Source organism: Streptomyces sp. NPDC090445 (assembly GCF_044769385.1).
Lineage (GTDB): Bacteria > Actinomycetota > Actinomycetes > Streptomycetales > Streptomycetaceae > Streptomyces.
On sequence record NZ_JBIVXV010000014.1, the window covers coordinates 1 to 57,196 of the forward strand.

Below are 57,196 nucleotides of genomic sequence, written 5' to 3' on the forward strand. Positions count from 1 at the left end.
ATGATGCTCCTCTTCTTCGCCCTCCAGCGTTACTTCTTCAAGGGGGTGGGCGAGGGAGCCGTCAAGACCTGAGGCGTACGCCGCCCCCGGCCCCCCCCCCCGCCCCCCCCCCGCCGCCCCCCCCCCCCCCCCCCCCCCCCCCCCCCCACCGGCATATCCGCTTGAGTTCTCCGCGGCGGGCCACCGGACCCACGGAGGCCGCCGGAAACCGGAGATCGGGGGTGCCACTCGTGCGGATCGGACTGCTCACGGAAGGTGGTTATCCGTATGCGACGGGAGAGGCGAGGCTGTGGTGCGACCGCCTCGTGCGCGGACTGCCGCAGCACGAGTTCGAGCTCTACGCGCTGAGCCGCAGCGCCGAACAGGAGGAACGCGGCCGGGTCGTGCTCCCCGAGCACGTCACCCGCGTCTGGACCGCCCGGCTGTGGGCCCCCGCGGACGACGGCCGCACCTACTCCCGGCGTGACCGCAGGCGGTTCGCCGACTGCTTCGAGGACCTGGTCCGGGGGATCTGCGCCGACGAGGCCGAGCCCTTCGCGGCCGGCCTGTACGGACTCGCCGAACTCGCCCGCGAGCAGGGCGGCCTGGACACCGCCCTGCGCTCCGAGACGGCGGTGCGCGCCGTGGAGGCCGCCTGTCGGGCCCCCGGCGCGCGCCGCTCCGTACGGTGCGCACAGGTCGCGGACCTGCTGGAGTTCACCGACGCCCTGGAGCAGCTGCTGCGGCCGCTGTCCCTCGACTGGTACGAGGACCTGCGCGAGGTGGACGTCTGCCACGCCGCCGCGGGCGGTGTGGCGGCCCTCCCGGGACTGCTGGCCAAACGCTTCTTCGGGGTGCCGCTGCTGGTCACCGAGTACGGGGTCCGGCTGCGGGCGCACTACCTGGAGCGGGCCGGTGCGCCCGAGCGGACCGGCGCGGACGCCGCCCCCGGGCGGCCGGGGGGCGCCGCCGACGGCCCCCGGCTCGCCGTCCGGGCCCTGCTCGCGGCCTTCCACGGACGCCTCGCCTGCGAGATCTACGCCCGGGCCGACCTCCTCGTCGCCGGCAACGCGCACGCCCGGCGCTGGCAGGAGCGCTGCGGGGCCGCCCGGGACCGGATGCGGACGGTGTACCCGGGGATGGAGGCGGACCGATTCGCCGCGGTCGGGGAGGAACCGGACCGCGGGGACCCGGACACGCTCGTCTGGGTCGGCCGGGTCGAGCCCGCCAAGGACCTGATCGCCCTGCTGCACGCCTTCGCCGAGGTCCGCAAGGCCGCCCCGGACACCCGGCTGCGGATCTTCACCACCGCCGTCGTCCCCGGCTACCTCGCCGACTGCCGCTCCCTCGCCGCACAGCTCTTCCCCGACGAGGCCGCCGACGCCGTCACCGCGGGGGAGAACCCGGTCACCTTCGAGGAGATCGGCGGCCCCGACGCCCCCACCCCGGCCGACGCCTGGGGATGCGGGCGGGTCGCCGTGCTCTCCTCGGTGATCGAGGGCTTCCCGATCACCCTGGCCGAGGCGATGCTCTGCGGCCGGGCCACCGTGTCCACGGACGTCGGAGCCGTCTGCGAGGTCATCGGCGGCACCGGCCTCGTCGTCCCGCCCCGCAACCCGCGGGCCCTCGCCGACGCCTGCCTGTCCCTGCTGCACGACCCCGAACGGGCCCGGCGGCTCGGCGCCGCCGCCCGCGCCCGGGCCCTCGAACTCTTCACCGTCGAGCAGAACGTGGCCGCCTTCCGCGACGCCTACCTGTGGCTGCTCGCCCGCGGACCCGGCCGCGCCGACCCCGCCGTCCCCTTCGAACAACCCCCCGAGGCCCGGATCCCGGGCCACTGGACCAGCCCCGCGTGGGCCCCGAACCCGGAGGCCGCGGTATGACCATCGACGAAGCCGCACCGGCCGCACCGGCCGCCGCGGCCCCCCGCCGCCGGGCCGCCGGCGACCCCGTCAAAGTCCTGCTCCACCGCCACCGGGCCCTGTGCGAGCGGGCCGTCGACCCGCTGGAGATCGCCGCCGGGCTGGAGGCGCAGGGCATCACCGACCGCACCGCCGCCCGGTTCCGGCACCGCGACGTGTTCTCCCTCGCCGAGGAGCTCTACGCCCGCACCCCGCGCGAGGACGAACCGCCCGCACCCCCCGCCGACGGCCCCGCCGACGCCCGCGCCTTACGCCGCTTCGGGATCGCCCTGCTCCCCGGGGCCCTCGCCTGCGCGGCGGCGGCCGCCGCGGTGCCGTACGCGGCAGCCGTCACCGCCCTCGCCGCGGCCGCCGCCCTCGTCCTGCCCGGACCCTCCGGGCGGGCCGCCGCAGGCCGCGGCCCCCGGTCCGGCCGGGCCGTCCTGCTGCTCGCCGCGGCCGCCGCCGGCTGGGCCGTCCACCGCCACGGCACCCCCCTCGGGATCGCCCTCGCCCTCGCCGCGGCCCCCGGCCACCTCGCCGCCGCCGGGTACGCCGCCCGGGCCCGGCACCGCCTCGCCGCCAGCCGCGCCCTGGAGGACTTCGCCGACGGGGCCCGGCCGCTGCTCCTCGGCACCGTCGCCGGCTTCACCGCGGCCGCCGCCGGGGCGGCCGTCCTCGCCGGAGCCGCCGTCCCGCTCGCCCTCCCGCTCGCCCTGCTCCTCTTCCTCACCCGGCTGCTGGTCGGCCACGGCGCCTCCCGCGGGCCCGTCGCCGCCGCCCTCGTCCTCGCCCTGGTCCCGGTCACGGCCGCGGTGCCCGCCGCCGCGGCAGGACTCCTCGCATGCGCCGTCCCCGTGCTGGCCCGCGCCTCCGCGCACGCCCGGCCCTGAGCGGCGTACGCCCCTCCGCCCCTCCGCCCCCTGCTCCTCGATGCCCCACGCCCCCACGCCCGACGCCCGGTCCGCCGCTCCCCGCGGCCGGCACCGGAGCACCGAAGCCACCCCCCTTCCCCCACCCCACCGACCAAGGAGACACCGCATGACCGGCCAGCCCACCGACCGAGGGACCGCGCGATGAGGGTGCTGCTGATCGGAGCCAACGGTTACCTCGGCCGCTACGTCGCCGACCGGCTGCTCGCCGACCCCGCCGTCCAGCTCACCGCCCTCGGCCGCGGCGACGACGCCGACGTCCGCTTCGACCTCGCCACCGGCAGCCCCGGCGCCCTCACCCGGTTCCTCGACGCCGTCCACCCCGGCGTCGTCATCAACTGCGCCGGCGCCACGCGCGGCGGGGCCCGCGAGCTGACCCGGCACAACACCGTCGCCGTCGCCACCATCTGCGAGTCCCTGCGCCGCAGCGGTTGCGGCGCCCGCCTCGTCCAGCTCGGCTGCTCCTCCGAGTACGGGCCCAGCCAGCCCGGATCGTCCACCGCCGAGGACGCCGTGCCCAGACCCGGCGGGCCGTACGGCGTCAGCAAACTCGCCGCGACCGAGCTGGTCCTCGGCTCCGGGCTCGACGCCGTCGTCCTGCGGGTCTTCTCGCCCGTCGGGCCCGGCACCCCGGCCGGCTCCCCGCTCGGCAGGCTCGCCGAGGCCATGCGGCGCGCCATGCAGTCCGGCGACGGCGAGCTCAAGCTCAGCGGGCTCGGCGTGCAGCGCGACTTCGTGGACGTACGGGACGTGGCCCGGGCCGTGCACGCCGCCTCGCTCTCCGCCGCCCAGGGCGTCGTCAACATCGGCACCGGCCGCGCGGTCCGGCTGCGCGACGCGGCCGCCGTCCTCGCCCGCGTCGCCGGATTCGGAGGAGCCCTGCACGAGCTCGACGTACCCCACGGCGGACCGCACGCCGGACCCCAGCAGACGCACCCCGGGACCCACGGGCACCACGGCTCCCACGGCTCCCACGGGCACCCGGGCGCCCGGTCCGGAGGCCTCGCCGCCATCGGCGCCCCCCGCTCCGAGGCCACCCCCGAGCAGCTGGCCGCTGCCGCCCCGCCCCCGGCCGCGTACCCCTACCCCGACGGCTGCGGCGCCTGGCAGCAGGCCGATGTGCGCACCGCCCGGGACCGCCTCGGCTGGCGGCCCCGGATCAACCTGGAGGAGTCCCTCGCGGACATCTGGATGGAGGCGGCGTGCCGCATCTGACCACGCAGGCCGCGACACCCGCCGCCACCGGGGCCGGCCGCCTCGGCCTCGGCATCCCCGGCTACGCGCATCCGCTGCTCGCCCCCGTCGAATGGGCCGAGCTGACCCGCCCCGGCACCCCGCTGCACTGGGCCGTGCTCAACGTCACGGACGGGCCCGGCACCCGGCCCGACCCGCACTGCACGGAGGCCGTCGGCCGGCTCCGGGAGGCCGGCGGCACCGTCCTCGGGCATCTCGCGATGCGGGACGGGGCGCGGTCGTTCGGCGAACTCGTCTCCGACGCCCACCGCTTCGTCGACTGGTACCGGGTGGACGGCTTCTACCTGGACCGGACCCCGGCCGGCCCGGCCGAACTGGCCGCGGTGCGCCGCGTCACCGACGCCCTGCGCGGGCTCGGCCGGGGCCTGCGGGTCGTCCTGGGGCACGGCACCCACCCGTACGAGGGTTACGCGGAGGCCGCCGACCAGCTCGTCACCTTCTCCGGGGCGTGGACCGACTACCGCTGGTCGCAGGTCGCCGAGTGGACCGCCGACCACCCGCCGGAGCTGTTCTGCCACCTCGTCCACGGGGTGCCGCGCTCCCACCTGGAGGAGGCGCTGCGGATCGCCCGCTGGCAGGGAGCCGGCACGATCTGGTTCACCGACCGGCGCGGCAGCCGCGACGGGGACCCCTGGGCGTCGATGCCCGCGTACTGGGACGAAATTGTCTCAAGGATCGGACCGGGTGTCTCGGAATGAAGAAGGGCGTGGCAGTGTTACGGGAAGAACCACCGTTCGACTTCCCCATCTACGGAGTCCCCGTGTCGCTGCCACCCCTGGTCGAGCCAGCTGCTGAGCTCACCGTTGACGAGGTCCGTCGGTACTCCCGCCACCTGATCATCCCGGACGTCGGGATGGACGGCCAGAAGCGCCTGAAGAACGCCAGGGTGCTCGCCGTCGGAGCGGGCGGCCTGGGCTCGCCCGCCCTGATGTACCTCGCCGCGGCCGGTGTCGGCACCCTGGGCATCGTCGAGTTCGACGAGGTCGACGAGTCGAACCTGCAGCGCCAGATCATCCACAGCCAGTCGGACATCGGCCGCTCCAAGGCCGAGTCCGCGCGCGACACCGTGCTGGGCATCAACCCGTACGTGAACGTGGTCCTCCACGAGGAGCGGCTCGAAGCCGACAACGTGATGGACATCTTCGGCCAGTACGACCTGATCGTCGACGGCACGGACAACTTCGCCACCCGCTACCTCGTCAACGACGCCTGCGTGCTGCTGAACAAGCCGTACGTGTGGGGCTCCATCTACCGCTTCGACGGCCAGGCCTCCGTCTTCTGGTCCGAGCACGGCCCCTGCTACCGCTGCCTCTACCCGGAGCCCCCGCCGCCGGGCATGGTCCCGAGCTGCGCCGAGGGCGGCGTCCTGGGTGTGCTGTGCGCGTCCATCGGCTCCATCCAGGTCACCGAGGCCATCAAGCTCCTCGCGGGCGTCGGCGAGCCGCTGGTCGGCCGCCTGATGATCTACGACGCCCTGGAGATGCAGTACCGCCAGGTCAAGGTCCGCAAGGACCCCGACTGCGCCGTCTGCGGCCCGAACGCCACCGTCAAGGAGCTCATCGACTACGAGGCCTTCTGCGGCGTCGTGTCGGAGGAGGCCCAGGAGGCCGCGGCCGGTTCGACGATCACCCCGAAGCAGCTGAAGGACTGGATCGACGAGGGCGAGAACATCGAGATCATCGATGTCCGCGAGAAGAACGAGTACGAGATCGTCTCGATCCCCGGCGCGAAGCTGATCCCCAAGGGTGAGTTCCTGATGGGCTCCGCGCTCCAGGACCTGCCGCAGGACAAGCGCATCGTCTTGCACTGCAAGACGGGTGTCCGCAGTGCGGAAGTCCTCGCGGTCCTGAAGTCCGCGGGCTTCGCCGACGCGGTCCACGTCGGCGGCGGCGTCATCGGCTGGGTCCACCAGGTCGAGCCGCAGAAGCCGGTCTACTAGCAGCCGGTCCGTCCGGACCATCCGCACCACGGAAGGGCCCTGCCGCGCGAACGCGGCGGGGCCCTTCGCCTGTCGTCCGTCACGCCTGTCGTCCGTCACGCCTGTCGTCTGTCACGCCTGTCGTTCGTCAGGCCTGTCGTCCGTCACCTGGCGCCCGTCGTCCGTGCTCCGTCCGCGCCGGCGGCCGCGGAGAGGGGGCCCGTCGGGGCGGTGGGGGCCGTGGGCGTGGTGGGGGCCTTGGTGGGGGCGGCCGTGCACACCGTGCCGGCGGGCGGCACCTTCCCGTCCAGCAGGTAGGAGTTCACCGCCTGCTGCACGCACGGGTCGCCGCTGTTGTACGCCCCGTGCCCCTGCCCCTTGTAGGTGAGCTCCACGCCGACTCCCGGGCCGAGCCGCTCGACCATCTCGCGGGCCCCCTCGTACGGGGTCGCCGGGTCGCCGGTGTTGCCGATCACCAGGATCGGGGCGGCGCCAGGCGCCGACACGTCCGGGTTCTCCCATGCGCCCGCCACCGGCCAGCCGGTGCAGCTCATCAGGGCCCAGCCGAGGAAGTCCCCGAAGACGGGGGACGCCGCCCGGAACTCCGGCAGCCTGGCCTTGGCCTGGGCGAGGTCGAACCGGTCCTTGAAGTCGGCGCAGTTGATCGCCGTGTTGGCGGCGCCGATGTTGCTGTAACGGCCGTTGCGGTCCCGCCCGTTGAGCGAGTCGGAGAGGAACATCAGCAGCTGCCCCTGCCCGCCCTCGGCCTCGTCGATCCCCTGCTCCAGCAGCGGCCACAGCTCCTGGGAGTACAGGGCCTGGGCGATCCCGTTCGTCGCGGCGGAGTCCGTGAGCATCCGGTCGCCGATACCGGGGATCGGCTTGTCGGCCAGGCTCTTCTGCAGCCGGACGATGGTGTCCTCGATCTCCTTGACGTTGCTGCCCTGGAGCCGGCACGCGTCGCCGCGGTCCACGCAGTCCTGCGCGAAGTTGCGGAGGGCCAGCTGGAAGCCCTTGGCCTGGTCGAGCGCGCCCTCCTCGGAGCCGTTGGCCGGGTTCACGACGGCGTCGAAGACGGCCCGCCCGACGTTCTTCGGGAACAGGTGGGCGTAGACCCCGCCGAGCTCGGTGCCGTAGGAAATCCCGAAGTAGTGCAGCTTCTCGTCGCCGAGGGCCTGGCGGATCCGGTCGAGGTCGCGGGCCGCGTTCTCGGTGCCGACGTACGGCAGCACCTTCCCGGAGCGCGCCTTGCAGGCCGCCTGGTAGCGCCGGGCCGCATCCGTGAAGGACTTCTCCTCCTGCGGCGTCTCGGGGGTGGAGTCCTGCGCGTAGTACCGGTCGAGCTGCTGGTCGGTCTCGCACAGCACGGGCACGCTCCGCCCGACCCCGCGCGGGTCGAAGCTCACCAGGTCGTACCGCTCGCGCAGGGCCCCGTAGTCCTTGGCGGCGCCGGGCAGCGTACTGATCCCGGACCCGCCGGGCCCGCCGAAGTTGAACACAAGCGACCCGATCCGCTTCTCCTTGTCCCGGGCCCGGGCCCGGATCAGCGCGATCGGAATGGTCTCGCCCTCCGGCTTCGCGTAGTCGAGCGGCACGTGCAGCGTGGCGCACTCCCAGCCCTTCGGCGGTGCCGGCCCGCCGCCCTGCACGGCATCGGGCGCGGAGCACTCGCCCCACTTGAGCGGCGCGGCCCCCTCGGTCCCCCCGGCCCGGGGCGTCGTCCGCTCCTCCCCGCCGGAACACGCACTGACCGCCACCAGTGCCCCGGCGAGGGCAACGACACCGGCAAGGCGCAGCACGTTCGTCGACATACCCCCATCCTGCGTCCGCGCCCCGCACCCCGCCCGCGCACGGACCCGTTCGGGCGGCGCCCCAGCGGCGCCCCGCAGGGTCGCGGGGAACTGCGCGATCAGCCGCAACCGGGCCGCAGACGACCGCCGGACCGTCGCCGGGCCGTCGCGGCACGCGGAGCGCTCAGATCGCTTCCTTGCGGGTCAGGTAGTTGAAGGACACCCAGCCGGGGAGGACGGGCAGCCAGAACGTCATCAGCCGGAACAGGAGGACCGCCGAGATGGCGACCTCCTTGTCCAGGCCGGCGGCGATCAGGCCCAGCGTCAGCGTGGTCTCCACCGCGCCGATGCCGCCCGGCGTCGGCGCCGCCGAGCCGAGCGCGTTGCCCGCGAGGAAGACCACGGCGATGCTCGCGTAGCTGAGCGCCTCGCCGCCCCCGAAGGCGCGGACCGACGCGTCCAGGCACATCACGAAGCAGCCGGTCAGCAGCACCATGCCGCCGATGCCGGTCAGCAGCTTCTGGGGCCGCTGGAGCACGTCCAGCATGCGCGGCACCACACCGGCGAACAGCGCCCGCACCCGGGTCACGACGAACTTCCGCAGCAGCGGCACGGCGGTGACGACGAGGACCAGCACGGCCACCGTCAGCAGGCCCGCGATGACCGTCCGGGACGGGGTCATCTCCGGGGTCTTCTCGGTGCCCGTCAGATAGCCGAAGGACAGCAGCAGCAGGATGTGGCACGCCAGCCCGAACAGCTGCGAGGCGCCCACGCTCGCCACGGCCAGGCCGGGCCGGACCCCCGCCCGCTGCAGGAACCGCGCATTCAGCGCGACACCGCCCACCGCCGCCGGGGCGACCAGCTTCACGAAGGACCCGGCCACCTGCGCGACCACCGTCCGCAGGAACGGCACCCGCTCCGGCACGAAGCCCAGCAGGCTCATCGCCGCGGCGACGTACGAGAGCGCCGAGAAGGCCAGCGCGGCCCCCACCCAGCCCCACTCCGCCTGGCCGACGATCGTCGCGAAGTCCACGTGGGCCAGCTGCGTGAGCAGGAAGTACGCGCCGAACGCGCCCGCGATGAACGACACCAGCGTGCGCGGCCTGATCCGCTCCAGCCGGGCCGGCTCCACCGGGGCCTGCGGCCGGATCAGCAGCACCTGCCGGCGGATCTGGCTCAGCAGGTCCTCCTCGCGGGCCCCTTCCAGGGCGTCGTCCAGCGCCCTCTTCTCCGCCTTGCGGTCCGCGGCGCGGTCCGCGGCCGAGACCGCTCCGTCCTTCGTCCCGGCCGCCTCCTCCCGCGCGGCCTTCGCGGCCCGCGAGGACTCCAGGACGGCCTCCCGCTGCCGGTCGGCGCGCTCCCGGGCCAGCTTGCGCAGGGTCGCCCGGGTGGACCGGCTCAGCGCGATCGGCTGGAGCAGCGGCAGACAGTCCGCGACCGCGTCCGGGCCGAGCACCGACACCGCCGAGGCCACCGCCCGCTCCGCGCCGACCCGCAGGCCGAGCGTGGTCAGCAGCTGGGCGATGTCCATCCGCAGGACCAGTTCGCCGGCCGCGATCTCGCCGCCGCGCAGGTCGGTGAGGACCACGTTGCCGGAACGATCCACCAGCAGTGCGTCGCCCGTGAGCCGGCGGTGGGCGATCCGCCGCGACTGCAGGGCCCGTACCTGCTCCCAGGCGTTGTGGGCGAGGCGGTCGGTGATCTCCGCGTCGGTGAGGGAGTCCAGGGGCCGCCCGTCCAGGTGCTCGTACACGAGCATGACGGCGTCCGGGCCGAGCTCGGAGGTGGCGATCAGCTTCGGCGCGTTGGCCCCGGCCGCGATGGCCGCGTACGCGAGCAGCGCCTCCTGCTCCAGCGCCTGGCGCAGCGACTGCAGGCTGCGCCGGGTGGTGATGCCGCGCAGGGTCATCCGGCGCCACACCCGGTAGAAGAACCCGTGGGCCTGCTGCTCGCGGTCGACGACGGTGACGTCGAGCGGCGGGCCGTCCTCCAGGGTCACGTGGTAGCGGCGGCCGCGGTCGCTCGCCTCGGAGGCGTCGGCGCCGTCGGCGATCTCCGCGCGCGCCGCGCTGACCGGCTGGAAGCCGACGTGGCGCAGGCCGGCGAGGAGGTGCTGCCCGGTCGGGCGGACGTTCGGCGAGCCGACCGCGTACAGCGTCCCGTATGCGACGCTCCAGCCGATCAGCACGGTCAGGATGATCGAGAACGGGGTGGTGTAGCCGCTGACGAGCATCGCGAACGCGTCGAGCAGCAGCACCACCCACAGCGCGACCCGCCAGCGCGGCCGGCGTGTCATTCCCACCGCGGTCATGTACGCGATCACGGGCGCGAGGTAGCCGTGCACCGGGTCGGTGAGGGCCCCGCCGCCCCCGGCGGCCCGGGTGAGGGCGTCCTGGATGGAGGCGGGGGCGCCCTCGGAGACCCACAGGTCCGTGGCCAGGGTCACCCCGTGGGCGAGGACGGCGGCGAGCACGCCGTCGGCGATGCGCAGCCCGTCGCGTTTGATCAGCCGCTCGACGGCGAAGGCGACGGGCACGAGCAGGACGGCGATGCTCGACACCAGGCCGGCGACCTGGATCAGCAGGTCGGGGGCGGCGCCGGTGCCCTGGCTGATGTCGGCTTCGAGGCCGGCGGTGGTGCCGTGCGCGAAGGCGGCGATGGCGAGCACGACGGCGATGCCGAGGACGCCGACGAGGAGGCGGACCAGGTCGGAGGGCCGGTGCACGCGGGCGGCGAGCAGCGGCTCGTCGACCTCCACGACCTCGGCGGGTTCGGCGGGTTCGGCGGGTTCGGCGGGCTCGGCCGGACCCGCGGGTCCGGTGGGGCCGGGGGCTCCGGATCGCCCGGAGGGCCCGCCCGGGCGCGGGCTCGGCTCCGGGCTCGGCTCCGGTCGCGGCTCCGGATGAGGGCGCGGCTCTGGGCGCGATCCGTCGTCCTCGGTCGCGCCGTCCGGAGGGCTCACACCCTGCTCCTTCGTCGTCACATCCGTCTCTTCTTGATCACGTATCACCAGTCACCGCCCGGAAGATGGTGGCACGGACCGGCGGGCGCGGGGGGCAGCAGGGTGCGCGCCGGTACGGAACGAAACACTCCGCAGACGCCTCCGCGACGTGCGGCACCATGGGCGGAATGAGCGAGGAGCTGCCCGCGTACGCGGAGCGCGTGCTGGACGTGGCCGAGCGGATTCCGCCCGGCCGGGTGATGACGTACGGGGACGTCGCCGAGTGGCTCGGCGAGGGAGGGCCGCGCCAAGTCGGCCGCGTGATGGCCCTGTACGGGGGAGCCGTGCCCTGGTGGCGCGTCGTACGGGCGGACGGGCGCCCCCTGCCCGGCAGCGAACACCGGGCCCTGGGGCACTACCGGGCCGAATCCACCCCGCTGCGGCTGACGGCCGACGGCGAGGCGCGCCTGGACATGCGGCGGGCCCGCTGGGACGGGAGCGGCCCGGGGGCCGAACGGGACGAGGGTCACATCTGACAGCTTCGTCCACAGGACGCCCCGGAGGGGAGTGGGCCGCCGGTGCGGAGGACCGCACGGGGGAGCCGCGGCCGCCCGCCCCCGACGGCTCCCGCGGCCCGCGGCGGGGGCCCGCCCGGCACCCGGAGCGACCCGCCCGGCACCCGGTGCGGTACCCGGAACAGCACCCGGTGCGGTACCCGGTGCGGCGCCCGGAGCGGCACCCGGAGCGGCACCCGGTGCGGTACCCGGTGCGGCGCCCGGAGCGGCCGACCGCGCCCGACCTCGGCGAACTGCGCGGGGCGTCCCGCTTGCCGTAGCGTTGCCTCTTCGGCATGCGCCGAGGCAGCAACCGCAGCAGACCCACCAGGACCGGCACCCCACGTGATCACCTCTTTCCCCGACCGCTCCCAGCGTCGGCGTACGCGGACCCCGGATGCGTACCGCCTCGTGCGCGGCGAGCCGCGGCGGGTGGAGTCCCCTGTGCTGGACGCAGCACAGCAGGCGGTGGTTGATCACACCACCGGACCGCTGCTGGTCCTCGCCGGACCCGGCACCGGCAAGACCACCACCCTCGTCGAGGCGGCCGCGGCCCGCGTCGAAGCCGGGACGGACCCCGCCCGCATCCTGATCCTCACCTTCAGCCGCAAGGCCGCCGTGGAACTCCGCGACCGGACCGCCCTGCGGCTCGGCGGCGCCCTCGCCCCGCAGGCCACCACCTTCCACTCCTTCTGCTACGGGCTGGTCCGCGCCCACCAGGACACCGACCTGTTCGCCGACCCGCTGCGGCTGCTGTCCGGTCCCGAGCAGGACGTCATGGTCCGCACCCTGCTGGAGGGCCAGCGCGAGATCCGGTCCATCCGCTGGCCCGACGACCTGCGGGCCGCGCTCACCACGCGCGGCTTCGCCGACGAGGTCCGCGCGGTCCTCGCCCGCGCCCGCGAGCTGGGCCTCGGCCCGGGCGCCCTGGACGCGTTCGCCTCCCGCCAGGGCCGCCCCGACTGGAAGGCCGCGGCCGCCTTCCTCTCCGAGTACCTGGACGTCCTGGACATGCAGGGCACGCTCGACTACGCCGAGCTCCTCCACCGCGCCGTCCTGCTCGCCGAGCGGACGCCCGCGCTGTCCGCCGCGTACGACGTGATCTACGTGGACGAGTTCCAGGACACCGACGCCTCGCAGCTCCGCCTGCTCCAGGCCCTGGCCGGGCCCGGCGGCACCCTGGTCGCCTTCGGCGACCCGGACCAGTCGATCTACGCCTTTCGCGGCGCCGACATCAACAACACGCTCGACTTCCAGGGCGCTTTCCCCGGCGCCGCCGTCCGCGCCCTGACCGTCGGCCGCCGCTCCGCCGCGAACCTGCTCGCCGCGACCCGCCTGCTGACCACCCGCATGCCGGTGCCGCGGCTGCCCGCCGACGCGGTCCGGGCCCACCGCGGGCTCGCGCCGACGCGGGACGGCGGCCGGGTCGAGGTGTACACGTACCCGACGGCCGGCGCCGAGCTGGACAACATCGCCGACATCCTGCGCCGCGCCCACCTGGAGGACGGCGTGCCCTGGCAGGACATGGCCGTCCTCGTCCGCGCCGGCGGCCGCACCCTGCCGGCGATGCGGCGCGCCCTGATCGCGGCCGGAGTCCCGGCCGAGACCGACGGCGCGGACATCCCGCTCCGCCACGAGCCCGCGGTCTCCCCCCTCCTGACCGCCCTCCGCGCCGCAGCCCTGGCCACACCATCCCTCACCACCGCCCCCGCAGAGCTCGCCGAAGCCCCCGAGGAGGCCGGAACGTCCGCCTCGGCCGAGGCGGCAGATGTGGCAGACGAGGCGGAGGTGCCCGAGGCGGCCGAAACGTCCGAGGCAGCCGAGGCGGCACGGGCATCCGAGGTGGCAGAGGCGCCCGTACTGCCCGAGGTGGCAGAGGCGCCCGTACTGCCCGAGGCGGCAGAGGCGCCCGAGCTGCCCGAGGCGGCAGACGCGCCCCAGGCGGCAGACGCGGCCGAGCCCGCCCCGGCGCCAGGGGTGCCCGAGGCGGTAGGCGTGGCCGGGCAGGCCGGGCAGGCCGGGCAGGCCGGGCAGGCCGGGGTCGTTGGGGGTGGGGTTGATGTCGGGTGGGTCGGGGTCGAGGCGGCGTTGACGCTGCTCACCTCGCCGCTCGGGGGCATGGACGCCGCCGACCTGCGGCGGCTCGGGCGTGCGCTGCGCGACGAGGAGCGGGCCGCCGGGGTCACCGTGCCCGCGCCCTCGGACGTGCTGCTGGCCCGCGCCCTCGCCGAGCCGGAGCGCCTCGTTACGCACGACCCGGCGTACGCCCGGGGCGCGCAGCGCCTCGGGCTGCTCCTGCGCAAGACCCGCGAGCTGCTCCAGGGCGGCGGCACCGCCGAAGAGGCCCTGTGGGCCCTCTGGGACGGCACCCCGTGGCCGCAGCGGCTGGAGCGCAACGCCCGCCGCGGCGGCCCGGCCGGCCGCAACGCCGACCGGGACCTCGACGCCGTCTGCGCCCTCTTCGACACCGCCTCCCGCGCCGAGGAGCGCACAGGCGGCCGCGGCGCCCTCAACTTCCTCGAACAGCTCGATGCCGAGGACATCGCCGCCGACACCCTGACCCGCCGCGCCACCCGCCGCGAGGCCGTCCGGATCATGACCGCGCACCGCTCCAAGGGCCTGGAGTGGCAGCTCGTCGTCGTCGCCGGCGTGCAGGAGGGGCTGTGGCCCGACCTCCGGCGCCGCGGCTCCCTCCTCGAAGCCGACCGGATCGGCCGCGACGGACTCGCCGAACCCCTCGGCCCCGGCTCGCTCCTCGCCGAGGAGCGCCGCCTGTTCTACGTCGCCGCCACCCGGGCCCGCGAGCGGCTCGTCGTCACCGCCGTCAAGGCCCCGGCCGAGGACGGCGACCAGCCCTCCCGCTTCCTCACCGAGCTCGGGGTCACCCCCAAGGACGTCTCCGGCCGTCCGCGCCGCCCCCTGTCCGTCCCCGCGCTCGTCGCCGAGCTGCGCGCCACCACCGTCGACCCGGACGCCTCGCCCGCGCTCCGCGACGCCGCCGCCCGACGCCTTGCCCGCCTCGCCGCGCTCACCGACGAGGACGACCGGCCGCTGGTCCCCGCCGCGCACCCGCAGCGCTGGTGGGGCCTGTACGAGCCCACCCGCAGCAGCGTCCCGCTCCGCGACCGCAACCGGCCCGTCACCCTTTCGGGCAGCGCCCTGGACCAGCTCGCCAACACCTGCTCCCTCCAGTGGTTCCTGGGCCGCGAGGTCAAGGCCGACGCCCCGGCCACCGCCGCCCAGGGCTTCGGCAACGTCGTCCACGTCCTCGCCGACGAGGTGGCCTCCGGCCGCACCCCCGCCGACCTCGCCGTCCTCATGGAGCGCCTGGACTCGGTCTGGGACGCCCTCGCCTTCGACGCGCCCTGGAAGTCCCGGCAGGAGAAGGACAACGCCCGCGCGGCCCTGGAACGCTTCCTGCGCTGGCACACCACCGACCGCGGGGGCAGGGCGGCCGTCGCCACGGAGCACGACTTCGACGTCACGCTCGAAGCGGGCGAGTACGCCGTCCGGGTCCGGGGCTCCATGGACCGGGTCGAGGCGGACCCGCAGGGGCGCGCGTACGTCGTCGACTTCAAGACCGGCAAGTCCGCGCCGACCAAGGACGAGGTGGCCCGGCACCCGCAGCTCGCCGTGTACCAGCTCGCCGTCCGCGAGGGCGCCGTCGACGAGGCCTTCGACGGCACGCGGCCCGCGCCGGGCGGCGCCGAGCTGGTCCACCTGCGCCAGGGCGCGGCCGTGCGCGACGGCGGCGCCACCGTCCCCAAGGTCCAGGGGCAGGAGGCGCTCTCGCCGGGATCCTCCGGCGAGTGGGTCGGCGACCTGCTGGCGACCGCCGCCGGCCGGGTCCTCGACGAGCGGTTCGCCCCCGCGCCCGGCCGGCACTGCGGCCACTGTTCCTTCCGCAGCGCGTGCAGCGCCCGCCCGGAGGGCCGCCAGACCGTGGAGTGACCCGGTCGGACCCGGTCGGACCCGGTCGGACCTGGTCGGATCCCATCGGACCCGGTCGCGGACCGCGGAGTGACCCGCGTCGCAGCCGCCCGGGGTGTGAGACGGATCGCGGGGGATGTCGGCCCGGACGGCTAGCCTTTCCGGGTGTCCGCGCGCCCCGCCCCCCACCTCACCGACCCCGAGCAGCTCAAGGAGCTCCTCGGCATCCCGTTCACCCCCGAGCAGCTGGACTGCATCACCGCCCCGCCCGCCCCGCAGGTCATCGTGGCCGGCGCCGGGTCCGGCAAGACCACGGTCATGGCCGCCCGGGTGGTGTGGCTGGTCGGCACCGGGACGGTCGCGCCCTCCCAGGTCCTCGGCCTGACCTTCACCAACAAGGCCGCCGGCGAGCTCGCCGAGCGCGTACGGGCGGCCCTCGCGCAGGCCGGCATCACCGACCCCGACCCCTCCCCGGCGGACACGGCCGGCACCGCCCACGGCTCGGGCTCCGGCTTCGGCCTCGGCGCCGATGCCGACGCCGCGGCCGGCGGCGAGCCCCGCATCTCCACCTACCACGCCTTCGCCGGCCAGCTCCTGAAGGACCACGGCCTGCGCATCGGCCTGGAGCCCAGCGCCCGGCTGCTCGCCGACGCCACCCGCTTCCAGCTCGCCGCCCGCGTGCTCCGCGAGGCCCCCGGCCCGTATCCGGCGCTCACCAAGTCCGTCCCCGACCTGGTCAGCGAGCTGCTCGCGCTCGACGCGGAGCTGTCCGAGCACCTGGTCACCCCCGAGCGGCTGCGCGCGTACGACACCGCGCTGCTCGACGAACTCGCCGGCACCCGCCTCGGCAACGAGGAACTGCGCAAGATCCCCGAAGCGGTCCGCGGCCGCCTGGAGCTGCTGGAGCTGACCGAGCGCTACCGGTCCGCCAAGCGCTCCCGCGACCTGCTCGACTTCAGCGACCAGATAGCCCTGTGCGCGGAGCTCGCCACCACCCGGCCCGAGGTGGGGGCGCTGCTGCGCGAGGAGTTCCGCGTGGTCCTCCTCGACGAGTACCAGGACACCTCCGTCGCCCAGCGGCTGCTGCTGTCCGGGCTGTTCGGCGGGGGCACCGGGCACGCCGTCACCGCCGTCGGCGACCCCTGCCAGGCGATCTACGGCTGGCGCGGCGCGTCCGTGGCCAACCTCGACGACTTCCCCGAGCACTTCCCGTACGCCGACGGCAGCCCCGCCACCCGGTTCTCCCTCAGCGAGAACCGGCGCAGCGGCGGCCGCCTCCTCGACCTCGCCAACGGCCTCGCGGCCCCGCTGCGCGCCATGCACGAGGGCGTCGAGGCCCTGCGCCCCGCGCCCGGGGAGGAGCAGGCGGGCTCCGTCCGCTGCGCCCTGCTGCCCACGCACGCCGAGGAGCTCGACTGGCTCGGCGACTCGGTCGCGCACCTGGTGCGGACGGGGACCGAGCCCCGGCAGATCGCCGTGCTGTGCCGGGGCGCGGCGGACTTCGCGCAGATCCAGGCGGCGCTGGTGGCCCGGGACGTGCCGGTCGAGGTGGTCGGCCTCTCCGGACTGCTGCACCTGCCCGAGGTCGCCGACCTGATCGCGGTCTGCGAGGTGCTCCAGGACCCGGGCGCCAACGCCTCCCTCGTCCGCCTCCTCATCGGGCCGCGCTGGCGCATCGGCGCCCGCGACCTGGCCCTGCTGGGCCGGCGCGCGCGGCAACTGGTGGGGCGCGCGCAGGGCGGCGACACGGACCCGGAGGGGCGGCTGGCCGCCGCCGTGGAGGGCGTGGACCCGGCCGAGATCATCTCCCTGGCCGACGCCCTGGAGACCTTCCTGGACGGCACGGGAGCCGAGGCGCCCGGCTCCGCCGGTTCATCTGTGGACGACCTGCCGTTCTCGGCGGCCGCCCGCGTCCGCTTCGCGCACCTCGCCCAAGAGCTGCGCGACCTGCGGCGCTCCCTCGCCGACCCGCTGATGGACGTCCTGCACCGGGTGCTGGCCGCGACCGGCCTCGACGTGGAGCTGTCGGCGTCCCCGCACGCCCTGGCCGCGCGCCGCCGCGAGACCCTCTCGTCGTTCCTCGACGTGGCCGCCGGCTTCGCCTCCCTCGACGGCGAGGCGTCCCTGCTCGCCTTCCTGGCCTTCCTGCGGACCGCCGTCCAGTACGAGAAGGGCCTCGACCACGCCCTGCCGGGCGGCGAGAACACGGTCAAGGTGCTCACCGCCCACAAGTCCAAGGGGCTGGAATGGGACGTCGTGGTCGTCCCCGACCTGTGCGCGGGCGCGTTCCCGAAGCAGAAGCCGCCGGAGGCCTGGACCTCGTACGCGAAGGTCCTGCCGTACGCGCTGCGCGGCGACGCGCCCACCCTGCCGGCCGATCCCGAGTGGACCTCGGCGGGCATGAAGTCCTTCAAGGCCGCCCTGAAGGAGCACAAGGAGGTGGAGGAGCTCCGCCTCGGCTACGTGACTTTCACCCGCCCGCGCTCGCTGCTCCTGGCCTCCGCCCACTGGTGGGGCCCGACGCAGAAGAAGCGGCGCGGGCCGTCGCCGTTCCTCCGGGCGCTGTACGAGCACTGCGCCGCGGGCCACGGCGAGATCGAAGCCTGGGCCGAGGAGCCGGCCGAGGACGAGGAGAACCCGGCCCTGGCCGCCGAGTCCGCCGCGGAGCACTCCTGGCCCCTGCCCCTGGACCCGCAGTCACTGGCCCTGCGCCGCGCGGCGGCGGCCCTGGTGGAATCCCACCTGGCAACCCCGAACCCCACCCCCGCGCCCTGGCCGGACGAGCCCCCCGCCGACGCCCTGCGGCTCCCCGACGACCTGTGGCTGCCGGGTGACTTGTCGACGGATGCCGCCGGGCAGTCGGCTGACGGCCGGGCGGCCGACGACCTGTGGCTGCCGGGCGACCCGGCGGTCGGCCTCGGGCCGTCCGGCCCGGCTGCGGCCGGGGCCGGGGTCCGGGGCGGAGCCCCGGTTTCGGGAAGGGGCGGGGTGGGGGAGGAAACCGCCCCCGGCGACCCGCACCACGGCCCCGCGCTGCCCGCGCCCACCCCGCCCGGTGACGAGGCCGCGGCGACGGCCTGGGACGGCCCGGCCGACGACCTGTGGCTGCCCGGCGACGACGCGCCGGACGCCGAGGCCTGGGACGGGCCGACCGGGCCTGCCGGGCCCGAGGACGGGGCCGGACCGGGCGGGCCCGAAGCCGGACCGGGCGGGCCCGGGGACGGGGCGGGCGGCGGCCTCAGCGCCGAGGAGGCGCGGGCCATCGCCTCCTGGGACCGCGACCTCGACGCCCTGGAGGGCGAACTCCGCCGCACCCGCGAGGCCGTCCGCGACATCGAGCTGCCGCCCGCGCTGTCCGCGAGCCAACTCCTCCGCCTGGCCGCGGACGAGCAGGCCTTCGCCCGCGACCTGGCCCGCCCGATGCCCCGCCCGCCGGCCCCGGCGGCCCGCCGCGGCACCCGTTTCCATGCCTGGGTGGAGTCCCGTTTCGACGAGCTCCCGCTCCCGTTCCTCGACGTCCTCGACCCGGAGGGGGGCTGGGACGGCCTGCCCGGCTCCGGCTCCGACCAGGAGGTCGCCGACGAGGCCGACCTCACCGTCCTCAAGGAGTCCTTCGAGCGCAGCGAGTACGCGGAGCGCACCCCGTACCGCCTGGAGGTCCCGGTCCAGCTGACCCTGGCCGGCCGGGTGATCCGCGGCCGGATCGACGCGGTCTACCGCAACCCCCGGGGCAGCCGGTACGCGTACGAGATCGTCGACTGGAAGACCGGCCGCTCCACCGAGGCCGATCCCCTCCAGCTCGCGATCTACCGCCTCGCCTGGTCGGAGACGGCCGGTACTCCCCTGCGCCGGGTCGGGGCGGCCTTCCTCCACGTCCGCAGCGGCCGTGTGATCCGGCCCCGCCGCCTTCCCGGCCGGGCCACCATTGAGCGGATCCTCCAAGGCAGATCGGGCCGGGCCGGTGGCCGTCGGGCAGACAGATAGGCTCGTGGCATGAGCGAAACCCCGGCGGACAACGTCGTCCGCACGTACATCGACACCCATCGCGCCGCCTTCCTCGACGACCTCGCCGAGTGGCTCCGCATCCCTTCGGTGTCGGCCCAGCCCGAGCACGCGGGTGACGTACGACGCAGCGCCGAGTGGCTCGCCGCGCAGCTCACGAAGACCGGCTTCCCGGTCGCCGAGGTCTGGGAGACGGACGGCGCGCCCGCCGTCTTCGCCGAGTGGCCCGCCGACGACCCCGGGGCCCCGACCGTCCTCGTGTACGGGCACCACGACGTGCAGCCCGCCGCGCTCGCCGACGGCTGGCACACCGAGCCGTTCGAGCCGGTCGTCAAGGACGGCCGGATGTACGCGCGGGGCGCCGCCGACGACAAGGGCCAGGTGTTCTTCCACACCCTCGGCGTACGGGCCCACCTGGCCGCGACCGGCGCCGACGCCCCCGCCGTCCACCTGAAGCTGCTGGTCGAGGGCGAGGAGGAGTCGGGCTCCCCGCATTTCCGGGCCCTGGTCGAGCGGGAGGCGCACCGCCTCGCCGCCGACGTGGTGATCGTCTCCGACACCGGCATGTGGTCCGAGACCACCCCGACCGTCTGCACCGGCATGCGCGGCGTCGCCGACTGCGAGATCGACCTGCACGGGCCCGACCAGGACATCCACTCCGGCGCGTTCGGCGGGGCCGTGCCCAATCCGGCCACCGTCGCCGCCCGCCTGGTCGCGGCGCTGCACGACGCCGACGAGCGGGTCACCGTCCCCGGCTTCTACGACAACATCGCCGAGCTGACGGACGAGGAGCGGGCGCTGATCGCCGAGCTGCCGTTCGACGAGGCCGAGTGGCTGGGCAACGCCAAGTCGCACGCGACGGCGGGCGAGAAGGGCTACTCCACCCTGGAGCGGGTCTGGGCCCGCCCGACCGCCGAGGTCAACGGCATCGGCGGCGGCTACCAGGGCCCGGGCGGCAAGACCATCGTGCCCGCCTCCGCGCACCTGAAGCTGTCGTTCCGCCTGGTGTCCGGGCAGGACCCGTACGAGGTCGAGGCCGCCGTCCGGGACTGGGTCGCGGCCCGCGTCCCCGACGGGATCCGCCACTCCATCGTGTTCGGCGCCCCGACCCGGCCCTGCCTGACCCCGCTGGACCACCCGGCGCTGCAGTCCGTCGTACGGGCCATGGGCCGCGCCTTCGGGCAGAAGGTCCGCTTCACCCGCGAGGGCGGCTCCGGGCCGGCGGCCGACCTCCAGGACGTCCTGGGCGCTCCCGTGCTGTTCCTCGGCATCTCGGTGCCGTCGGACGGCTGGCACGCCCCGAACGAGAAGGTCGAGCTGGACCTGCTCGTCAAGGGCGTCGAGACGGCCGCCTACCTCTGGGGCGACCTGGCCGCCCACTGGAAGCCCGCGGGCACGGGCACGGGCGCCGCCTGACCCGCCGCGGCGCGGCCGCGCCCCGCACCACGTACGCACCACGAGTCACGAGTCACCGAGCCTGCCCGTCCACGCCACCGGGGGAGTTGGAAGTACCTGTGAGCACGTATACCGAGCACCCGATCTCGCTGGCCGCGCCCAGCGGAATCGACCGCGCCGCGCACCACCGCCTCGACGAGCCCTGGCTCGCCGCCGCCTGGAGCCACCCCACGACCCGCGTCTTCGTGGTCTCCGGCGGCCAGGTCCTGATCGACGACACCCCCGACGGCGGCACCGGGATCGTGATGACCCCGGCCTTCGAGGCCCCGCTCACGGAGACCCACCGCTACTTCCTCGGCACCGACGAGGACGGCATACGGTACTTCGCGCTGCAGAAGGACGCCCTGCCGGGCCGCATGGACCAGTCGGCCCGCCCGGCCGGCCTCCGCGAGGCCGGGATGCTGCTGTCCCCGCGCGACGCCGGGCTCATGGTGCACGCGGTGGCCCTGGAGAACTGGCAGCGGATGCACCGCTTCTGCTCCCGCTGCGGCGAGCGCACGGTGGTCGCGGCGGCCGGCCACGTCCGCCGCTGCCCGGGCTGCGGCGCCGAGCACTACCCGCGCACCGACCCCGCCGTGATCATGCTGGTCACCGACGACCAGGACCGGGCGCTGCTGGGCCGCCAGGTGCACTGGCCGGAGGGCCGCTTCTCGACGCTGGCCGGGTTCGTCGAGCCGGGCGAGTCCATCGAGCAGGCGGTGGTCCGCGAGGTCTGGGAGGAGGCGGGCGTCCGCGTCGGCGAGGTCGAGTACACCGCCAGCCAGCCCTGGCCGTTCCCGTCCAGCCTGATGCTCGGCTTCACGGCCCGGGCCGTGACCTCCGAGATCAACGTCGACGGCGAGGAGATCGAGGAGGCCCGCTGGTTCTCCCGCGAGGAGCTGCGCCGCGCCTTCGAGACGGGCGAGGTGCTGCCCCCGTCGGGGATCTCCATCGCGGCCCGGCTCGTCGAGCGCTGGTACGGCGAGCCCCTGCCGCGCCCGGTCGCGTAGCCCCCGGCACTGCCGCCCGCGGCACTGCCCGGGGCCGGCGCAGGACAGGCGAAAGGCCCCCGCCTCGGCGGGGGCCTTTCCGCGCACACGTCCGGCCCGCGGATCCCGGCCTGCGGGTCCCGGCCCGAGGGTCCGGATCAGACGGCGAGGGCCTGCTGCACCTGGGCCAGGCTCGGGTTCGTCATGACCGACTCGGTGCCCGCCGGGGACACCACCAGCACGGTCGGAACGGTCTGGTTCCCGCCGTTCGCCTTCTCGACGAACGCCGCGGACTCCGGGTCCAGCTCGATGTTGATCTCGTTGTACGCGATGCCTTCCCGGTCCAGCTGGGTCTTCAGCCGGCGGCAGTAGCCGCACCAGGTCGTGCTGTACATCGTGACGGAACCCGTGTCCTGCATGCTGCGCTCCTTCGTGGGGTGGATGGTCCGGAGTACTCGAACGTACGGGACCCCGCAGCCATTCCCGCACCCGTCGCACGACGCATACGTCAAGTACGACCAGTGTGACCGGGGCCACCACCCTGTGGACGGATGTCCCGCCTGCAGGTCCGGACCTGGCAGCATGGCGGGGTGACAGCAGCAACGCCCTTCCCGTCCTTCCCCACCGGCGCAGACGACCCGGCCGGCTCGGCCGACGCGGTGCTCCTGGGCCTGGACCCGGAGCAGCGCGAGGTCGCCACGACCCTGCGCGGACCGGTGTGCGTGCTGGCCGGCGCCGGAACCGGCAAGACCCGGGCGATCACCCACCGCATCGCCTACGGCGTCCGGTCCGGGCAGCTCATGCCCGCCAGCGTGCTGGCCGTCACCTTCACCAACCGCGCCGCCGGCGAGATGCGCGGCCGGCTGCGCGCCCTGGGCGCGGGCGGGGTCCAGGCCCGGACGTTCCACTCCGCCGCCCTGCGCCAGCTCCAGTACTTCTGGCCCCGGGCCGTCGGCGGCGACCTGCCCCGGCTCGTCGAGCGCAAGGTCCAGCTGGTCGCCGACGCGGGCACCCGCTGCGGCGTCCGCCTCGACCGCAGCCAGCTGCGCGACGTCACCGGCGAGATCGAATGGGCGAAGGTCACCCAGACCGTCCCCGCCGACTATCCGGCGGCCGCCCTCAAGGCGGGCCGAGACGCCCCCCGCGACATGGCCGAGATCGCCCAGCTGTACGGGGCGTACGAGCAGCTCAAGCGCGACCGCAGCATGATCGACTTCGAGGACGTGCTGCTGCTGACCGTCGGCATCCTCCAGGACCGCCACGACATCGCCGAGCAGATCCGCCGCCAGTACCAGCACTTCGTCGTGGACGAGTACCAGGACGTCAGCCCGCTCCAGCAGCGGCTGCTGGAGCTGTGGCTCGGCGACCGCGACAGCCTCTGCGTCGTCGGCGACGCCAGCCAGACGATCTACTCGTTCACCGGGGCCACCCCGGACCACCTGCTGGACTTCCGCATCCGCTACCCGCAGGCCACTGTCGTCAAGCTGGTTCGCGACTACCGCTCCACCCCCCAGGTGGTCCACCTCGCCAACGGGCTCCTCGCCCAGGCCGGCGGCCGGGCCGCCGCCCACCGCCTGGAGCTGGTCTCCCAGCGCGAGCCCGGCCCCGACCCGGTCTACGCCGCGTTCGCCGACGAGCCGGCCGAGGCCGAGGGCGTCGCCGCCCGGATCCGGAAGCTGATCGACGCGGGCGTCCCGGCCGGCGAGATCGCCGTGTTGTTCCGCATCAACGCCCAGTCCGAGGTCTACGAACAGGCCCTCGCCGACGCCGGCGTCCCGTACCGGCTGCGCGGCGCCGAGCGGTTCTTCGAGCGGGCCGAGGTGCAGAGGGCGCTCCTCGCCCTGCGCGGCGCCGCCCGCTCCGCGGGCAACGACCCGCTGCTCGACGACGTCGTCGGGCTAGGCGCCCAGGTCCGCGCCGTGCTCAGCGCCACCGGCTGGACCGCCGAGCCGCCCGCCGGCTCCGGGGCCGCCCGCGAGCAGTGGGAGTCGCTGGCCGCGCTGGTCCGGCTCGCCGAGGACTTCGCCCGGGCCCGCGGCGGGGCCACCCTCGCCGACCTGGCGGTCGAGCTGGAGGAGCGCCGGGCCGCCCAGCACGCGCCGACCGTCCAGGGCGTCACCCTCGCCTCGCTGCACGCGGCGAAGGGCCTGGAGTGGGACGCCGTGTTCCTGGTCGGCCTCACGGACGGCATGGTCCCGATCACGTACGCGAAGACCGACGACCAGATCGAGGAGGAGCGGCGGCTCCTCTACGTCGGCGTCACCCGTGCACGGCTGCACCTGACCCTCTCCTGGGCCCTCTCGCGCTCTCCGGGCGGCCGCGCCTCCCGTGAGCCCAGCCGCTTCCTGAACGGGCTCAGGCCGGGCTCCGGGGCCCTCGCGGCCTGGGTCGGCTCCCCGGCCGAGCGGGAGGTGGCCGAGCGGGAGACCCGCCGCCGCACCCCCCGCGGCTCCGCGCGGTGCCGGGTCTGCGGCAGAACGCTGACCGCGGCCGGCGAGCTCAAGCTGATGCGCTGTGAGGACTGCCCGTCCGACATGGACGAGGGCCTCTACGGGCGGCTGTGGGAGTGGCGGGAGATACAGGCCCGGGCGCAGAGAGTGCCCGCGTACTGCGTCTTCACGGACAAGACGCTGGTGGCGATCGCCGAGGCCGCGCCCGCCGGGTCAGGCGAGCTCGCGGTCATCCCCGGCGTGCGCGGCCGGAAGCTCGATCGGTACGGAGCCGAGGTCCTGGCCATCTGCGCAGGTCAGGCGCCTGACGCGGCGGGCGGGGCCGACGCGTAGAAACTCGTCGGAAAAATAGTTTGCACATGCCCAGCTGATCCCCATAGGTTCTTAGCAACGGAAACGGTGGCTTCTGACGAAGCTTCGGATCCGTGCTGTACTTATCCGAATACGCATGGGACAGGCCCCCGGGCCCGTCCCCGAGACGCCGAGAGGAGGCGAGACCAGTGACCAGCACCATCACCACCATCAAGATGACCGATCGCTCGGTCGCCGCTTCCTGCACGCTCGGCTCCTCCTCGCTCCTCCCGCTCATGGGCACCGGTCTGTCCGCGATTTCCGCCGACAACCGCGCCCTGCTGGCCGCCGCGCCCGTCGCGCCGGCCGCGAGCGAGCGGAATGAGCGACCGACCCAGGCACCGGTGGCAGAACTGGCAGAAGCCCAGGCTCACGCCTACGGATTCGCCTTTGCGGCCGGTGCCGGATCCAAGACGAAGCAGACGAAGCAGCAGCAGCACCACCTGATGTGGGCCTTCCGTGGGCTCGAACCCTGGAGTGATCCAGCCTGATCCAGCGATCAGGCCGGCGCCTTCAGGGCCGCGGAACCCCACCCGGGATCCGCGGCCCTTCTGTTTGTCCCCGAACGGGGACGACGGCGAGAAGGAGCCTCGGGACTGGCAAGACCAGGTACCAGCCGCCCCCGGCCGAACCCGGCCGGAACGACTAACCGAACAAGACGAGGAAGAACACACCGTGCAACTCGAAGAGCACGCCCCGTCCGTACCGCAGACCCAGACGATCTCCCCGCCCGCAGTCCCGGAGGACTCCACCTTGACTCCCCTCACCGCGCTCACCGCGCTCGACGACGCCATCGAGAACCTCGGCGTACCGGTCGCCTGCCGCACCTACGACCCCGAGGTCTTCTTCGCCGAGTCCCCGGCCGACGTCGAGTACGCGAAGTCCCTGTGCCGCACCTGCCCGCTGGTCGAGGCCTGCCTCGCCGGTGCGCTCGAGCGCCGCGAGCCCTGGGGTGTCTGGGGCGGCGAGCTCTTCGTCCAGGGCGTGGTCGTCGCCCGCAAGCGTCCCCGTGGCCGCCCGCGCAAGAACCCGGTTGCCTCGGCATGAACGCCATCGGAACCATCGACCGCCCCCTGACGCACGACCCCCTGAAACAGGCCCCCATGACCGCCCACACAACGAGCGAGAAGCCGCACGGCTCCGCCACCGCAGACTTCATCACCACCGGCGCGATCACCTCGCGTCAGAACAGGACCCGCGAAATGCAACTCATCCCAGAAGCCCTGGCCCGTGCGCATATGGACGAGCGCATGCGCGAGGCCGACGCCGAGCGTCGCGCCCTGCGCCTGGTCGCCGCCCGCCGCATGCAGCGGCGTGCCGAGCGCGTCTCCCTGCGCGCCCGCCGTGCACTGGCCATGGCCGTCATGCACTGAGACCAGCCCGCCCGCGCCGCCACCCGGCGGCGCGGGCAGCACACCGGGGGGACCGGTCCGAACGGACCGGTCCCCCCGGTGCGTTGCGGACCGCCCCGCGCCCCCGGCGGGGATATCGTCGGGAGGTGGCCCAGCCGACTCCCCCTCCCGACCCGTCGGAACCCGAGGCCCAGCCCGTCGTCTGCGCGCGCTGCGGCACACGGTCCCCGAACGGCCCCCCGCCCACCTGGACCTGCTCGGTGGAGAACGGGACCAGACAGTACTTCTGCGTGGACTGCGCGCGGGAGAACCTCCGGGCGATCGAGGGCCGCCTCGACTCGTCCTGGTGGTGACCCCGACCCCGACCGCGCCCGCTCCCGGCAGCCCCCGCTCCCCGGCCTCCGCCGGCCTTACTCCGGCGGCGCGAACCCCGGCAGCCAGGCCTCCAGTTCGCCCCGCAGCCGCACCGTCGCACCCAGCTGGCACAGCACCCCGATGGTGCTCAGCGTCACCCGGTGGATCAGCAGGTACGCCGGCGGCAGATTGATCTGCCGCCCCAACTGGTGGGCGGGGGAGCGGGGATCGGCCAGCCGGGCCGCCTGGCCGCGCAGCCACGACCGGGTGAAGGTGAACTCCTCCGCCTCGATGGGTTCGATGATGGGCTTCAGATAGTCCAGCACCGCGCGCGGGTCCAGCTCGATGGACTCCTTCACGAACCCCTCGGCAGACAGGTGCCCGTACATGCCCTCGGCATCGTCCTCCAGCGTCATCCGCAGCGAGGTGCCGATGGCCTTGGGCCAGCCCCCGGGCAGCCGGTCGACCGTGCCGAAGTCCAGCACGCCCAGGCGTATCCGGCCTTCCGGCCCCGTCAGCAGACGGAAGTTGCCCGGATGCGGATCCGCGTGCAGCAGCCCCGTGCGCGCCGGCCCCGTGAACAGGAACCGGGCCAGCAACTGTCCCGCACGGTCCCGCTCTTCCTGTGTGCCGTCGGCTATCACCTCCGACAGCGGCGTCCCGTCCAGCCACTCGGTGACCAGCACCTGGTCGCCCTGGTGCACCACGTCCGGCACCACCACGTCCGGATCGTCCCCGAACGCATCCGCATGGGTGCGCTGCGCCTCGGCCTCCAGCTCGTAGTCCAGCTCCTCCACGACCCGGTCGCGCATCTCCTGGATCAGCGGCTTGAGCTCCATGCCCGGGACCAGCGGCCCCAGCAGCCCGGCGAACCGGCTCAGTTGCCGCAGGTCCGACACCAGGGCCTCGCCGGCCCCCGGGTACTGCACCTTGACCGCCACCTGCCGGCCGTCGTGCCACACCGCCTTGTGCACCTGCCCGATCGAGGCAGCCGCCGCCGGCTTGTCCTCGAACTCCTCGAACAGGTCCCGCCAGTCGTCCCCCAGACGCTCCGCCAGCACCTGGTGCACCGTCTGAGCGGGCAGCGGCGGAGCCGCCTCCTGAAGCTTGGTCAGCGCCGCCCGGTACGGGCCGGCGAACTCCTCGGGAAGGGCCGACTCGAAGACGGAGAGCGCCTGCCCGAGCTTCATGGCACCGCCCTTCAGCTCACCGAGCGTGCGGAACAGCTGCTCGGCGGTGCGCTGCTGGATCTCACGCGCCACGATCTCCGCCGACTTGCCCCCGATCCGCTTCCCCAGCCCCCAGGTGGCCCGACCCGCGATGCCCAGCGGCAACGCGGCCAGTTTGACGGTACGGGTGACCGCCTTCCGGGGAAGATCAGACATGCGCCCCTCCAATTCCCAGACAGCCGTGGCGCAAGCGGCGGTTCAGGGGTGCCCTCCCCGTGCCTGCGGCCTCCACGCATCCTGCCATGGCCCTTCCGCGCCCTCCGGCGCGCATCGCCCCACCCTGTCCGAGACCCGAACCGGCCCGTCTCATTCCCGCACCTCCTCCTCCGCCGCCAGCGTGGCCGCCGCGCACGGGCAGCCCGGGTGCGGCCGGATCCCGGTGCGCTCCCAGTGCAGCCCGGGCAGGGCGGCCTCCCAGCGGGACGCGGTGGACGCCGGCAGCTCCCCGTCGACGAAGGACAGCGCGTGCGCCGCGGCCAGCCCGGCCACCGCCGTGGACAGGCCCAGATCACAGGCCGCGGCGGCCCGTCTGCGGTGCGCCGAGCGCCACTGGACCAGCATCCGCGGCCAGGCCGGGTCCCGCTCGATCCGGTCCCGCTCCATGCAGCCCGCACAGGCCGTGGCCCCCGGCAGCACCAGCGGCCCGACGATCCCGGTGCCCTCCAGCACCCCCGCGTACAGGTGCGGGACGCCGCCCGCGATCCAGTCGGCCGCGAGCGCGGGATCCGGCGCCCAGGCGGCCAGGCCGTCCCGCGGCGCGACCACCACCAGGGCCGGGCCGGTCTCCGGGCCCTCCCGCTCCGCCGCCCGCGGTGCCCGCCCCGGGGCCGACGCGCGCACCAGCCCCGCAGCGGCCTCCGAGCGCAGCCGGCCCACGCTGTCGGGCCCGAGCCCGCCCGGCGCCACATCCGCGGGCTCCACCCGGCCTCCGTCGAGCACTTCCACCCGGCCCACGCCGGCCCCGGCCAGGACCGCGGCGATCTGCGCGCCCACCCGGCCGCTGCCGCGCACCCGGACCCGTATCGCCCGACGCGCCGCCACGCCCCGCAGGTCCCCGCCGGGTTCGCGGTGCACCAGGGAGAGCGAGCCCAGGTCGGGCCCCAGCCGCTCCAGCGTCTCCGGCCGCTTGCGTACCGCCTGGGCCCGGGGCCCGCCCGCCGTGGCGTCGTCGAGCAGCCCGGCCGCGGCCAGCCGCCGGACCAGCCCGTCCACCTGCCCGTCCGGTAGCCCCATGGCCGCGCCCTCCGTGCGCAGCAGGTCCATGCCGCGGGTCCCGTCGATCCGGTCGATGAGCGCCCCCGTCGCCGTGTCGACCGGGCCGAGCACCACCGCATGCGCCGGCGTCACCCCGAACTGGACCGTCTGCAGATCCCGCCACGCCCGGGCCAGCGCGGGCTTCACCTTCGGATACACGGCCTTCCCCCTCCTCCTCGTCGGCGCACCGCCTGCGCGGACCGCCCTCGGTTTCCCGCCCCCGGTTCCCCGGCGCCGGATTCCCGCCGTCGGTTTCCCGTCCTCGCAACAGTGCCCGCCCGTCGCATCCGGCGCGCGAGTTTGTCCACAGGCACGACCTATTGGGCATATGAGATGGAGAAGGGTGGTACATGTGGGACCCGCTGCGAATGGATCAGGTCCGAACCGCGGAGCGGGGCTCCCCCGCCCGCGCCGAACGGGTACGGTCGTGGGCGTGTCCGCCGACCCCACGCAGCGCGCCGTCGAAGTCCGCCGGAGCGCGCGCCGCCGCAGGACCGTGTCCGCCTACCGCGAGGGCGACCGCACGGTCGTGCTCATCCCTGCCCGCATGTCCGAGGCCGAGGAGCAGCGCTGGGTGGGCGTCATGCTCGACAGGCTGGCCGCACGGGACACCCGGCGCACCCTCGGGGACGCGGAACTCGGCGAGCGCGCCGCCCGTTTGTCCGAGCAGTACCTCGGCGCCCGCGCCCGCCCCCGCTCGGTCCGCTGGGTCACCAACCAGAACACCCGCTGGGGCTCGTGCACCCCGGCCGAGGGCAGCATCCGGCTCTCGCACCGCATCCAGGGGATGCCCGAGTACGTGGTCGACTACGTGCTGCTGCACGAGCTGGCCCACCTCCTGGTGGCCGGCCACGGCCCGCGCTTCTGGGCACTGCTGGAGGCCTACCCGCGCACCGAGCGGGCCCGCGGCTACCTGGAGGGCGTGGCTGCGGCCGACCGCCTGCCCAAGGTCCCCGAGCCCCGCGGCGACTGACACCTGCGGGCCGCCGGCATCCGCGCGCCGGGCCCGCGGGGACCGGGCGCCGTGTACCGGGTCGGTACCGACTTGTACCGGGTCGGTACCGGCTTGGCCTGATGTCGTCGGATGCGGCTAGCCTGAGCGGCACGCATTTCACTGTCGGGATGGGGGACGGTCTTACGCATGGCCAGGGAATTCCAACGCGGTCACAAGGCCAGGATCAGCGATCTGACGGCGGGCACGGACCTGTACGTGGGCGTGCAGATCGCCGGGCCGGGACTCGCCTTCGACATCAGCTGCTTCGGGCTCGACGCCCATGAGCAGCTCTCGGACGACCGCTACTTCGTCTTCTACAACCAGCCGAAGTCGCCGGAGGAGTCGATCCAGCAGCTCGGCACGCAGGCCGGCGACACCGAGTCCTTCCGGGTGACGCTGGACCGCATCCCGGCCCACATCCACAAGCTGTCCTTCACCGCCACCCTCGACGGCGACGGCCAGATGTCGCAGATCGGCCCCGGCTACATCCGGATCGTGGCCGGCGGCGAGGAAGTCGTCCGGTACTCCTTCAACGGCGCGGAGTTCAGCACCGAGCGCGCGCTGATGCTCGGCGACTTCTACCTCAAGGACGTGTGGCGCTTCGCCGCGGTCGGGCAGGGCTTCGACGGCGGACTCGCCGCCCTGCTCCAGCACTTCGGCGGCGAGGTGGCCGAGGAGCAGGAACAGGAGCAGCCCGCGCAGCAGGCCGTCCCCGACCAGCCCGCGGCCCCGGCTCCCGCCCCGGCCTTCGCCCCGCCGCAGGCGGCCGCGCCCGCACCGTCCTTCGGCGCCCCGGTCCAGGCCCCCCAGGCCCCCCAGCCTCCCCAGGCCCCGGCCCCGCAGTACCAGCAGCCGGCCCCGCCCGCCCCGGTCCACTCGGCCCCCACCATGGTCGCGCCGTTGGCCCCGCAGGCCCCGCAGGCCCCGCAGGCCCCGCAGGCACCCCAGGCCCCGGCCACCCCGTACGGCCAGCCGCCCCACCCGCCGCAGCAGCCCGGCCCGCCCTCGTACGGCCAGGTCCCCGGCCAGCAGCCGCAGCCCCCGTACGGCCAGACCCCCGCCCCCTACGGGCAGCCGCAGCCCTCCTACGGGCAGGTCCCCGGCCAGCAGCCGCCCCCGTACGGCCAGACGCCCGGCCAGGGCACCCCGCACGCCGTGCCCGCGGCGGCCGGACCCGGCCTCGGCGCCGCGCTGCAGCCGTACAAGGAGGTGCCCACCGGCGCCCGCTGGACCTCGCAGAACCAGCAGCTCATGCGCGCCGACCTGGCCATGGGCGGCCAGCCCGTCCTGGCCCGCCAGGGCAGCATGGTCCTGTACCAGGGCAAGGTCGACTTCAGCTACAAGGGCGCGGGCTTCGCCGGCCGCATCGTCGGCAACGCCACCGGCCAGGAGATGCAGCTGATGCGCTGCAGCGGCCGCGGCCAGGTCTTCCTCGCCGAGAACGGTGCGCACCTGCACGCCATCGAGCTCCAGGGCGACGCCATCTGCGTCTCCTCCGAGAACGTCCTCGCCTTCGACGAGTCCCTCCAGTACGAGGTCCGCCGCGTCGAGGGCCACGGGATCCCCGGCGGGGCCCTGTTCACCATGCAGTTCCACGGCACCGGAACGGTGATCGTCAAGACGCACGGCACGCCCGTCGTCCTGCCCGTCACCCCGACCACCTTCGCGGACGCCAACGCCGTCGTCGCGTGGTCTGCTGCCTCCCAGGTGATCGTTTCCAGCCAGGTCGGGCTGCGCCGCAACGCCTACCCCGGCCACAGCGGGGAGAGCGTGAACCTCCAGTTCCGCGGTGCCCCCGGCAACTTCATCGTCGTCCAGCCGTACGAGGTCTGAGGGAGCCCGTCATGAACGCAATGAACCAGCAGCTCGCGGGCTACGCCCCCACCCCCGTCACGGCCCGCATGGAGAACCACGGCCGCGCCATGCTCAAGGTCGCCATGCAGAGCGGCCAGGACCTCTTCGCCCGCACCGGGTCGATGGTGGCGTACGAGGGCTTCATCCAGTACGAGCCCAACCCGCCGGCCATGCGCCAGATGGCCTCCCAGTGGATCACCGGCGAGGGCGCCCCGCTGATGAAGTGCACCGGCGACGGACTGCTCTACCTCGCCGACTACGGCGCGGACGTCGTCGTGGTCAACCTCAACAACGACGCCCTCTCCGTCAACGGCACCAACCTGCTCGCCTTCGACGCCCACCTCCAGTGGGGCGTCGAGCGCGTCAAGGGCATGGCCAAGTTCGCCGGCCAGGGCCTGTTCAACGTGCAGATCGCGGGCACCGGCTGGGTCGCCATCACCTCCCGGGGCACCCCGATCGTCGTCGACTGCGGCCGCGGCGACGACGAGACGTACGTCGACCCGGACGCGCTCGTCGCCTGGTCCCCGAACCTCAAGGTGAAGGGCAAGCGCAGCTTCAAGGCCTCGTCGATGATCGGCCGGGGCAGCGGGGAGGCCTACCAGATGGCCTTCTCCGGCCAGGGCATCGTCGTCGTACAGCCCAGCGAGGACAGCACCGACCGGCTCCGGACGCGGGGCTGAGGGGGAGCGGACAGATCATGCAGAGCTCACTTTTCGGCTACGCCGAGCAGCAGTCCCAGGAGCGGTACGCCGTCCAGAACCCGCAGCTGCTGCGGGTCACCCTGGCCGGAACCGACGACGTGCTCGCCCGCAAGGGCGCCATGGTCGCCTACCAGGGCATCGTCGACTTCGACGGCGAATACCAGAGCAGCAACCAGCGGGGCGCCCGCAGCCACACCGGCGAGGGCCTCGACCTGATGCGCTGCTCCGGGCAGGGCACGGTCTACCTGGCCAACCTGGCCCAGTACGTGCACGTCGTGGACGTCGACCACCAGGGCCTCACCGTCGACAGCAGCTACGTCCTGGCCATGGACTCCTCCCTCCACAGCGAGGTCATCGCGGTGGACAGCCAGTACGGGATCTCCGGATCCGGCAAGTACCAGCTCAACATCACCGGCCGCGGCAAGGTCGCCCTCATGACCTCCGGGCAGCCGCTGATGATGCACGTCACGCCCGACAAGTACGTCAACGTGGACGCCGACGCCATCGTCGCCTGGTCCACCTCGCTGCGCGTGCAGATGCAGGCCCAGACCCACTCCACCGGCGTCTGGCGCCGCCGCGGCAACACCGGCGAGGGCTGGGAGCTCAGCTTCCTCGGCACCGGATTCGCCCTGGTGCAGCCGAGCGAGGTGCTGCCGCCGCAGAACGCCCAGATCGGCCAGGGCGTGGCCGCGCAGTTCGGCATGGGCCAGCACGGCGCCCACGCCCAGAACCAGAACAACGTCTGGAACTAGACCGGAGCAACGTCCGGGACGAAGGAGGGGCGGCTCCCCCGCGCAGCGCGCGCGGGGGAGCCGCCCCTCATTCCGTCCGTACGGGCGTCACAGCCGCGCCCGCACCGCCTCCACCAGCCGGACGACCGAGGTGTCGGCCACTGCCGGCACCTCCTCGTACGGGAACCAGCGCAGGTCCAGCGACTCCCCGCTGATCTCCGCCACCGCGTCCGCCGGGGCCAGCGCCGCGTACTGCACGTCCAGGTGCCAGTTGCACGGCGCCGGGATCGGGTGCCGGTCGAGCCGCAGCGGGCCGCCGGGCAGCAGCGCCAGCCCGGAGCCGATGCCGGACTCCTCGACGGCCTCGCGCAGCGCGGCCGCCTCGAGCGTGGCGTCCCCGGGCTCGCAGTGGCCGCCCATCTGCAGCCACATGCCGAGCTTCTTGTGCAGCGTCAGCAGTACGCGGCCCCGCTCCGGGTCGACCACGAGCGCGCTGCCGGTGACGTGCCCCGCCTGGCAGGGCTTGTAGACCCCTTCCGGATGCGCCGCGAGGTGCTCCAGGTAGACGTCCCTCAGGGCACGCTGCTCTTCGTCCCGGCCCTCGTACCCCTTCAGGACGAGGACCGCGTCTTCGTGGAGGCTCACTGCTTCCCCTCGCCCTTGCCGTCGGCCTGCCCGCCCTGGTCTCCCTGCTCACGCCGCTCCGCCGCCTCGCCGAGCATCTTGTCGATCTCGGAGAAGTCCAGCTGCTCGCGGTGGACGAAGCCGTCCGGGTCGTCGAGGTCGGAGGCGGTCGGCAGCATGTCCGGGTGCTCCCACAGCCCGTCGCGGCCGTCCATGCCGCGCGCGTCGGTCAGCGAGGCCCACAGCCGGGACGCGTCCCGCAGCCGGCGCGGGCGCAGCTCCAGCCCGATCAGGGTCGCGAACGTCTGCTCCGCCGGGCCGCCCGAGGCCCGCCGCCGGCGCATGGTCTCGCGCATGGCGTCCGCCGAGGTCAGCCGGGGCTTGGCCGCCTCGTGCACGACGGCGTCCACCCAGCCCTCGACCAGCGCGAGCGCCGTCTCCAGCCGGGCCAGGGCCGCCTTCTGCTCGGGGGTGTCCTGCGGCTGGAACATGCCGCCCTGCAGGGCCTCCTGCAGCTGCTCCGGGTTGGTCGGGTCGATCTGGCCGACCACGTCCTCCAGCTTCGAGGTGTCGACCTTGATCCCGCGGGCGTAGCCCTCGACGGCGCCGAACAGGTGCGAACGCAGCCACGGCACGTGCGCGAACAGCCGGGCGTGGGCCGCCTCGCGCAGGGCCAGGTACAGCCGCACCTCCTCCGACGGCACGCCGAGGTCCTTGCCGAGGCCCTCGATGTTCAGCGGCAGCAGCGCCGCCTTGCCCGCCGGGCCCAGCGGCAGCCCGATGTCGGTGGAGCCGACGACCTCGCCGGCGAGCACGCCGACGGCCTGGCCGATCTGCTGGCCGAACATCGCCCCGCCCATGGAGCGCATCATGCCCAGCAGCGGGCCCGCCATGGCCTGCATCTCCTCGGGCAGCACGCCGCCCATGGCCGCGCCGACCCGCTCGGCGACCGGGTCGACGAGCTCCTTCCACACCGGGAGGGTCGCCTCGACCCACTCGGCGCGGCTCCACGCCACGGCCGTGGTGGCACCCGAGGGCAGCGAGGTCACGTTGTCCAGCCAGTGGTCGGCCAGCCGCATGGCCTCCTCCACCGCGGACTTCTCGGCGGGGCCGACGCTGGTGTCCTTCACGCCGTCCGGCGTGCCCTGGGAGACCGTCCGGCGGGCGATGTCCTTGGCCATGTCCCAGTTCACGGGACCGCCCTCGTAGCTGAGCATCTGGCCGAGCTGCTGGAAGGCCGCGCCGAGGTCGGCGGGGTTCATCGAGCCGAACATCGCGGCGAACGGGTTGTCTGCGCCGCCGGGGCCGCCGGGGCCGCCGGGCAGGCCGAAACCGGCGAACCCGAACGGATTCGGGCCGCCCTGGCCGCCCTGGTTGCCCTTCTTCTTGCCCTCGTCGCCGCTCTCCGGCTCCTCCGGCGGAAGGCCGAATCCGAATGGGGTGTCGCTCACGGGTTTCCTCGGCTCGTAGGGCCGCCGGCGGGTGCCGGCGGGCAAGTGGTCCCACAACACCAACCAGCGTAGACACCGGACCCGGTTCCGGGCTCGATGCTCCGCCGACTCCTGGGCTGCGGCAGGATGGACATCACCTGGTGGGTACGCGTCACGACACGTCCCTACTGAAGACAACCGCTGGAGACGCCTGGTGAGTTCCCCGGATCCGCAGTTTTCGGATAAGCACGGCCGCGCGCCGCACGGCGACGAGGACCGCCCTGAGCACGGCGAGGGCGTTCGCCAGCCGCGTAACCAGGCGGCCGTGCGCCGGCCCAGCCCCGTGATCGCCGTGACCGGCGCCGCAACCGGCGTCGGCGCCGCGCTGGTGCAGCGCCTGGCCGAGTCGGACGAGGTCAAACAGGTCGTCGCGATCGACGAGCGGCGCGGCGACTGCGCCACCGCGCAGTGGCACGTCCTGGACGTCCGGGACCCCGCCATCGCCGAGAAACTGCGCGGCGCGGACGTGGTCGTCCACCTGGCGCTGGACCTCGACCTGGAAACCGACCCCGCGGCCCGAACGGCGTACAACGTGCGGGGGACCCAGACCGTCCTGACGGCCGCCGCCGCGGCCGGGGTGCGCCGGGTCGTGCTGTGCACCTCCGCGATGGTGTACGGGGCGCTGCCGGACAACGACATCCCCCTGTCGGAGGACTCCGAGCTGCGGGCCACCGCCGAGGCCACGGGCGTCGGCGACCTGCTGGAGATCGAGCGGCTGGGCCGCCGGGCGCCGCGCGCGCACCCGGGCCTGAACGTCACCGTGGTCCGCCCGGCCGTGCTGGTCGGCGGCACGGACACGGCCCTGACCCGCTACTTCGAGTCCCCGCGCCTGCTCGTGGTCGCCGGATCCCGCCCGACCTGGCAGTTCTGCCACGTCGACGACCTGGTCGGCGCCCTGGAGTACGCCGCCCTGGAGAAGGTCGAGGGCGAGCTGGCGGTGGGCTGCGAGGGCTGGCTGGAGCAGGACGAGGTCGAGGAGCTGAGCGGCATCCGCCGTATGGAGCTCCCCTCGGCGGTCGCCCTGGGCGCGGCCGCCCGGCTGCACCGGATCGGCCTGACCCCGTCCCCGGCGGGCGACCTCGCCTACACCATGTACCCGTGGGTGGTCAGCGTCAGCGGGCTGCACGCGGCGGGCTGGCGGCCGCGCTGGACCAACGAGGAGGTGCTGGCCGAGCTGCTCCAGGAGGTCGCGGGCCGGCACACGGTCGCGGGCCGCAGGCTGGGGCGCAAGGACGCCACCGCCGCGGGGGCCGCGGGTGCGACGGTCGCGCTGCTGGGCGCCGCCGCGGTGGTCCGCCGGGCCCGCAGGCGGCGCGGGATCTGACCGCGCCTGCGGGCCCGCGCGCCCCGCGGATCCCGGGACGCGGACCCGGCCCCGCGGACCCGGCCCCGCACACCCCGCCGACGGCCCCCGCCCGGCGGCGGTTCCGCCTGCCGTCCCCCGGGCGGCACCCCGGGGCTGCGGGTCCTGTAGGAGGCTCCATACCCCTGCCCCGCACAGCCGGTCGAACCGGCTATACCGCGATGTGGGAGCGGTGGTGCACGATGGCTGCATGGCACCGCACTTCGACCACCCCGGCGAGCAGGCCGCTCCGGACCCGATCCGACTGCTCGCGATCCGTGAGACCCCGCTCTCGATCGACGAGGCCTTCCAGGCCGTCGGCGACGACGCGACGGGAGGCACGACGCTCTTCGTCGGCACGGTGCGCAACCACGACGGCGGGGCGGACGTCGACTCGCTCGGCTACTCCTGCCACCCGACGGCCGAGGCGGAGATGCGCCGCATCGCCGAGCGCGTGGTGGCGAAGTACCCGGTACGGGCCCTGGCGGCCGTACACCGCGTCGGCGACCTGGCCGTCGGCGATCTCGCGGTGGTCGTGGCCGTGTCCTGCCCGCACCGCGGCGAGGCCTTCGAGGCCTGCCGGATGCTGATCGACGACCTCAAGCACGAGGTGCCGATCTGGAAGCACCAGACGTTCTCGGACGGCACCGAGGAGTGGGTCGGCGCCTGCTGACCCCCGGCCGCGGCGGTGTCGGTGCGGGGGAGTACTGTCCCACCCGTTCGGCCGCGCAACACGCCCTCGATTTGCGTAACCCCCCCACGGGCAGGAGCGTTGAAGCCACAACGACACGCACCTTTTTCACGGGGCTGGGAGGCACGTCCATGGCGTCACTGGCGTGGTTGCTGATTCCGCTGTTCGCCGCCGTCGGAGCGGCGATATGGGGCAGCTGGGCGGCACGCGACCGCACTCAGGGAGACATATCCGAGCTCGCGGGGTACGCACGATTCCGCGAGGCCATGGACAAAGCCGACCCGAGCAGGGCGAAGGCGGCCGCACACTCCGGTTCCGACCCGGTCTGACGCTCACGGCGTCCCGCGGAACCTCCCCGGACCCGGGCCCACGGCCCCCGCGGACCGGCCCCGGCGGCCGTCCGCCAGGCCCGTCCCGTACTGTCGGTCCCATGCCACGCCGCACCGCGACGATGCTCGCCGCCACCCTCATGCTGTTCGGGCTGCTCTGTGCGGGGGTCTTCATCAAGGTCCCGTACTCGGAGATGAGCCCCGGGCCGACCTGGAACACGCTGGGCGAGAACCGCGGTGAAGCCGTCATCAGCATCGGCGACCACCAGACCTACCCCGCCACCGGGCACCTCAACATGACGACCGTCCGCGTCACGGGCGCGGACTACGACATGAACCTCCTCGAAGCGGTCTACGGCTGGCTGTCCGGCGACAACATCGTCGTCCCGCACGAGACGCTCTACCCGGACGGCAAGACGGAGGAGCAGTCGACGCAGGAGAACGCCGAGGAGTTCAGCCAGTCCCAGGAGACCGCAAAGGTGGCGGCCCTGAAGCAGCTGGGCGTCGACGTCCCCACCCGCGTCGTGGTCGCGTCCGTGATCAAGGGCAGCCCCTCGGAGGGCAAGCTGCACGCGGGCGATGTGGTCCGGGCCGTGGACGGCAGCCCCGTCGGCGCCCCCGGGGACGTCGCGAAGCTGGTCACCAAGCACAAGGCCGGCGAGCCGGTCGAGTTCACGATCGTGCCCGCCGCGGAGGCGGCCGAGGCCCAGAAGGCCCGCCGCGAGCCCGCCGGCACGACCAAGATCACGATCACCTCGGCCAAGGCGGAGGGCGACGGCCACGCCATCGTCGGCATCCGGGCCGGCACCGCCCACACCTTCCCGTTCCCCATCGACATCCGCCTCGCCGACGTCGGCGGCCCGAGCGCCGGCCTGATGTTCGCGCTCGGCATCGTCGACAAGCTCACCCCGGGCGACCTGACCGGCGGGAAGTTCGTCGCGGGCACCGGCACCATCGACGAAACCGGCAAGGTCGGCCCCATCGGCGGCATCCAGATGAAGACCATCGGCGCCCGCAAGGCCGGCGCCGAGTACTTCCTGACCCCCGCCGAGAACTGCGCCTCGGCCGTCAGGAACGCCCCCGACGGCCTGACCCTGATCAAGGTCGGCACCATCGGCGACGCCCGGCAGGCGCTGGAGAAGATCGGCAAGGGGGACACGGCCGGGCTGCCGCTCTGCGGCAAGCCCTGACCGCCGCACCGGCCGCCCCGCCACCCCTACCGCACGGGCCGGGCCGGGTCCTGACGGCCCGGTCCTACTGGAAGGTCGCGGCGAGCGCGTCGGCGAGCCCGGGCACCAGGCCCGCGCCCGTGAGGACCTCGGTGGCGGAGTCCTTGTCGCGCAGCCGCACCGCGGACTCGCGCGAGCCGTCGCGCAGCACGGCCACCGTCAGACGCACCTCCTGGCGCTCCGGGTGCCCGGCGACCCACTTCGCGAGCTGCTTGTCGTTGAGCCCCTCCGGTACGGAGGCCTCCGCGGACGGCGGCAGCATCAGCCGCTCCACGGTCAGGGCGCAGCCGACGACCGCGTCGGGCCAGGCGACGGTGCCCAGGAACTTGTCGAGGGCGGCCCCCTTGGGCAGCTTGTCCTGCTCGATCGGCGTCAGGGAGGACCGGCCGGCGTCGTCGGTGTCGACGCCGAGCTGGTGCGCGAGGCGGGGCTCCTGCCGGCGCAGCCGGGCCGTGTCGACCAGCGCGAACAGCCGGGCCGGCTGGTCCCAGCCGAGGCCGGCCGCGTATTCGTCGATCTCGAGGCAGGCGCGGGTCAGCGGGCCGGCCGCCATCGGAGTGCCGGGGGAGGGGGAAACGTTGGTCATGGACAACATCCTGCCTCGTTTCCACCCGCCGACGGGAACTGAGCAAAGCCTCAGTAAGTTTTCAGAGTGGGCTCTACGATCGGGGCCCAGCTTGTGAAACGTAACCAGACTCAGCTTTCGAGGTGCGCACCTTGGCTTTCCAGATGCCGGACCGCGGCTCAGGCCCCTCGGGGCCACGGATGAGAGTCGGCCGCCCCTCCCGGCGCTCCCGCACTCTCCTGATGACCTTGGGGGTGCTGGCCGTCCTGGGCATGGCGTTCGTCATGTTCGCGGGCTTCTGGACGGACTGGCTCTGGTTCCGCTCCGTGAAGTACTCCACCGTCTTCACCACCACCCTGTGGACGAGGGTCGGCCTGTTCGCCGTCTTCGGCCTGCTCATGGCGGGTGCGGTGGGGCTGAACATCTGGCTGGCGTACCGGCTCCGGCCGCCGCTCAGCGCGATGTCGCTGGAGCAGCAGAGCCTCGACCGCTACCGGATGAGCATCGCCCCGTACAAGAAGTGGCTGCTGCCGGCCATCTCCGCGCTCGTCGGCATGATCGCGGGCGCCTCCGCGGCCGGCCAGTGGAAGACCTGGCTGATGTACGTGAACGGGGTGCCCTTCGGCAGGAAGGACCCGCAGTTCAAGCTGGACGTGTCCTTCTACACGTTCGACCTGCCCTGGTACCGCTTCCTGCTCGGCTTCGGCTTCGCCGCCGTCATCCTGTCGGTGATCGCCGCCGTCGTCGTCCACTACCTGTACGGCGGACTGCGCGTGACCAGCCCGGGCGCCCGGGCCACGGCCGCCGCGACCGGGCACCTGTCGGTGCTGCTCGGCCTCTTCGTCACGCTGAAGGCCGTCGCGTACTGGCTCGACCGCTACGGCCTGGCCGTGAAGTCGAGCGACTTCAAGGCCGCCGACAACTGGACCGGCCTGCGGTACGTCGACGCGAACGCGTACCTGCCGGCCAAGACGATCCTCGTCGCCATCGCCGCGATCTGCGCCGTGCTCTTCTTCGCGACGCTGTGGCGCCGCACCTGGCAGCTGCCGGTGATCGGCTTCGGCCTGATGGTGCTCTCGGCGATCCTGATCGGCGGGCTGTACCCGGCGATCGTGCAGAAGTTCCAGGTCCAGCCCAATGAGCAGGCCAAGGAAGCGCCGTACGTCGAGAAGAACATCAAGGCCACCCGGGACGCCTACGGGATCGACCAGTCCGACGTGAAGGACTACCCGGGCGTCCCGCAGACCGACGACAAGGCCAAGCTGCGGCAGGCGGCCGGCACCACTGCCAGCATCCGCATCCTCGACCCGAACATCGTCTCCCCGGCCTTCCAGCAGCTCCAGCAGGTCAAGGGCTACTACGCCTTCCCGTCCACGCTGGCCGTGGACCGGTACAGCGGCCAGGACACCGTCATCGGCCTGCGCGAGCTGAACATCGGCGGCATCCCGAAGAACAACTGGATCAACGACCACTTCAAGTACACGCACGGCTACGGCGTGGTCGCGGCCAAGGGCACCACCGTCGACGACCAGGGCGCCCCCGACTTCACCCAGTCCGACCTCCCCTCCAAGGGGATGTTCGGCACGGACTTCGAGCAGCGCATCTACTACGGCGAGCGGACGACGCAGTACTCGATCGTCGGCGGCCCGCAGAAGGAGCTCGACTACTCGGACGACAAGGGCGAGAAGGAGACCAGCTACCAGGGCGACTCCGGCGTCAACCTCGGCAACCCGGTGAACCGGGCGGCGTACGCGCTGGCCTTCAGCGAGCCGCAGATCCTCTACTCGGGCGCCATCGGCGAGGGCTCGCGGATCCTCTACAACCGCACGCCCAAGGAGCGCGTCGAGGCCGTCGCCCCGTGGCTGACCATCGACGGCGCCCCGTACCCGGCGGTCATCGACGGCCGGATCAAGTGGATCGTCGACGCGTACACGACGACCAACGGCTACCCGTACGCCTCGCGCACCACGCTGGGCCAGAGCACCGCGGACTCGCTGACCAACAGCCAGCGCGCGGTGGTCGCGCAGGAGAACCAGGTCAACTACATCCGCAACTCGGTCAAGGCCACCGTCGACGCCTACGACGGCACGGTCAGCCTGTACCAGTGGGACGCCGAGGACCCGGTCCTGAAGACCTGGATGAAGGCGTTCCCCGGCACGGTCAAGGCCAAGAGCGAGATCTCCAAGCCGCTCATGGACCACCTGCGCTACCCGCAGGACCTGTTCAAGGTCCAGCGCGAGCTGCTGACCCGGTACCACGTCACCGACCCGCAGACCTTCCTCAGCGGCAGCGAGGCCTGGGCCGTCCCGGACGACCCGACCACCAAGGCCGGCACGGCGGTTCCGCCGTACTACCTGTCGATGAAGATGCCGGGCCAGACGGAGAAGGACCAGGTCTTCTCGCTCACCACGACGTTCACGCCGAACGAGCGGGACAACCTCAGCGCCTTCATGGCGGTCAACGCCGACCCGGGCACCCCGGACTACGGCAAGATCCGCATCCTGAAGCTGCCGACCAGCAAGCCGGTCGACGGCCCGAAGCAGGTGCAGAGCAAGTTCCAGTCGGAGCCGAAGATCGCCGAGTCGATCCGGCTGCTGCGCGGCGGCGACTCCGAGGTCGAGTACGGCAACCTGCTCGCGGTGCCGCTCGAAGGCGGGATGCTGTACGTGGAGCCGGTGTACGTGCGCAGTGCCGGCCTGAAGTACCCGCTGCTGCGCAAGGTGCTGGTGACCTACGGCGGCCAGACCGCCTTCGAGGACACCCTGGACAAGGCGCTGAACGTGGTCTTCGGGGCCGAGGCGCCGACGACGCCCGTGAACCCGCCGCCGGGCGAGGGCACGGTCACGCCGCCGAAGCAGCCCCAGGACCCGACGGTCAAGGCGGCCCTCGCGGACGCGCAGAAGGCCATCGAGGAAGCCGACAAGGCGATGAAGGCGGGCGACTGGGCAGCCTACGGCAAGGCGCAGAGCGACCTGCAGGCGGCGCTGAAGCGGGCGATCGACGCGGAGGCGAAGCAGCCGGCCCCGAAGCCGGCGGGCTGAAAACGGTAATGGCTCGGTCCCGCGTCGTGATACTGTGGTCTCACCGACGCGGGGTGGAGCAGCTCGGTAGCTCGCTGGGCTCATAACCCAGAGGTCGCAGGTTCAAATCCTGTCCCCGCTACTGAAAACGAAGGCCCGGATCCTTGGATCCGGGCCTTCGTCATGTCCGCGATCGACGCGTGGGGTCATGGGGTAGCCGGGGCGGGTGAGTTGGGCTGGGACCGTGTTTGACTTGTCTCTCTGTGGGCATGTCGACAAAACGCTGTAGTGACCTCACAGGCTGCGACATACCAGGTGTACGCGGGTAGCAGGTGATGCGACGATGGGATATATGGGGGACAGGTCAACTCTGCTGGAGACAGGGCGGTTTGTGAGGGCGGCCGAAGCAGGGTCGGATGCAGCAGTCAAAGAGGAGGCTCAGGCCGTTAACGCGCAGACCCCACTGACCGATGCGGGTTTCGCGGAGGAAATGTTCGCCGAGGCCGACACGGCCAGCGACACCGAGCTGGAGGCACGCCACCGGGTCGCGGCCGACCGCGGGGACCCCGGGGCGATGAGCGTCCTCGGAGCCCTGCTGCTGCGCCGCGGCGACCTGGACGGAGCCGAGCCGTACCTCCGCGGCGCCACCGCGGAGGGGGATCGCGCCGCCGCGAACAACCTGGGCGTGCTGCTGCTCCAGCGCGGCTACCCCGACGAGGCCGCCGACTGGTGGCGGGTCGCCGCCGTCGCCGGATCCTCCCCCGCGGCCCACGCCCTGGGCCGCCACTTCCGCGAGCGCGGGGACGAGCCCGCCGCCGAGTACTGGTTCCGGCAGGCGGCGGAATCCGGCCACGCCCTCGGCGCGTACGCCCTCGCCGACCTGCTGGAGCACCGCGGCGACAAGGGCATCGAGCGCTGGCTGCGGCAGGCCGCAGAGCAGGGCCACCGCGAGGCCGCGTACCGCCTGGCCCGGCACCTGCGCAAGGGCGACCCCGCCGAGGCCGAGCAGTGGTACCGGCAGGCCGCCGCGCGCGGCCACCGGCGCGCCGCCCTGCACCTGGGCGCGCTGCTGGAGGCCCGCGGCGAGCTCAAGGAGGCCGGGCGCTGGTACCTGACCTCCGCCAAGCAGGGCGAGGCGCGCGCCGCATGCGCCCTCGGCTTCCTGCTGCGCGACGCCGGGGACGAGGAGAGCGCGATCGCCTGGTGGAACCGGGCCGCGCAGGACGGCGACGGCAACGCCGCCAACGCGCTCGGCGCCCTGCACGCCGCCCGGGGGGAGACCGAGACCGCGGAGAAGTGGTACCGGGTCGCCATGGACGCAGGCGACCAGAACGGGGCGTACAACCTCGCCCTGCTCTGCGCAGCGCAGGACCGGACCGCGCAGGCCGAGCAGTTCTACCGGCGGGCGGCCTACGCCGGCCACCGCGAGGCGGCCAACGCCCTCGCCATCATGCTGCTCCAGGTCGGCGACGCGGCCGGGGCCGAGCCCTGGTTCTCGAAGGCGGCCGAGGCGGGCAGCGTGGACGCCGCGTTCAACCTCGGGATCCTCTTCGCGAGCCGCGACGACGACCGGACGGCGCTGAAGTGGTACGAGCGGGCGGCCTCGGCCGGCCACACCGACGCCGCACTGCAGGTCGGCATCGCCCTGGTGCGCGACGGCGAGGAGCGTGCCGCCGAGCGGCACCTGCGGTGCGCGGCCGGCGGCGGCAGCGCGGAGGCCGCGTTCCGGCTGGCCGCGCTGCTGGAGTCGCTGGCCCCGCCGCCGGAGCCGCCGGCCCTGGGTGAGCCCGTCGGCGGCGGCGCCCGCACCGAGAGCGAGGACTGGTACGAGCGGGCCGCCGAGCTGGGGCACCGGCGCGCGCAGGTGCGGGTCGGGATGCTCGCCGCAACCCGCGGCGACATGGCGGTGGCGGCGCGCTGGTACCGGGAGGCGGCGGAGGCCGGCTCCCGCAACGGCGCGTTCAACCTCGGGCTGCTGCTCGCGCGCGAGGGGAACGAGCCGGAGGCCGCCCTGTGGTGGACCCGGGCGGCGGTGGCCGGCCACGGCCGCGCCGCGCTGCGCCTGGGGCTCCTCGCCGCCCGGCACGGGGACCTGGCCGAGGGGCAGAAGTGGTGCGTGCGGGCGATCGAGCTGGGACCGGCCGAGGTCGCGGAGCGCGCCGCCCGGCTGCGTGACGCGCTCGCCGACGAACTGTCCGTGTAGGCGCCGGTCCGATGCCGTCCGTTAAGCGATTTGCATCTGCCGGGCGGCCTCGCGTAAAGTCGTGTTTACCGACGCGGGGTGGAGCAGCTCGGTAGCTCGCTGGGCTCATAACCCAGAGGTCGCAGGTTCAAATCCTGTCCCCGCTACTGATGGCGAAGGCCCGGATCCTCAGGATCCGGGCCTTCGTCGTTTCCGCCGGAAGCAGCCTGTGCAAGGGCATGGGAAAGGCCCGGGAGCATCGCTCCCGGGCCTTTCCGTCGTCATCAGGCGCCGGAGCAGTCCGGGCACACGCCGCGGTAGGTCACCTCGACCGCTGACACCACGAAGCCGAACCGCTCCGCGTCCGGCAGGTCGGCCAGCGGGTTGCCCGCCGGATGCACGTCGCGGATCGCCCCGCACTGCGCGCACACCAGGTGCTGGTGGGGCTTGTGGGCGTTGGGGTCGTAGCGCTTGGCCCGCCGGTCCGTGGAGACCTCCAGGACCTCGCCGAGGGCCACGAGCTCACCCAGCGTGTTGTAGACCGTCGCCCGGGAGATCTCGGGCAGCTTGTCCACGGCGCGCGCGTGCACCTCGTCCGCCGTCAGGTGGACGTGATCACCGTCGAGCACCTCGGCCACGACGCGCCGCTGTGCGGTCATGCGCCATCCGCGGCCGCGAAGTCGTTCCAGCAGGTCACTCATGGACACCAGCCTAACAGTGGGGGACCCGGTGCAATTCCCGAGCCCGTACGGACTTGGATACTTACTTGACTTAGACAAAGTCCATCGTAGGATCGGGTACGGCAAAGGCCAAGGACAGGCGCGGCCGGGACAGGCACGGCAGCAATGACGCAGGAGGCGCACGTGACGCAGGGACCGCTCACCACGGAAGCCGGGGCTCCGGTCGCCGACAACCAGAACAGCGAGACGGCGGGCGTCGGCGGTCCGGTCCTGGTCCAGGACCAGCTCCTGCTGGAGAAGCTCGCCCACTTCAACCGCGAGCGCATCCCGGAGCGCGTGGTGCACGCCCGCGGCGCCGGCGCCTACGGCACCTTCACCGTCACGGCCGACGTGACGCCGTACACCCGCGCCGCGTTCCTCTCCGGGATGGGCAAGGAGACCGAGGTCTTCCTGCGGTTCTCGACCGTGGCCGGCAACCTCGGTGCCGCCGACGCCGTGCGCGACCCGCGCGGCTGGGCGCTGAAGTTCTACACCGAAGAGGGCAACTACGACCTCGTCGGCAACAACACCCCGGTGTTCTTCATCAAGGACGCCATCAAGTTCCCCGACTTCATCCACACCCAGAAGCGCGACCCGTACACCGGGTCGACCGAGGCGGACAACGTCTGGGACTTCTGGGGCCTGTCGCCCGAGTCCACCCACCAGGTGACCTGGCTGTTCGGCGACCGCGGCATCCCGGCCTCGTACCGCCACATGAACGGCTACGGCTCGCACACCTTCCAGTGGAACAACGAGGCGGGCGAGGTCTTCTGGGTCAAGTACCACTTCAAGACCGACCAGGGCATCAAGAACCTCACCCAGGCCGAGGCCAACCTCCTCGCCGGCGAGGACCCGGACTCCCACCAGCGCGACCTGCGCGAGGCCATCGAGCGCGGCGAGTTCCCCACCTGGACCGTGCGGGTCCAGATCATGCCGGCGGCGGACGCGGCGGCCTACCGCTTCAACCCGTTCGACCTCACCAAGGTGTGGCCGCACGAGGACTACCCGCCGATCGAGATCGGCAAGCTGGAGCTCAACCGCAACCCGGAGAACGTCTTCGCCGAGGTCGAGCAGAGCATCTTCAGCCCGGCCCACTTCGTGCCCGGCATCGGCCCGTCCCCGGACAAGATGCTCCAGGGCCGCCTCTTCGCCTACGGCGACGCCCACCGCTACCGCGTCGGCATCAACGCCGACCACCTGCCGGTGAACCGCCCGCACGCCACCGAGGCGCGCACCAACTCCCGCGACGGCTTCCTCTACGACGGCCGCCACAAGGGCGCGAAGAACTACGAGCCGAACTCCTTCGGCGGCCCGCACCAGACCGACCGCCCGCTGTGGCAGCCGATCCCGGTCACCGGCGCCACCGGCGACCACGCCGCCCCCGCCCACTCCGAGGACGACGACTTCGTCCAGGCGGGCAACCTCTACCGCCTGATGTCCGAGGACGAGAAGGACCGTCTGATCGAGAACCTGGCCGGCTTCATAGCCAAGGTCTCCCGTGACGACATAGCCGAGCGCGCGATCGGCAACTTCCGGCAGGCGGACGGCGACTTCGGCAAGCGGCTGGAGGCCGCGGTCCAGGCCCTGCGCGGCTGAACCGACCGCTTGCCGTAGGGAGGCGGCGGACCGGATCTCACGGGGTCCGGCCCGCCGCCGTTCTCCTGTGCCTACGCCGCCACGGTGCTGCGCCGGACCGGCACCCAGCAGCGGATGATGTCGCGGACGGACACGATGCCCACGGGGCCGCCGTCCTCGACGACGATCAGATGCCGGAAGCCGCCGTGCGCCATGGCCTCGGCGGCATCCTGCAGGGTGGTCTCCGGGGTGCAGAACACGACGTTGTTCGTGGTGTGCGCACCCACGGACTCCCGGTCGGGGTCGTGGCCCGCGCCGATGGAGTTGAGGACGTCCCGTTCGGTCAGGATGCCGATTCCGCTGTGCTCGGGGTCGAGGACGACGGCCGCGCCGACCCGGCGGCCGGACATCAGGCAGGCCGCCTGTCGGATGGTGTGGGCGGGGCCGAGGGTGAGGATCACGGTGCTCATGGCGTCACGGACGAGCATGAAGAGAGCCACCTCCTGGGAGAGTCCTCCGCTTGAGAAGTCATTCACAAGTGCACAAGCGGGGGAGTTTCAGATTCCCACGGACACGGAGGGTCATCAAGAGGGCGCACTCGGTTGTCCGGGCGCAGGCGCGGGCGCAAGCGCGGGCCCGTACCGGTCCGGCGCAAGCGCGGGCCCGTACCGGTCCGGCGCAAGCGCGGGCCCGTACCGGCCCGGCTCAGGCGCAGGCCCGGCCCCGCACCGGTCCGTACGGCCCGTACCGGGCGCGGCTCAGGCGCGGGGCCGCAGGCAGCCGAGCATCCGGTCGTGCAGCAGCCCGTTCGAGGCGGCCGCGTTCCCGCCGTGGACGCCGTCCACCCCGTCCAGGCTGGTGAAGCGGCCGCCCGCCTCCTGGACCACGGCCGCGATGGCCGCCATGTCCCACAGGTTCAGCTCCGGCTCGGCGCAAAGGTCCAGCGAACCCTCCGCGACCATCATGTACGGCCAGAAGTCCCCGTAGCCGCGGGTCCGCCAGCACTGCCGGGTCAGCTCCAGGAACCCGTCGAGCCGGCCCTGCTCCTCCCAGCCGCTCAGCGAGGAGTACGCGAACGACGCGTCGCCGAGGGAGCCCACCTGCGACACCCGGATGCGCTGCGGCTCGCCGCCCAGCGCACCGCCCGCGTACGCGCCCCCGCCCTGCGCCGCCCACCAGCGGCGGCCCAGCGCGGGCGCCGAGACCACCCCGACGACGGGCCGGAACACCCCGTCGGGGCCCTCCTCCATCAGCGAGATCAGGGTTGCCCAGACGGGCACGCCGCGCACGTAGTTCTTCGTGCCGTCGATCGGGTCCACGACCCAGCGGCGCGGGCCGCCGCCCTTCAGGCCGTACTCCTCGCCCAGGATGGCGTCCTCGGGCCGCGCCGCCTCGATCCCCGCCCGGACGACCTCCTCGGCAGCCCGGTCGGCCTCGCTCACCGGGGTCATGTCCGGCTTCGTCTCGACCTTCAGGTCCAGGGCGCGGAACCGCTCCGTCGTGACGGCGTCCGCCGCGTCGGCGAGCTCCAGGGCGAGGCGCAGGTCATCTTCGTACTCGGGCATGCCCGAACAGTATCGGGAGGCGCGGGGGCGGGCGAGCGGCGTCCGCGGTGCGACCGGGCAGGCACCCTTGACAGGACCTGTCGGCCCGTCAACTCTGGCGGGGAGTCGAGCGGGGAGGCGCGATGCCGGCAGCCCGGGAGTCCTTGCTGGAAGCGGCGTCAGTGGCGCTGTTGGCGCGCCCCTGGCCGTCCGTGCGGATGGTCGACGTGGCGGCAGCCGCCGGCGTGTCCCGGCAGACCCTCTACAACGAGTTCGGCGGCAAGGCGGGCCTCGGCCGCGCCCTCGTGCGCCGCGAGGCCGACTGGTACCTCGACGGGATCGACCGGGTGCTGCGCGCCCCGGTCGCCAGCGGGGGAGACCGGCTCGCCTCGGTCGCGGAGTGGACCGTACGGGCGGCCCGCGCGCGCCCCCTCGTAAGGGCCCTGCTGACCGGGTCCTGGGACGGCACCCTGCCGATACCGCCCGGGCAGGGCGCCCGGCCCGGCGTGCCCGCGCCCGCCCCCGGGGAGCTGGCCCGGGCGGTGCGGGAGCGGGCGGCGGCCGTGCTCGCGCCGCGGGACGGGGGGCAGCGGTGCGAACTGGCCGTGCGGCTCGCACTGTCCTACGTCATAGCCCCGGCGCGGGAGCCGGGGCTCGGGGAACTGCTCGGGCTGCTGCGGCTGCTCAGTGAGCCGACCCGGACAGCTGGAGGCCGATGACCCCGAGGATGACCAGCGTGATCGAGACGATCTTGAGGGTGGAGACCAGGTCGCCGAGGAAGAGCATCCCGTAGACCGCGGTCCCGGCCGCGCCGATGCCGGTCCACACCGCGTACGCCGGCCCCACGTCCAGCTTCTTCAGGGCCAGCGTCAGCAGGCCGAAGCTGCCGAGCGCGAAGGCGGCGAAGGCGATCGTCGGCCACAGCCGGGTGAACCCGTGGGACAGCTTCAGGCAGACCGCGAACCCGGTCTCCAGGAGTCCGGCGACGACGACCAGCAGCCACGCCATGGCGAATGCCTCCCCGCGTCACGTGACATCGCGTCACTCACTGCGATGATGCATTCACCAGACCATGACCCCGGCAAACCCTTCCGGACCCCGCCGGACCCCGCCGGACGATCAGTCGCCCTCGCGCCGCTCCCGCGTCCCCAGCAGCCGCCGCAGCGAGTCCAGCCGGGCCGGGTCGGCGTGTCCCTCCGCCACCCACGCGTCGAGCGCGCAGTCCTGCTCGTCGTGGCTGCACGCGCGCGGGCATTCCTCCGTACCGGGCACCAGGTCCGGGAAGGCCAGGATCACCCGCGACGGGTCCACGTGGTGCAGGCCGAACGACCGTACGCCCGGGGTGTCGATGACCCAGCCGTCACCCGACGGCAGCGGCAGCGCCAGCGCCGAGGTGGTGGTGTGCCGGCCGCGCCCGGTCACCGCGTTGACGTGGCCGGTGGCGCGCTGGCGGCCCTGGCCGACCAGCGAGTTCACCAGGGTCGTCTTGCCGACGCCCGAGTGGCCCACGAAGGCGGTGATCCGGCCGGCCAGCCGCTCGCGCACCCGCTCGGCGGCCTCGCCGGCCGCCAGCTCCTCGCGGTTGGTCACCACGTAGTTCACGCCCAGCGTCGCGTAGATCTCCAGGATCTTGTCCGGCGACGTCAGGTCCGACTTCGTGAGCACCAGCAGCGGCTCCAGCCCGGCGTCGTACGCGGCCACCAGACAGCGGTCGATCATGCGCGGCCGCGGCTCCGGGTCCGCCAGCGCGGTGACGATCGCCAGCTGGTCGGCGTTGGCGACGACCACCCGCTCGTACGGGTCGTCGTCGTCCGCGGTGCGCCGCAGGACGGACCTGCGCTCCTCGATCCGCACGATCCGCGCGAGGGTGTCCTTGTTCCCGGACAGGTCGCCGACGAGCCACACCCGGTCGCCGACCACCGCGGCCTTGCGGCCGAGCTCGCGCGCCTTCATGGCGACGATCGTGCGGTCCTCCACCAGACAGGTCAGCCGGCCGCGGTCGACGGTGAGGACGAAGCCCTCCGCCGCGTCCTCGTGTTTCGGCCGCTTGCTGGTGCGGGGCCGGTTGCCCTTGGGGTTGGGGCGGGAGCGGATGTCGTCCTCGTCGGTGTGCTTGCCGTACCTGCGCATGACGGACCTACGCTCCCGATCCCGCGAGCATGTCCGTCCACATCCTCGGGAAGTCCGGCAGCGTCTTCGCGGTCGTCGCCACGTTCTCGATCTGCACGCCGGCGACCGCCAGGCCGATCACGGCGCCCGCGGTGGCCATCCGGTGGTCGTCGTACGTGCGGAACGCGCCGCCGTGCAGCGGACGCGGGCGGATGTGCAGGCCGTCGGCGGTCTCCGTGACGTCGCCGCCGAGCCCGTTGATCTCCGCGGTCAGCGCCGCCAGCCGGTCCGTCTCGTGCAGCCGCAGGTGCGCCACGCCGCGCAGGGTGGACGGGGAGTCGGCCAGCGCCGCGACGGCCGCGATGCCGGGCGTCAGCTCGCCGACCTCGCCGAGGTCCACGTCGATGCCGTGGATCTTGCCGGTGCCCGTGAAGACCAGGCCCGCGTCGGTCAGCTCGCAGGAGCCGCCCATCTCCGTGAAGATCCGGCGCAGCTCATCGCCGGGCTGCGTGGTGCGGCGCGGCCAGTCCGGGATGGTGACCGTGCCGCCCGTGATCAGCGCCGCCGCCAGGAACGGCTGCGCGTTCGACAGGTCCGGCTCCACCACCATGTCGCGGCCCAGCAGCGCGCTCGGCGCGACCCGCCACACGTTCGGCTCACCGCCCGCCTCCGGCGTGTCGACCTGGGCGCCCGCCGCGCGCAGCATCTCCACCGTCATCCGGATGTGCGGCATCGAGGGCAGCGCCGCACCGACGTGCCGCACCTCCACGCCCTGGTTGAAGCGCGGGGCCGCGAGCAGCAGCGCGGAGATGAACTGGGACGAGCTGCTCGCGTCGAGCTCGACCGTGCCGCCCTCCAGCGCCCCGCCGCCCTGCACGGTCAGCGGCAGCGCGCCCCGGCCGCCGTCGTCGATCCGGGCGCCCAGCTTGCGCAGGGCGGTGATGACCTGGCCGAGCGGCCGCTCGTAGGACCGCGGGTCGCCGTCGAAGCGGATGTCGCCGTCGGCGAGCGTGGCCACCGGCGGCAGGAAGCGCATGACCGTGCCGGCGTTGCCGACGTCGACGGTGGCCGGGCCGTGCAGGGCCGCCGGGATGATCCGCCAGGCCTCGCCGCCCGCGCCGTCGCCGGAGCTGGACGAGACGGTCTCCTCGATGCCCACGCCCATCGCCCGCAGGGCGTCCGCCATCAGCTGCGAGTCCCGCGAGCGCAGCGGGCGGCGCACCCAGCCGGGCTCCGCCGAGAGCGCCGCGAGGACCAGGGCCCGGTTGGTCACCGACTTCGACCCGGGCACGGTGACGGTGGCGTGGACGGTGCCGTCGGCGTGCGGGGCAGGCCAGAGGGCGGGGAGCGCGGGGGTCTGGGTCATGGCCACCACTTTAGTGGCTCCGCCCGGGCGCTGATCGTGATCGAGCCGCGCCCCGGGGCACGGTCTCAGAGGGTGAGAAGCCAGCGGGCGCCGCCGATCAGCGAGCACAGCGCGACGGCGTGGAAGAGGAACAGCCACAGCACGGGGTGCGTGTGGGTGAGGCGGCCCAGCTGGTCCGCGTCCGAATCCGGCGCGCCGCCGTGCCGCCGCTTGGCCCCCAGCTCGAACACCGGCCGGACCCCGCCCAGCAGCAGGAACCACACGGCCGCGTACGCGAACCCCGCCTGCACCTCGGCCGCGGCGAGCCAGGACACCAGGACGAACGTGCCGCCGACCAGCACCACCGTCAGGGCCCCGTACGCGTTGCGGATCATCACCAGCATCGCCAGCAGCAGCGCGGTCGCCGCCCACAGCAGCAGCGTGATCCGGTGCGCCGACAGCAGCGCGGCCCCGCCGAGCCCCAGCAGCGAGGGCGCCGTGTACCCGGCGGCCGCCGTCAGGATCATCCCGAGGCCGGTGGGCTTGCCGCGGCTGACGGTGACCCCGCTGGTGTCCGAGTGCAGCCGGATCCCGTCGAGCCGCCGCCCCGTCAGCAGCGCCAGCAGGCCGTGGCCGCCCTCGTGTGCGATGGTCACGGCGTTGCGGGACACCCGCCACACCGGGTGCGGCGCGACCAGCGCCAGTGCGGCCAGGCCCGTCACGATCACCAGCCACAGGGCCGGCGGGGTCTGTATGCCCGTGAGCCGGTCCCACAGGCCGGCCGGCGTGGTGCTGTCCATAAAGCGGCGGACTCCTTGCGGTGATGGTCGGAGGGGGCACCTCCCGGCGGTAGCCGGGGGCGACATGGCAGTGTGACAGCCATGTGTGGACGGTATGCAGCGGGCCGGGGGCCCGAGGATCTCGCCCGGATCTTCGGGGTCGAGCGGTGGGAGCCCGAGGAGACCCTGGCCCCCGACTGGAACGTGGCGCCGACGAAGGAGGTCCACGTCGTCCTCGACCGCCCCCTCAAAGACGCCCCGAGCCCGCGTCCGGTTCGCCAGCTGCGCGTCCTGCGGTGGGGCCTCGTCCCGTCCTGGGCCAAGAACCCCGACGGCGCCGCCCGGATGATCAACGCCCGGTCCGAGACCCTCGCCGAGAAGCCGTCCTTCCGCCGCCCCTTCATGCAGCGCCGCTGCATCATCCCCGCCGACGGGTACTACGAGTGGGTCACCGCCCACGACGAGCGCCGCCTGGAGGTCGAGGGGAAGCGGAAGCGGACCCGCAAGCAGCCGTACTTCGTGCTCCCCGCCGACGGTTCCGTCTTCGCCATGGCCGGCATCTACGAGTTCTGGCGCGACCGGACCCTCCCCGACGAGCACCCGCACGCGTGGTGGGCGACCTGCTCGGTGATCACCGCCGAGGCCGAGACCACGCCGCTGGCCGGCGCCCCCGACGGCGGGCCGCGCGCCCTCTCCGAGATCCACCCCCGGATGCCGCTGATGCTCACCCCGGACCGCTGGGACGCCTGGCTGGACCCGGCGAACACCGACGCCGACGGCTCGCTGCAGCAGCTCCTCGCGCCGCCGCCCGGCGGGCTGATGCGCGCCTTCCCCGTCTCCACCGCCGTGAGCAGCGTGCGCAACAACGGCCCCGAGCTGCTGAACGAGCTGGACGCGCCGGAGGAGGGCACCCTCTTCTAGCCCGCCCCCGCCCGCCGCGCCGGGCAGGATGGGGGCATGACCACGCGCACGCGCACCGAGAGCGTCCCCACCCCGGCCGGCGAGGCCCGCATCACCTGGCACACCGCGCCCGGGGCCCGGCTCGTCCTGGCCCTCGGCCACGGTGCGGGCGGCGGCATCGAGGCACGCGACCTGCAGGCGCTGGCCGCCGCCCTGCCCGCCCGCGGGACCACCGTGGCCCTGGTCGAGCAGCCCTGGCGGGTCGCCGGCAAGAAGGTGGCCGCCGCACCCAAGGTGCTCGACGAGGGCTGGCACGGGCTGTGGCCGGCCCTGGAGCGGCCCGGACTGCCCGTGGTGGCGGGCGGCCGCAGCGCCGGGGCCCGGGTGGCCTGCCGGACCGGCGCCGCACTGGGCGCGGCCGGGGTGCTGGCGCTGGCGTTCCCCCTGCACCCGCCGGGCAGGCCCGAGAAGTCCCGGGCCGGGGAGCTGACCGGGGCCGGGCTGCCCACCCTGGTGGTCCAGGGCGGCCGGGACCCGTTCGGGCGCCCGGAGGAGTTCCCGCCGCCGGCCGGGCCCGAGCCGTACGGGATCGTCGAGGTGGCGCACGGCGACCACGGCTTCGCCGTGCCGAAGAAGGCGGACGTGACGCAGGACGAGGCCCTCGCCGTGATCACGGAGGCCGTCGCCGCCTGGCTGGAGGCACTGCCCCGCTGACCGCGTCCGCTGTGCGACCTGACACATACCGCGACCGCCCGTGCCCCCGCGGGAATGCGCGGCCCGACGCTTCTGTTGTGCCGGATGTCGGAACGCACGGGACATCGTCGGAGGAGAGGGAGCGCATGACCCAGGTCATCGGCCAGGACCGTCCGCAGGCTGCCGGTCTGGAATGGACGGTCCTCCCCGCGCCCAAGCGCAGCCCGCTCCGGGCGGCGGACGGCCGGGAAGGTCGACTATTCTCCGATTCGAGCGGGTCCGATATCGGAGCCGTCGCGCAGTCGGAGGAGGTGGGTCCTGTCGCTGGGACCGAGGAAGGCCACGCGGAGGAGACGACCGCCGAGCGCAACGCGCGCTTCGAGCGGGACGCCCTCGGTTACCTCGACCAGATGTACTCGGCCGCGCTGCGCATGACGCGCAATCCGGCCGACGCCGAGGACCTGGTCCAGGAGACGTATGCCAAGGCGTACGCGTCGTTCCACCAGTTCCGCGAGGGCACCAACCTCAAGGCGTGGCTCTACCGCATTCTGACCAACACCTTCATCAACTCCTACCGCAAGAAGCAGCGCGAACCGCAGCGCAGCGCGGCGGAGGAGATCGAGGACTGGCAGCTGGCGCGCGCCGAGTCGCACATGTCGACGGGACTCCGCTCCGCCGAGTCGCAGGCGCTCGACCACCTGCCCGATTCCGACGTGAAGGAAGCCCTTCAGGCCATTCCGGAGGAGTTCCGCATCGCGGTCTATCTTGCCGACGTAGAGGGCTTTGCGTACAAGGAGATCGCGGACATCATGGGTACACCCATCGGTACGGTCATGTCGCGACTGCACCGTGGCCGCCGTCAACTCCGCGGCCTGCTGGAGGACTACGCCCGTGAGCGCGGGCTGGTCCCGGCGGGAGCGGGAGAGTCGAACGACCTGAAAGGCTCGGGCTCATGAGCTGCGGAGAGCCGCACGAGACGGAGTGCTCGGAGGTGCTTGACCACCTCTACGAGTTCCTGGACCACGAGATGCCGGACAGCGACTGCACGAAGTTCGAGACGCATTTCGGCGAGTGCAACCCCTGCCTGGAGAAGTACGGCCTGGAGCAGGCCGTGAAGAAGCTGGTGAAGCGCTGCTGCGGCTCGGACGACGTGCCGAGCGACCTGCGCTCGAAGGTGATGGGGCGGATCGAGCTGATCCGCTCGGGACAGGCGGTGCCCGACCACGACGTCACCGCCGATCCCGCCGCCGGCTGACAGGACGGCGAAACCGAGGGTGACTCCGCCCCCGGGGAAGGCCCTTCGTTCACCCGAAGGCGCCAATCCCCGGGGGCGTTCGCCTGTGGGCGGCGGGTACCCCGCCGGGGTCCGGGCCAGGGCGGACGTGACAGAGTTGATCCCGTCCCACCTGGGTAACCCATGGGTAATGAGCGGCCGTCCGAGTGGGCATGGTTGGATGCCAGTAGGAGCGTCCGTGAGGGTGTCCGCAAGGCTGCACCGTTGTCCCCCAGCCACCGCTGGGGGCGCCCCCAAGCAGGCGGGAATCGTGAGGATCTTCGGGAAGGTACGGCATAGGCCCTCCGCCTCGTGGCGGCAGGCCACCGACCGCGCGTTCACGCTGATCGGCGACGGCCGGTACGAGGACGCGGGTGCGCTGCTCACCAGGGCCGCCGACCTGGAGCCCTGGCTGTCGGAGTCCTGGTTCAACCTGGCCCTGCTGCACAAGTTCCGGCACGACTGGGAGCAGGCGCGGGCCGCCGGCCTGCGGGCCGTGGCCCTGCTGGACCGCGGGACCGGCGCCCCGGACTGGTGGAACGTCGGCATCGCCGCGACCGCCCTGCAGGACTGGCCGCTGGCCCGGCGCGCCTGGCAGGCGTACGGGCTGAAGGTCCCCGGCGACCCGCACGGCAAGGGCGGCGAACCCGTCGGCATGGAACTCGGCAGCGCCGCCGTCCGACTGTCCCCGGAGGGCGAGGCCGAGGTGGTCTGGGGCCGCCGGCTGGACCCGGCCCGCATCGAGGTGCTGTCCATCCCGCTGCCCTCCTCCGGGCGGCGCTGGGGCGAGGTCGTCCTGCACGACGGGGTGCCCAACGGCGAGCGGGTCACCGCCGCCGGCCCCGCCTACCCCGTCTTCGACGAGATCGAGCTGTGGGCGCCGTCCCCGGTACCGACCTGGGTGGTGCTGCTGGAGGCCGCCACCGAGACCGACCGGGACGCCCTGGAACAGCTCGCCTCGGACGCGGGCTTCGCCGCCGAGGACTGGTCGTCCTCGGTGCGGCTGCTGTGCCGCACCTGCTCGGAGAGCGTGATGCCGAGCGGCGAGGGCGACGGCGAGCACCTGGACCCGCACGACCACAGCGAACCCGGCCACCCCGGCCCGCTGGGCCACCGCACGGCCGGCTCCGGCTCCCTGTGGGTCCCCGAGCGCGAATGCGGCATCGCCGCACCGGCCGGCCTGGTCCGCGGGCTGCTCGACGGCTGGGTCGCCGACAGCCCGGACACCCGCGAGTGGCGGGATCTCGAAGAAGTCTGCTGAGCGGGCACCGTAGGCTGTACCGGCACATTGTGAACGGGTGGACTTACGGAAGGCGTACGGCGGACATGGCGCAGCAGGAGAACGAGGTCATCGCGGTGGACGACGACGGTTACGTCGTGGACACCGAGGACTGTGCGGCGCGCGAGCTCGCCCACCGCGAGCGCGGCACCGCCCGTCCGATCACGGTGGTCGGCAACCCGGTGCTCCACAGCGAGTGCAAGGACGTCACCGAGTTCGGCGACGAGCTGGCACAGTTGATCGACGACATGTTCGCCAGCCAGCGGGCCGCGGAGGGCGTGGGCCTGGCCGCGAACCAGATCGGTGTCGACGCCAAGGTCTTCGTCTACGACTGCCCGGACGACGAGGGCGTCCGCCACACCGGCGTCGTGGTCAACCCGAAGCCCGTGGAGCTGCCGGCCGCCTCCCGCGTCCTCGACGACTCCAACGAGGGCTGCCTGTCGGTCCCGACCGCGTACGCCTCGCTGGCCCGCCCGGACTACGCCGAGGTCACCGGCCAGGACGCCCACGGCAACCCGATCAAGGTGCGCGGCACCGGCTACTTCGCCCGCTGCCTCCAGCACGAGACCGACCACCTGTACGGCTACCTGTACATCGACCGGCTCTCGAAGCGG

General features: G+C 73.7%; 48 protein-coding genes and 2 tRNA genes (1 of these 50 cut by a window edge). 35 read left to right on the forward strand and 15 right to left on the reverse strand.

The window, feature by feature from the left end; all coding sequences use genetic code 11:
• Window positions 1-230: 230 nt before the first annotated feature.
• The 5 genes from pelF to moeZ all read left to right on the forward strand — a co-directional run bounded on the left by pelF (window position 231) and on the right by moeZ (window position 6,005).
• The gene (pelF, locus tag ACIQUT_RS24185; protein WP_403565808.1) at window positions 231-1,862 is read left to right on the forward strand and encodes a GT4 family glycosyltransferase PelF; all 1,632 of its coding nucleotides are present in this window, start codon (window positions 231-233) and stop codon (window positions 1,860-1,862) included.
• The gene (locus tag ACIQUT_RS24190; RefSeq protein ID WP_403565555.1) at window positions 1,859-2,773 is read left to right on the forward strand and encodes a hypothetical protein; all 915 of its coding nucleotides are present in this window, start codon (window positions 1,859-1,861) and stop codon (window positions 2,771-2,773) included. Before pelF ends, ACIQUT_RS24190 begins: the two co-directional genes overlap by 4 nt.
• Window positions 2,774-2,956: 183 nt before the next feature.
• Window positions 2,957-4,027: an NAD-dependent epimerase/dehydratase family protein gene (locus ACIQUT_RS24195; RefSeq protein ID WP_403565556.1), complete on the forward strand. Its 1,071-nt coding sequence runs from the start codon at window positions 2,957-2,959 to the stop codon at window positions 4,025-4,027.
• On the forward strand, window positions 4,015-4,764 hold the full coding sequence (locus ACIQUT_RS24200; RefSeq protein WP_403565558.1) for a spherulation-specific family 4 protein: 750 nt from the start codon (window positions 4,015-4,017) through the stop codon (window positions 4,762-4,764). The genes ACIQUT_RS24195 and ACIQUT_RS24200 overlap by 13 nt, the downstream gene beginning before the upstream one ends.
• Window positions 4,765-4,826: 62 nt before the next feature.
• A complete protein-coding gene (moeZ, locus tag ACIQUT_RS24205) occupies window positions 4,827-6,005 on the forward strand; it encodes an adenylyltransferase/sulfurtransferase MoeZ (protein WP_403565559.1) in 1,179 nt (392 codons plus the stop codon).
• 143 nt (window positions 6,006-6,148) lie between these two features.
• Here the strand turns inward: moeZ and ACIQUT_RS24210 are convergent, their stop codons facing one another.
• Entirely contained in the window at window positions 6,149-7,795 is a 1,647-nt protein-coding gene (locus ACIQUT_RS24210) for an alpha/beta hydrolase (RefSeq protein WP_403565561.1), read from the reverse strand.
• 163 nt (window positions 7,796-7,958) lie between these two features.
• Complete coding sequence (locus tag ACIQUT_RS24215; RefSeq protein ID WP_403565562.1) at window positions 7,959-10,736, reverse strand: YbhN family protein; 2,778 nt, start codon at window positions 10,734-10,736, stop codon at window positions 7,959-7,961.
• A gap of 167 nt (window positions 10,737-10,903) precedes the next feature.
• Between ACIQUT_RS24215 and ACIQUT_RS24220 the strand changes: the two genes are divergently transcribed.
• From ACIQUT_RS24220 to nudC, 5 genes are all read left to right on the forward strand, one after another.
• Window positions 10,904-11,251 (forward strand): MGMT family protein, encoded by a 348-nt coding sequence (locus tag ACIQUT_RS24220; protein ID WP_403565564.1) that lies wholly within the window; start codon window positions 10,904-10,906, stop codon window positions 11,249-11,251.
• A 363-nt stretch (window positions 11,252-11,614) separates the two neighbouring features.
• The gene (locus ACIQUT_RS24225) at window positions 11,615-15,220 is read left to right on the forward strand and encodes an ATP-dependent helicase (RefSeq protein WP_403565565.1); all 3,606 of its coding nucleotides are present in this window, start codon (window positions 11,615-11,617) and stop codon (window positions 15,218-15,220) included.
• A 144-nt stretch (window positions 15,221-15,364) separates the two neighbouring features.
• A complete protein-coding gene (locus ACIQUT_RS24230; RefSeq protein WP_403565566.1) occupies window positions 15,365-19,183 on the forward strand; it encodes an ATP-dependent DNA helicase in 3,819 nt (1,272 codons plus the stop codon).
• 9 nt (window positions 19,184-19,192) lie between these two features.
• Window positions 19,193-20,617, forward strand: a complete 1,425-nt coding sequence (locus ACIQUT_RS24235; RefSeq protein WP_403565568.1) for a dipeptidase — start codon at window positions 19,193-19,195, stop codon at window positions 20,615-20,617.
• An 86-nt stretch (window positions 20,618-20,703) separates the two neighbouring features.
• Window positions 20,704-21,645, forward strand: a complete 942-nt coding sequence (gene nudC / locus ACIQUT_RS24240) for an NAD(+) diphosphatase (protein WP_403565570.1) — start codon at window positions 20,704-20,706, stop codon at window positions 21,643-21,645.
• 137 nt (window positions 21,646-21,782) lie between these two features.
• Here the strand turns inward: nudC and ACIQUT_RS24245 are convergent, their stop codons facing one another.
• Complete coding sequence (locus ACIQUT_RS24245) at window positions 21,783-22,043, reverse strand: mycoredoxin (protein ID WP_361908712.1); 261 nt, start codon at window positions 22,041-22,043, stop codon at window positions 21,783-21,785.
• 132 nt (window positions 22,044-22,175) lie between these two features.
• Between ACIQUT_RS24245 and ACIQUT_RS24250 the strand changes: the two genes are divergently transcribed.
• The 5 genes from ACIQUT_RS24250 (at window position 22,176) to ACIQUT_RS24270 (ending at window position 26,130) form a co-directional block, all read left to right on the forward strand.
• Window positions 22,176-24,407 carry an ATP-dependent DNA helicase UvrD2 gene (locus ACIQUT_RS24250; RefSeq protein WP_403565572.1) on the forward strand — a complete coding sequence of 744 codons (2,232 nt, stop codon included), beginning with the start codon at window positions 22,176-22,178 and terminating at the stop codon, window positions 24,405-24,407.
• A gap of 167 nt (window positions 24,408-24,574) precedes the next feature.
• Window positions 24,575-24,916: a hypothetical protein gene (locus ACIQUT_RS24255; protein ID WP_403565574.1), complete on the forward strand. Its 342-nt coding sequence runs from the start codon at window positions 24,575-24,577 to the stop codon at window positions 24,914-24,916.
• 184 nt (window positions 24,917-25,100) lie between these two features.
• Window positions 25,101-25,472: a WhiB family transcriptional regulator gene (locus tag ACIQUT_RS24260; protein WP_179176816.1), complete on the forward strand. Its 372-nt coding sequence runs from the start codon at window positions 25,101-25,103 to the stop codon at window positions 25,470-25,472.
• Window positions 25,469-25,798 (forward strand): hypothetical protein, encoded by a 330-nt coding sequence (locus tag ACIQUT_RS24265; RefSeq protein ID WP_403565576.1) that lies wholly within the window; start codon window positions 25,469-25,471, stop codon window positions 25,796-25,798. Before ACIQUT_RS24260 ends, ACIQUT_RS24265 begins: the two co-directional genes overlap by 4 nt.
• Before the next feature lie 125 nt (window positions 25,799-25,923).
• The gene (locus ACIQUT_RS24270; protein ID WP_179176814.1) at window positions 25,924-26,130 is read left to right on the forward strand and encodes a hypothetical protein; all 207 of its coding nucleotides are present in this window, start codon (window positions 25,924-25,926) and stop codon (window positions 26,128-26,130) included.
• A gap of 57 nt (window positions 26,131-26,187) precedes the next feature.
• Here the strand turns inward: ACIQUT_RS24270 and ACIQUT_RS24275 are convergent, their stop codons facing one another.
• A complete protein-coding gene (locus ACIQUT_RS24275) occupies window positions 26,188-27,516 on the reverse strand; it encodes an ABC1 kinase family protein (protein ID WP_403565578.1) in 1,329 nt (442 codons plus the stop codon).
• A 150-nt stretch (window positions 27,517-27,666) separates the two neighbouring features.
• Complete coding sequence (locus tag ACIQUT_RS24280; protein WP_403565579.1) at window positions 27,667-28,773, reverse strand: ThiF family adenylyltransferase; 1,107 nt, start codon at window positions 28,771-28,773, stop codon at window positions 27,667-27,669.
• A 169-nt stretch (window positions 28,774-28,942) separates the two neighbouring features.
• On the opposite strand from ACIQUT_RS24280, the gene ACIQUT_RS24285 reads away from it, so the two are divergent.
• The 4 genes from ACIQUT_RS24285 (at window position 28,943) to ACIQUT_RS24300 (ending at window position 32,915) form a co-directional block, all read left to right on the forward strand.
• The gene (locus ACIQUT_RS24285) at window positions 28,943-29,587 is read left to right on the forward strand and encodes a M48 family metallopeptidase (protein ID WP_403565581.1); all 645 of its coding nucleotides are present in this window, start codon (window positions 28,943-28,945) and stop codon (window positions 29,585-29,587) included.
• A 168-nt stretch (window positions 29,588-29,755) separates the two neighbouring features.
• Entirely contained in the window at window positions 29,756-31,441 is a 1,686-nt protein-coding gene (locus tag ACIQUT_RS24290; RefSeq protein WP_403565582.1) for a TerD family protein, read from the forward strand.
• Between the two features lie 20 nt (window positions 31,442-31,461).
• Window positions 31,462-32,142 (forward strand): AIM24 family protein, encoded by a 681-nt coding sequence (locus ACIQUT_RS24295; protein ID WP_403565809.1) that lies wholly within the window; start codon window positions 31,462-31,464, stop codon window positions 32,140-32,142.
• 17 nt (window positions 32,143-32,159) lie between these two features.
• Window positions 32,160-32,915, forward strand: a complete 756-nt coding sequence (locus ACIQUT_RS24300) for an AIM24 family protein (RefSeq protein WP_403565584.1) — start codon at window positions 32,160-32,162, stop codon at window positions 32,913-32,915.
• A gap of 87 nt (window positions 32,916-33,002) precedes the next feature.
• Here the strand turns inward: ACIQUT_RS24300 and ACIQUT_RS24305 are convergent, their stop codons facing one another.
• A complete protein-coding gene (locus ACIQUT_RS24305) occupies window positions 33,003-33,539 on the reverse strand; it encodes an NUDIX hydrolase (protein ID WP_403565585.1) in 537 nt (178 codons plus the stop codon).
• Complete coding sequence (locus ACIQUT_RS24310; protein WP_403565587.1) at window positions 33,536-34,969, reverse strand: zinc-dependent metalloprotease; 1,434 nt, start codon at window positions 34,967-34,969, stop codon at window positions 33,536-33,538. Before ACIQUT_RS24310 ends, ACIQUT_RS24305 begins: the two co-directional genes overlap by 4 nt.
• A gap of 304 nt (window positions 34,970-35,273) precedes the next feature.
• Here ACIQUT_RS24310 and ACIQUT_RS24315 point away from each other — a divergent pair, with 304 nt between their 5' ends.
• The 4 genes from ACIQUT_RS24315 (at window position 35,274) to ACIQUT_RS24330 (ending at window position 38,560) form a co-directional block, all read left to right on the forward strand.
• Window positions 35,274-36,332, forward strand: coding sequence for an SDR family oxidoreductase (locus tag ACIQUT_RS24315; RefSeq protein ID WP_403565589.1), 1,059 nt, complete (start codon window positions 35,274-35,276; stop codon window positions 36,330-36,332).
• Window positions 36,333-36,561: 229 nt separating this feature from the next.
• The gene (locus ACIQUT_RS24320; RefSeq protein ID WP_403565590.1) at window positions 36,562-37,023 is read left to right on the forward strand and encodes a molybdenum cofactor biosynthesis protein MoaE; all 462 of its coding nucleotides are present in this window, start codon (window positions 36,562-36,564) and stop codon (window positions 37,021-37,023) included.
• 149 nt (window positions 37,024-37,172) lie between these two features.
• Window positions 37,173-37,370, forward strand: coding sequence for a hypothetical protein (locus tag ACIQUT_RS24325; protein WP_403565592.1), 198 nt, complete (start codon window positions 37,173-37,175; stop codon window positions 37,368-37,370).
• A gap of 101 nt (window positions 37,371-37,471) precedes the next feature.
• Window positions 37,472-38,560: a PDZ domain-containing protein gene (locus tag ACIQUT_RS24330; RefSeq protein WP_403565594.1), complete on the forward strand. Its 1,089-nt coding sequence runs from the start codon at window positions 37,472-37,474 to the stop codon at window positions 38,558-38,560.
• Window positions 38,561-38,624: 64 nt separating this feature from the next.
• On the opposite strand, the gene ACIQUT_RS24335 is transcribed toward ACIQUT_RS24330, so the two are convergent.
• On the reverse strand, window positions 38,625-39,194 hold the full coding sequence (locus ACIQUT_RS24335) for a PPA1309 family protein (protein WP_403565596.1): 570 nt from the start codon (window positions 39,192-39,194) through the stop codon (window positions 38,625-38,627).
• A 134-nt stretch (window positions 39,195-39,328) separates the two neighbouring features.
• Between ACIQUT_RS24335 and ACIQUT_RS24340 the strand changes: the two genes are divergently transcribed.
• From ACIQUT_RS24340 to ACIQUT_RS24355, 4 genes are all read left to right on the forward strand, one after another.
• Window positions 39,329-42,205 carry a UPF0182 family protein gene (locus ACIQUT_RS24340; RefSeq protein ID WP_403565811.1) on the forward strand — a complete coding sequence of 959 codons (2,877 nt, stop codon included), beginning with the start codon at window positions 39,329-39,331 and terminating at the stop codon, window positions 42,203-42,205.
• A 47-nt stretch (window positions 42,206-42,252) separates the two neighbouring features.
• Window positions 42,253-42,326 (forward strand) — tRNA-Met (locus tag ACIQUT_RS24345).
• A 210-nt stretch (window positions 42,327-42,536) separates the two neighbouring features.
• Entirely contained in the window at window positions 42,537-44,387 is a 1,851-nt protein-coding gene (locus ACIQUT_RS24350) for a tetratricopeptide repeat protein (RefSeq protein ID WP_403565598.1), read from the forward strand.
• A 72-nt stretch (window positions 44,388-44,459) separates the two neighbouring features.
• Window positions 44,460-44,533 (forward strand) — tRNA-Met (locus tag ACIQUT_RS24355).
• Between the two features lie 117 nt (window positions 44,534-44,650).
• Here ACIQUT_RS24355 and ACIQUT_RS24360 read toward each other — a convergent pair.
• Window positions 44,651-45,067 (reverse strand): Fur family transcriptional regulator, encoded by a 417-nt coding sequence (locus tag ACIQUT_RS24360; protein ID WP_403565599.1) that lies wholly within the window; start codon window positions 45,065-45,067, stop codon window positions 44,651-44,653.
• Between the two features lie 144 nt (window positions 45,068-45,211).
• Between ACIQUT_RS24360 and ACIQUT_RS24365 the strand changes: the two genes are divergently transcribed.
• Entirely contained in the window at window positions 45,212-46,681 is a 1,470-nt protein-coding gene (locus tag ACIQUT_RS24365) for a catalase (RefSeq protein ID WP_403565600.1), read from the forward strand.
• 71 nt (window positions 46,682-46,752) lie between these two features.
• Here the strand turns inward: ACIQUT_RS24365 and ACIQUT_RS24370 are convergent, their stop codons facing one another.
• Both ACIQUT_RS24370 and hisN read right to left on the reverse strand, forming a co-directional pair.
• On the reverse strand, window positions 46,753-47,148 hold the full coding sequence (locus ACIQUT_RS24370; protein WP_403565601.1) for a cyclic nucleotide-binding/CBS domain-containing protein: 396 nt from the start codon (window positions 47,146-47,148) through the stop codon (window positions 46,753-46,755).
• A 270-nt stretch (window positions 47,149-47,418) separates the two neighbouring features.
• Complete coding sequence (gene hisN / locus ACIQUT_RS24375; protein ID WP_403565602.1) at window positions 47,419-48,225, reverse strand: histidinol-phosphatase; 807 nt, start codon at window positions 48,223-48,225, stop codon at window positions 47,419-47,421.
• A gap of 122 nt (window positions 48,226-48,347) precedes the next feature.
• Here hisN and ACIQUT_RS24380 point away from each other — a divergent pair, with 122 nt between their 5' ends.
• Complete coding sequence (locus tag ACIQUT_RS24380; protein WP_403565603.1) at window positions 48,348-48,923, forward strand: TetR/AcrR family transcriptional regulator; 576 nt, start codon at window positions 48,348-48,350, stop codon at window positions 48,921-48,923.
• Here ACIQUT_RS24380 and ACIQUT_RS24385 read toward each other — a convergent pair.
• The 4 genes from ACIQUT_RS24385 to ACIQUT_RS24400 all read right to left on the reverse strand — a co-directional run bounded on the left by ACIQUT_RS24385 (window position 48,889) and on the right by ACIQUT_RS24400 (window position 52,458).
• Complete coding sequence (locus ACIQUT_RS24385) at window positions 48,889-49,212, reverse strand: DMT family transporter (RefSeq protein WP_403565604.1); 324 nt, start codon at window positions 49,210-49,212, stop codon at window positions 48,889-48,891. The genes ACIQUT_RS24380 and ACIQUT_RS24385 overlap by 35 nt on opposite strands.
• A 111-nt stretch (window positions 49,213-49,323) precedes the next feature.
• Entirely contained in the window at window positions 49,324-50,334 is a 1,011-nt protein-coding gene (gene rsgA / locus ACIQUT_RS24390) for a ribosome small subunit-dependent GTPase A (protein WP_403565605.1), read from the reverse strand.
• A 7-nt stretch (window positions 50,335-50,341) separates the two neighbouring features.
• The gene (gene aroA / locus ACIQUT_RS24395; protein ID WP_403565606.1) at window positions 50,342-51,679 is read right to left on the reverse strand and encodes a 3-phosphoshikimate 1-carboxyvinyltransferase; all 1,338 of its coding nucleotides are present in this window, start codon (window positions 51,677-51,679) and stop codon (window positions 50,342-50,344) included.
• A gap of 65 nt (window positions 51,680-51,744) precedes the next feature.
• Window positions 51,745-52,458 (reverse strand): M50 family metallopeptidase, encoded by a 714-nt coding sequence (locus tag ACIQUT_RS24400; RefSeq protein WP_403565608.1) that lies wholly within the window; start codon window positions 52,456-52,458, stop codon window positions 51,745-51,747.
• Window positions 52,459-52,539: 81 nt separating this feature from the next.
• Between ACIQUT_RS24400 and ACIQUT_RS24405 the strand changes: the two genes are divergently transcribed.
• The 6 genes from ACIQUT_RS24405 to def form a co-directional block, all read left to right on the forward strand.
• The gene (locus ACIQUT_RS24405; RefSeq protein WP_403565609.1) at window positions 52,540-53,358 is read left to right on the forward strand and encodes an SOS response-associated peptidase; all 819 of its coding nucleotides are present in this window, start codon (window positions 52,540-52,542) and stop codon (window positions 53,356-53,358) included.
• Window positions 53,359-53,394: 36 nt separating this feature from the next.
• A complete protein-coding gene (locus ACIQUT_RS24410; protein WP_403565611.1) occupies window positions 53,395-54,051 on the forward strand; it encodes an alpha/beta family hydrolase in 657 nt (218 codons plus the stop codon).
• 290 nt (window positions 54,052-54,341) lie between these two features.
• Complete coding sequence (locus tag ACIQUT_RS24415; RefSeq protein WP_179172889.1) at window positions 54,342-54,986, forward strand: sigma-70 family RNA polymerase sigma factor; 645 nt, start codon at window positions 54,342-54,344, stop codon at window positions 54,984-54,986.
• Window positions 54,983-55,285, forward strand: coding sequence for a mycothiol system anti-sigma-R factor (gene rsrA, locus ACIQUT_RS24420; protein WP_179172862.1), 303 nt, complete (start codon window positions 54,983-54,985; stop codon window positions 55,283-55,285). The genes ACIQUT_RS24415 and rsrA overlap by 4 nt, the downstream gene beginning before the upstream one ends.
• Window positions 55,286-55,574: 289 nt before the next feature.
• The gene (locus tag ACIQUT_RS24425; protein ID WP_361089094.1) at window positions 55,575-56,564 is read left to right on the forward strand and encodes a hypothetical protein; all 990 of its coding nucleotides are present in this window, start codon (window positions 55,575-55,577) and stop codon (window positions 56,562-56,564) included.
• A gap of 65 nt (window positions 56,565-56,629) precedes the next feature.
• Window positions 56,630-57,196, forward strand: the 5' portion of a protein-coding gene (gene def, locus ACIQUT_RS24430) for a peptide deformylase (protein WP_403565613.1). Its footprint extends 69 nt past the window's final position; 567 of the gene's 636 nt are visible here — the first part of the coding sequence; its start codon is at window positions 56,630-56,632; its stop codon lies off the right edge, out of view.

Bases quoted from the DNA above. Each gene is read 5' to 3' on its own strand.
- ACIQUT_RS24190 (WP_403565555.1), top strand. From the start codon at position 1,859: ATGACCATCGACGAAGCCGCACCGGCCGCACCGGCCGCCGCGGCCCCC.
- ACIQUT_RS24195 (WP_403565556.1), top strand. From the start codon at position 2,957: ATGAGGGTGCTGCTGATCGGAGCCAACGGTTACCTCGGCCGCTACGTC.
- ACIQUT_RS24210 (WP_403565561.1), bottom strand. From the start codon at position 7,795: ATGTCGACGAACGTGCTGCGCCTTGCCGGTGTCGTTGCCCTCGCCGGG.
- ACIQUT_RS24220 (WP_403565564.1), top strand. From the start codon at position 10,904: ATGAGCGAGGAGCTGCCCGCGTACGCGGAGCGCGTGCTGGACGTGGCC.
- ACIQUT_RS24235 (WP_403565568.1), top strand. From the start codon at position 19,193: ATGAGCGAAACCCCGGCGGACAACGTCGTCCGCACGTACATCGACACC.
- ACIQUT_RS24245 (WP_361908712.1), bottom strand. From the start codon at position 22,043: ATGCAGGACACGGGTTCCGTCACGATGTACAGCACGACCTGGTGCGGC.
- ACIQUT_RS24250 (WP_403565572.1), top strand. From the start codon at position 22,176: ATGTCCCGCCTGCAGGTCCGGACCTGGCAGCATGGCGGGGTGACAGCA.
- ACIQUT_RS24265 (WP_403565576.1), top strand. From the start codon at position 25,469: ATGAACGCCATCGGAACCATCGACCGCCCCCTGACGCACGACCCCCTG.
- ACIQUT_RS24275 (WP_403565578.1), bottom strand. From the start codon at position 27,516: ATGTCTGATCTTCCCCGGAAGGCGGTCACCCGTACCGTCAAACTGGCC.
- ACIQUT_RS24285 (WP_403565581.1), top strand. From the start codon at position 28,943: ATGAGATGGAGAAGGGTGGTACATGTGGGACCCGCTGCGAATGGATCA.
- ACIQUT_RS24290 (WP_403565582.1), top strand. From the start codon at position 29,756: ATGGCCAGGGAATTCCAACGCGGTCACAAGGCCAGGATCAGCGATCTG.
- ACIQUT_RS24295 (WP_403565809.1), top strand. From the start codon at position 31,462: ATGAACCAGCAGCTCGCGGGCTACGCCCCCACCCCCGTCACGGCCCGC.
- ACIQUT_RS24300 (WP_403565584.1), top strand. From the start codon at position 32,160: ATGCAGAGCTCACTTTTCGGCTACGCCGAGCAGCAGTCCCAGGAGCGG.
- ACIQUT_RS24320 (WP_403565590.1), top strand. From the start codon at position 36,562: ATGGCACCGCACTTCGACCACCCCGGCGAGCAGGCCGCTCCGGACCCG.
- ACIQUT_RS24325 (WP_403565592.1), top strand. From the start codon at position 37,173: ATGGCGTCACTGGCGTGGTTGCTGATTCCGCTGTTCGCCGCCGTCGGA.
- ACIQUT_RS24330 (WP_403565594.1), top strand. From the start codon at position 37,472: ATGCCACGCCGCACCGCGACGATGCTCGCCGCCACCCTCATGCTGTTC.
- ACIQUT_RS24335 (WP_403565596.1), bottom strand. From the start codon at position 39,194: ATGTTGTCCATGACCAACGTTTCCCCCTCCCCCGGCACTCCGATGGCG.
- ACIQUT_RS24340 (WP_403565811.1), top strand. From the start codon at position 39,329: ATGCCGGACCGCGGCTCAGGCCCCTCGGGGCCACGGATGAGAGTCGGC.
- ACIQUT_RS24350 (WP_403565598.1), top strand. From the start codon at position 42,537: ATGGGGGACAGGTCAACTCTGCTGGAGACAGGGCGGTTTGTGAGGGCG.
- ACIQUT_RS24360 (WP_403565599.1), bottom strand. From the start codon at position 45,067: ATGAGTGACCTGCTGGAACGACTTCGCGGCCGCGGATGGCGCATGACC.
- ACIQUT_RS24365 (WP_403565600.1), top strand. From the start codon at position 45,212: ATGACGCAGGAGGCGCACGTGACGCAGGGACCGCTCACCACGGAAGCC.
- ACIQUT_RS24370 (WP_403565601.1), bottom strand. From the start codon at position 47,148: ATGCTCGTCCGTGACGCCATGAGCACCGTGATCCTCACCCTCGGCCCC.
- hisN (WP_403565602.1), bottom strand. From the start codon at position 48,225: ATGCCCGAGTACGAAGATGACCTGCGCCTCGCCCTGGAGCTCGCCGAC.
- ACIQUT_RS24380 (WP_403565603.1), top strand. From the start codon at position 48,348: ATGCCGGCAGCCCGGGAGTCCTTGCTGGAAGCGGCGTCAGTGGCGCTG.
- ACIQUT_RS24385 (WP_403565604.1), bottom strand. From the start codon at position 49,212: ATGGCGTGGCTGCTGGTCGTCGTCGCCGGACTCCTGGAGACCGGGTTC.
- rsgA (WP_403565605.1), bottom strand. From the start codon at position 50,334: ATGCGCAGGTACGGCAAGCACACCGACGAGGACGACATCCGCTCCCGC.
- aroA (WP_403565606.1), bottom strand. From the start codon at position 51,679: ATGACCCAGACCCCCGCGCTCCCCGCCCTCTGGCCTGCCCCGCACGCC.
- ACIQUT_RS24400 (WP_403565608.1), bottom strand. From the start codon at position 52,458: ATGGACAGCACCACGCCGGCCGGCCTGTGGGACCGGCTCACGGGCATA.
- ACIQUT_RS24405 (WP_403565609.1), top strand. From the start codon at position 52,540: ATGTGTGGACGGTATGCAGCGGGCCGGGGGCCCGAGGATCTCGCCCGG.
- ACIQUT_RS24410 (WP_403565611.1), top strand. From the start codon at position 53,395: ATGACCACGCGCACGCGCACCGAGAGCGTCCCCACCCCGGCCGGCGAG.
- rsrA (WP_179172862.1), top strand. From the start codon at position 54,983: ATGAGCTGCGGAGAGCCGCACGAGACGGAGTGCTCGGAGGTGCTTGAC.